The sequence below is a fragment of the Pseudonocardia sp. genome (assembly GCF_035305885.1).
In the GTDB taxonomy this organism is placed as follows: domain Bacteria; phylum Actinomycetota; class Actinomycetes; order Mycobacteriales; family Pseudonocardiaceae; genus Pseudonocardia.
Map to the genome: position 1 here is coordinate 1 of NZ_DATGOP010000124.1, position 57671 is coordinate 57671.

The 57671-nt window shown below is 74.1% G+C and carries 50 protein-coding genes and 1 pseudogene (1 of these 51 running past the window's edge); 32 read left to right on the forward strand and 19 right to left on the reverse strand.

Annotated features, from left to right (window positions below):
* Both VKZ81_RS28285 and VKZ81_RS28290 read right to left on the reverse strand, forming a co-directional pair.
* Nucleotides 1–279: ATP-binding cassette domain-containing protein (locus tag VKZ81_RS28285; protein WP_324244763.1), on the reverse strand; the 279-nt coding region annotated here is incomplete at its 3' end.
* 5 nt (nt 280–284) lie between these two features.
* Nucleotides 285–1226, reverse strand: a complete 942-nt coding sequence (locus VKZ81_RS28290; protein ID WP_324244764.1) for a phosphate/phosphite/phosphonate ABC transporter substrate-binding protein — start codon at nt 1224–1226, stop codon at nt 285–287.
* A gap of 299 nt (nt 1227–1525) precedes the next feature.
* On the opposite strand from VKZ81_RS28290, the gene VKZ81_RS28295 reads away from it, so the two are divergent.
* The 4 genes from VKZ81_RS28295 (at nt 1526) to VKZ81_RS28310 (ending at nt 5480) form a co-directional block, all read left to right on the forward strand.
* Complete coding sequence (locus tag VKZ81_RS28295; protein ID WP_324244765.1) at nt 1526–2182, forward strand: bifunctional 4-hydroxy-2-oxoglutarate aldolase/2-dehydro-3-deoxy-phosphogluconate aldolase; 657 nt, start codon at nt 1526–1528, stop codon at nt 2180–2182.
* Nucleotides 2179–3177, forward strand: a complete 999-nt coding sequence (locus VKZ81_RS28300; RefSeq protein ID WP_324244766.1) for a sugar kinase — start codon at nt 2179–2181, stop codon at nt 3175–3177. The genes VKZ81_RS28295 and VKZ81_RS28300 overlap by 4 nt, the downstream gene beginning before the upstream one ends.
* Nucleotides 3178–3321: 144 nt before the next feature.
* Nucleotides 3322–4761: an Nramp family divalent metal transporter gene (locus tag VKZ81_RS28305; RefSeq protein ID WP_324244767.1), complete on the forward strand. Its 1440-nt coding sequence runs from the start codon at nt 3322–3324 to the stop codon at nt 4759–4761.
* Nucleotides 4762–4763: 2 nt separating this feature from the next.
* On the forward strand, nt 4764–5480 hold the full coding sequence (locus tag VKZ81_RS28310) for a pirin family protein (protein WP_324244768.1): 717 nt from the start codon (nt 4764–4766) through the stop codon (nt 5478–5480).
* Nucleotides 5481–5493: 13 nt separating this feature from the next.
* Here the strand turns inward: VKZ81_RS28310 and VKZ81_RS28315 are convergent, their stop codons facing one another.
* From VKZ81_RS28315 to VKZ81_RS28330, 4 genes are all read right to left on the reverse strand, one after another.
* Complete coding sequence (locus VKZ81_RS28315; protein WP_324244769.1) at nt 5494–5967, reverse strand: DUF1707 SHOCT-like domain-containing protein; 474 nt, start codon at nt 5965–5967, stop codon at nt 5494–5496.
* 145 nt (nt 5968–6112) lie between these two features.
* The gene (locus VKZ81_RS28320) at nt 6113–8416 is read right to left on the reverse strand and encodes a transglycosylase domain-containing protein (RefSeq protein WP_324244770.1); all 2304 of its coding nucleotides are present in this window, start codon (nt 8414–8416) and stop codon (nt 6113–6115) included.
* 93 nt (nt 8417–8509) lie between these two features.
* A complete protein-coding gene (locus VKZ81_RS28325) occupies nt 8510–9181 on the reverse strand; it encodes a maleylpyruvate isomerase N-terminal domain-containing protein (RefSeq protein WP_324244771.1) in 672 nt (223 codons plus the stop codon).
* Between the two features lie 9 nt (nt 9182–9190).
* Nucleotides 9191–10285: a LacI family DNA-binding transcriptional regulator gene (locus tag VKZ81_RS28330; RefSeq protein WP_324244772.1), complete on the reverse strand. Its 1095-nt coding sequence runs from the start codon at nt 10283–10285 to the stop codon at nt 9191–9193.
* A 246-nt stretch (nt 10286–10531) separates the two neighbouring features.
* On the opposite strand from VKZ81_RS28330, the gene VKZ81_RS28335 reads away from it, so the two are divergent.
* The 9 genes from VKZ81_RS28335 (at nt 10532) to VKZ81_RS28375 (ending at nt 20539) form a co-directional block, all read left to right on the forward strand.
* Nucleotides 10532–11824: an ABC transporter substrate-binding protein gene (locus VKZ81_RS28335; RefSeq protein WP_324244773.1), complete on the forward strand. Its 1293-nt coding sequence runs from the start codon at nt 10532–10534 to the stop codon at nt 11822–11824.
* 2 nt (nt 11825–11826) lie between these two features.
* On the forward strand, nt 11827–12768 hold the full coding sequence (locus VKZ81_RS28340) for a carbohydrate ABC transporter permease (RefSeq protein WP_324244774.1): 942 nt from the start codon (nt 11827–11829) through the stop codon (nt 12766–12768).
* Nucleotides 12758–13690 (forward strand): carbohydrate ABC transporter permease, encoded by a 933-nt coding sequence (locus tag VKZ81_RS28345; RefSeq protein ID WP_324244775.1) that lies wholly within the window; start codon nt 12758–12760, stop codon nt 13688–13690. The genes VKZ81_RS28340 and VKZ81_RS28345 overlap by 11 nt, the downstream gene beginning before the upstream one ends.
* 15 nt (nt 13691–13705) lie before the next feature.
* Nucleotides 13706–14473 carry an SDR family NAD(P)-dependent oxidoreductase gene (locus tag VKZ81_RS28350; RefSeq protein WP_324244776.1) on the forward strand — a complete coding sequence of 256 codons (768 nt, stop codon included), beginning with the start codon at nt 13706–13708 and terminating at the stop codon, nt 14471–14473.
* Entirely contained in the window at nt 14470–15993 is a 1524-nt protein-coding gene (locus VKZ81_RS28355; RefSeq protein WP_324244777.1) for a heparinase II/III domain-containing protein, read from the forward strand. The genes VKZ81_RS28350 and VKZ81_RS28355 overlap by 4 nt, the downstream gene beginning before the upstream one ends.
* Before the next feature lie 252 nt (nt 15994–16245).
* Nucleotides 16246–17511 (forward strand): ABC transporter substrate-binding protein, encoded by a 1266-nt coding sequence (locus tag VKZ81_RS28360; protein WP_324244778.1) that lies wholly within the window; start codon nt 16246–16248, stop codon nt 17509–17511.
* Nucleotides 17512–17580: 69 nt separating this feature from the next.
* Entirely contained in the window at nt 17581–18525 is a 945-nt protein-coding gene (locus tag VKZ81_RS28365) for a carbohydrate ABC transporter permease (protein WP_324244779.1), read from the forward strand.
* Nucleotides 18522–19352, forward strand: a complete 831-nt coding sequence (locus tag VKZ81_RS28370) for a carbohydrate ABC transporter permease (protein ID WP_324244780.1) — start codon at nt 18522–18524, stop codon at nt 19350–19352. Before VKZ81_RS28365 ends, VKZ81_RS28370 begins: the two co-directional genes overlap by 4 nt.
* A 5-nt stretch (nt 19353–19357) precedes the next feature.
* Nucleotides 19358–20539: a mandelate racemase/muconate lactonizing enzyme family protein gene (locus tag VKZ81_RS28375; protein ID WP_324244781.1), complete on the forward strand. Its 1182-nt coding sequence runs from the start codon at nt 19358–19360 to the stop codon at nt 20537–20539.
* Nucleotides 20540–20603: 64 nt separating this feature from the next.
* On the opposite strand, the gene VKZ81_RS28380 is transcribed toward VKZ81_RS28375, so the two are convergent.
* Nucleotides 20604–21614: a LacI family DNA-binding transcriptional regulator gene (locus tag VKZ81_RS28380; RefSeq protein ID WP_324244824.1), complete on the reverse strand. Its 1011-nt coding sequence runs from the start codon at nt 21612–21614 to the stop codon at nt 20604–20606.
* Nucleotides 21615–21780: 166 nt separating this feature from the next.
* On the opposite strand from VKZ81_RS28380, the gene VKZ81_RS28385 reads away from it, so the two are divergent.
* The 6 genes from VKZ81_RS28385 (at nt 21781) to VKZ81_RS28410 (ending at nt 28251) form a co-directional block, all read left to right on the forward strand.
* A complete protein-coding gene (locus VKZ81_RS28385) occupies nt 21781–23670 on the forward strand; it encodes a DUF4962 domain-containing protein (RefSeq protein ID WP_324244782.1) in 1890 nt (629 codons plus the stop codon).
* Nucleotides 23671–23762: 92 nt separating this feature from the next.
* On the forward strand, nt 23763–24353 hold the full coding sequence (locus VKZ81_RS28390; RefSeq protein ID WP_324244783.1) for a hypothetical protein: 591 nt from the start codon (nt 23763–23765) through the stop codon (nt 24351–24353).
* A gap of 38 nt (nt 24354–24391) precedes the next feature.
* A complete protein-coding gene (locus VKZ81_RS28395) occupies nt 24392–25132 on the forward strand; it encodes a metalloregulator ArsR/SmtB family transcription factor (RefSeq protein ID WP_324244784.1) in 741 nt (246 codons plus the stop codon).
* On the forward strand, nt 25129–25512 hold the full coding sequence (locus tag VKZ81_RS28400) for a VOC family protein (RefSeq protein WP_324244785.1): 384 nt from the start codon (nt 25129–25131) through the stop codon (nt 25510–25512). Before VKZ81_RS28395 ends, VKZ81_RS28400 begins: the two co-directional genes overlap by 4 nt.
* 142 nt (nt 25513–25654) lie before the next feature.
* Nucleotides 25655–26563 (forward strand): dihydrodipicolinate synthase family protein, encoded by a 909-nt coding sequence (locus VKZ81_RS28405; protein ID WP_324244786.1) that lies wholly within the window; start codon nt 25655–25657, stop codon nt 26561–26563.
* The gene (locus VKZ81_RS28410) at nt 26560–28251 is read left to right on the forward strand and encodes a dihydroxy-acid dehydratase (RefSeq protein ID WP_324244787.1); all 1692 of its coding nucleotides are present in this window, start codon (nt 26560–26562) and stop codon (nt 28249–28251) included. The genes VKZ81_RS28405 and VKZ81_RS28410 overlap by 4 nt, the downstream gene beginning before the upstream one ends.
* 33 nt (nt 28252–28284) lie before the next feature.
* Here VKZ81_RS28410 and VKZ81_RS28415 read toward each other — a convergent pair whose 3' ends face one another.
* Nucleotides 28285–29781 (reverse strand): tripartite tricarboxylate transporter permease, encoded by a 1497-nt coding sequence (locus tag VKZ81_RS28415; protein WP_324244788.1) that lies wholly within the window; start codon nt 29779–29781, stop codon nt 28285–28287.
* A 13-nt stretch (nt 29782–29794) separates the two neighbouring features.
* Nucleotides 29795–30301 (reverse strand): tripartite tricarboxylate transporter TctB family protein, encoded by a 507-nt coding sequence (locus VKZ81_RS28420; RefSeq protein WP_324244789.1) that lies wholly within the window; start codon nt 30299–30301, stop codon nt 29795–29797.
* A gap of 167 nt (nt 30302–30468) precedes the next feature.
* Between VKZ81_RS28420 and VKZ81_RS28425 the strand changes: the two genes are divergently transcribed.
* From VKZ81_RS28425 to VKZ81_RS28445, 5 genes are all read left to right on the forward strand, one after another.
* Nucleotides 30469–31362, forward strand: coding sequence for a LysR family transcriptional regulator (locus VKZ81_RS28425; protein ID WP_324244790.1), 894 nt, complete (start codon nt 30469–30471; stop codon nt 31360–31362).
* 71 nt (nt 31363–31433) lie between these two features.
* Nucleotides 31434–32348: a 5-dehydro-4-deoxyglucarate dehydratase gene (gene kdgD, locus VKZ81_RS28430; RefSeq protein WP_324244791.1), complete on the forward strand. Its 915-nt coding sequence runs from the start codon at nt 31434–31436 to the stop codon at nt 32346–32348.
* A complete protein-coding gene (locus tag VKZ81_RS28435; protein WP_324244792.1) occupies nt 32348–33679 on the forward strand; it encodes an enolase C-terminal domain-like protein in 1332 nt (443 codons plus the stop codon). Before kdgD ends, VKZ81_RS28435 begins: the two co-directional genes overlap by 1 nt.
* Before the next feature lie 49 nt (nt 33680–33728).
* Nucleotides 33729–34862, forward strand: a complete 1134-nt coding sequence (locus VKZ81_RS28440; RefSeq protein ID WP_324244793.1) for an L-talarate/galactarate dehydratase — start codon at nt 33729–33731, stop codon at nt 34860–34862.
* 82 nt (nt 34863–34944) lie between these two features.
* On the forward strand, nt 34945–35565 hold the full coding sequence (locus VKZ81_RS28445; protein ID WP_324244794.1) for an L-threonylcarbamoyladenylate synthase: 621 nt from the start codon (nt 34945–34947) through the stop codon (nt 35563–35565).
* Between the two features lie 13 nt (nt 35566–35578).
* Here the strand turns inward: VKZ81_RS28445 and VKZ81_RS28450 are convergent, their stop codons facing one another.
* Both VKZ81_RS28450 and VKZ81_RS28455 read right to left on the reverse strand, forming a co-directional pair.
* Nucleotides 35579–35902, reverse strand: a complete 324-nt coding sequence (locus VKZ81_RS28450) for a MoaD/ThiS family protein (protein ID WP_324244795.1) — start codon at nt 35900–35902, stop codon at nt 35579–35581.
* The gene (locus VKZ81_RS28455) at nt 35899–37014 is read right to left on the reverse strand and encodes a WD40/YVTN/BNR-like repeat-containing protein (protein ID WP_324244796.1); all 1116 of its coding nucleotides are present in this window, start codon (nt 37012–37014) and stop codon (nt 35899–35901) included. Before VKZ81_RS28455 ends, VKZ81_RS28450 begins: the two co-directional genes overlap by 4 nt.
* A 382-nt stretch (nt 37015–37396) precedes the next feature.
* Between VKZ81_RS28455 and VKZ81_RS28460 the strand changes: the two genes are divergently transcribed.
* Both VKZ81_RS28460 and VKZ81_RS28465 read left to right on the forward strand, forming a co-directional pair.
* On the forward strand, nt 37397–38818 hold the full coding sequence (locus VKZ81_RS28460; protein ID WP_324244797.1) for a hypothetical protein: 1422 nt from the start codon (nt 37397–37399) through the stop codon (nt 38816–38818).
* Nucleotides 38815–40038 carry a cysteine desulfurase-like protein gene (locus VKZ81_RS28465; protein ID WP_324244798.1) on the forward strand — a complete coding sequence of 408 codons (1224 nt, stop codon included), beginning with the start codon at nt 38815–38817 and terminating at the stop codon, nt 40036–40038. Before VKZ81_RS28460 ends, VKZ81_RS28465 begins: the two co-directional genes overlap by 4 nt.
* A 32-nt stretch (nt 40039–40070) precedes the next feature.
* Here VKZ81_RS28465 and VKZ81_RS28470 read toward each other — a convergent pair whose 3' ends face one another.
* The 3 genes from VKZ81_RS28470 to VKZ81_RS28480 all read right to left on the reverse strand — a co-directional run bounded on the left by VKZ81_RS28470 (nt 40071) and on the right by VKZ81_RS28480 (nt 43186).
* Complete coding sequence (locus VKZ81_RS28470; protein WP_324244799.1) at nt 40071–41483, reverse strand: HNH endonuclease signature motif containing protein; 1413 nt, start codon at nt 41481–41483, stop codon at nt 40071–40073.
* Nucleotides 41484–41960: 477 nt separating this feature from the next.
* Entirely contained in the window at nt 41961–42614 is a 654-nt protein-coding gene (locus VKZ81_RS28475; protein ID WP_324244800.1) for an RNA polymerase sigma factor, read from the reverse strand.
* Between the two features lie 59 nt (nt 42615–42673).
* A complete protein-coding gene (locus VKZ81_RS28480; protein ID WP_324244801.1) occupies nt 42674–43186 on the reverse strand; it encodes an Lrp/AsnC family transcriptional regulator in 513 nt (170 codons plus the stop codon).
* Between the two features lie 68 nt (nt 43187–43254).
* Here VKZ81_RS28480 and ald point away from each other — a divergent pair, with 68 nt between their 5' ends.
* From ald to VKZ81_RS28500, 4 genes are all read left to right on the forward strand, one after another.
* The gene (gene ald, locus VKZ81_RS28485; protein ID WP_324244802.1) at nt 43255–44373 is read left to right on the forward strand and encodes an alanine dehydrogenase; all 1119 of its coding nucleotides are present in this window, start codon (nt 43255–43257) and stop codon (nt 44371–44373) included.
* 89 nt (nt 44374–44462) lie between these two features.
* Entirely contained in the window at nt 44463–45515 is a 1053-nt protein-coding gene (locus VKZ81_RS28490; RefSeq protein ID WP_324244803.1) for a diacylglycerol/lipid kinase family protein, read from the forward strand.
* 3 nt (nt 45516–45518) lie between these two features.
* Nucleotides 45519–46283 (forward strand): precorrin-6A synthase (deacetylating), encoded by a 765-nt coding sequence (cobF, locus tag VKZ81_RS28495; protein WP_324244804.1) that lies wholly within the window; start codon nt 45519–45521, stop codon nt 46281–46283.
* On the forward strand, nt 46280–47032 hold the full coding sequence (locus tag VKZ81_RS28500; protein ID WP_324244805.1) for a cobalt-precorrin-6A reductase: 753 nt from the start codon (nt 46280–46282) through the stop codon (nt 47030–47032). The genes cobF and VKZ81_RS28500 overlap by 4 nt, the downstream gene beginning before the upstream one ends.
* A 4-nt stretch (nt 47033–47036) precedes the next feature.
* On the opposite strand, the pseudogene pip reads toward VKZ81_RS28500, so the two are convergent.
* The 3 genes and pseudogenes from pip to VKZ81_RS28515 all read right to left on the reverse strand — a co-directional run bounded on the left by pip (nt 47037) and on the right by VKZ81_RS28515 (nt 49882).
* A pseudogene (pip, locus tag VKZ81_RS28505) lies at nt 47037–47965 on the reverse strand (prolyl aminopeptidase).
* Nucleotides 47966–48009: 44 nt separating this feature from the next.
* Nucleotides 48010–48780: a class I SAM-dependent methyltransferase gene (locus tag VKZ81_RS28510; RefSeq protein ID WP_324244806.1), complete on the reverse strand. Its 771-nt coding sequence runs from the start codon at nt 48778–48780 to the stop codon at nt 48010–48012.
* Nucleotides 48781–48838: 58 nt separating this feature from the next.
* Nucleotides 48839–49882 carry a DNA polymerase IV gene (locus VKZ81_RS28515; RefSeq protein WP_324244807.1) on the reverse strand — a complete coding sequence of 348 codons (1044 nt, stop codon included), beginning with the start codon at nt 49880–49882 and terminating at the stop codon, nt 48839–48841.
* Nucleotides 49883–49978: 96 nt separating this feature from the next.
* Here VKZ81_RS28515 and VKZ81_RS28520 point away from each other — a divergent pair, with 96 nt between their 5' ends.
* On the forward strand, nt 49979–51670 hold the full coding sequence (locus VKZ81_RS28520) for a S8 family serine peptidase (protein ID WP_324244808.1): 1692 nt from the start codon (nt 49979–49981) through the stop codon (nt 51668–51670).
* A 14-nt stretch (nt 51671–51684) separates the two neighbouring features.
* Here VKZ81_RS28520 and VKZ81_RS28525 read toward each other — a convergent pair whose 3' ends face one another.
* Together VKZ81_RS28525 and VKZ81_RS28530 are read right to left on the reverse strand one after the other, a co-directional pair.
* Nucleotides 51685–53091, reverse strand: a complete 1407-nt coding sequence (locus tag VKZ81_RS28525) for a GDSL-type esterase/lipase family protein (RefSeq protein WP_324244809.1) — start codon at nt 53089–53091, stop codon at nt 51685–51687.
* Nucleotides 53092–53344: 253 nt separating this feature from the next.
* Nucleotides 53345–55525, reverse strand: coding sequence for a SpoIIE family protein phosphatase (locus tag VKZ81_RS28530; protein WP_324244810.1), 2181 nt, complete (start codon nt 55523–55525; stop codon nt 53345–53347).
* Nucleotides 55526–55725: 200 nt separating this feature from the next.
* On the opposite strand from VKZ81_RS28530, the gene VKZ81_RS28535 reads away from it, so the two are divergent.
* A protein-coding gene (locus tag VKZ81_RS28535; protein WP_324244811.1) for a HAMP domain-containing protein crosses the window boundary here: on the forward strand, nt 55726–57671 show its 5' portion. The gene runs 1732 nt beyond the window's last position; the window shows 1946 of its 3678 coding nt (coding positions 1–1946); its start codon is at nt 55726–55728; its stop codon lies beyond the right edge, outside the window.

A 57671-nucleotide genomic window follows, 5' to 3' on the forward strand; every position in this document is an offset into this window, starting at 1 on the left:
CTGGAACACCATGCCGATGCGCCGCCGCAGGCCGCGCAGCTGCGCGCCGCCCGCCGCGGCGACGTCGGTGCCGAGCACGCGGACCTCGCCCGCCGAGGGCCGGTGGAGGCCGTTGACGTGCCGCAGGAGCGTGGACTTGCCCGCGCCGGACGCGCCGAGCAGCACCACGACCTCGCCCGCGTGCACGGTGAGCGACACGTCGTCGAGGGCGTGGGCGCCGGGCCCGAACCGCTTGTGGACGCCGGCCAACTCGATGACCTTGTCGGGTGCGGCCGTCATCGCGGTCAGCTCAGGCTCGTGCACGACTCGGCCTCGGTGACCTCGCAGACCCGGCGCACGCCGTCGTAGAGGGCGTCGTCGACCGGGGCGTAGCCCCACCCGGAGTCCTCGCCGACCGGGCACTCCGCCGCCGAGGCGCAGAAGCCGTTGCCGGTCAGGTAGTCGACGTTGGCCTTCTGGGCGAACGCGTCGGCGATCACCTGGCGCAGCTGCGGGTCGACGTCGCTCGCCACCGTGATCGGGGAGCCGACGATCATCTCCGACCGCCACACCACGGTGAGCTGCCCGGGCTGCAGCTGCCCGGACTCGACGAGCTGGCTGTCGACCATGCCGTCGTGGGCGAAGCCCGCCTCGCACTGCCCGCCGGCGACGGCGAGGGCGGACGCGTCGTGCCCGCCCGCGAACACCGGCGTGATGTCCGCGGCCGGGTCCACCCCCGCCTCGATCAGCCCGGCGGTGGGGTAGAGGTAGCCGGAGGTCGAGTTCGGGTCCACGAAGCAGACGGTGCGGCCGGCGAAGCCGGCGAGGTCGGTGATCCCGGAGCCGGGGGTGGTGATCGCGTAGGACCGGTAGCCGGGCTGGTCCCCGGGGCCGTCCACGACGGCGGCGACCGGGGTGATGCCGGGGTCCTGCCGCTTGGCGAGCACGTAGGAGAACGGGCCGAGCAGGGCGATGTCGATCTGCCCGGCCCGCATGCCCTCGATCACCGCGGCGTAGTCGGTGGCGTTCTGGAACTCGATCGTCGCGCCGGTCTCCTGCTCGAGCATCGCGATGATCGGCTCGTAGCTCTGCCGCAGGGAGGTCGACTCCTCGGAGGGGATCGAGGCGAACACCAGCGTGCCGGCGCGCTCGGCCGGGGCGGGGGTGTCGAGCGCGCTCTCGCCGCACGCGGTGAGCGCGAGCAGGGCCGCGCACGCGCTCGCCGCGAGCCGCAGGGGTGGGATCATCGGGACAGCTCCTCTGGCCTGCCGGGGGACGGTCGGCAGCGAGGGTGGGCCGCGCGGGTTTCCGGTCCCGCCACGCGCGGGTGACGCGGGGGCGAACAGGGCTGGACGCTTCTGCGGACCGGTCCGGACAGCCCGGCGAGTCGGAGATCACGCGGCGCGGCGCCGTGGACGCTTGTCGTCGGGCCGCCGGGCGTTCATCATGCTCCGAGCCGTAGTGAAACTTTTTTCCGCTACGTGAAACGCCGCCGGTGCCGTGCGGGATTCCGTTTCCGGCGCCCGAGGAAGGGGGACCTCCGCCTGTGACCGAATCCAGCGCACGAGAACCCGACCGCGTTCCCGTCGGCGCCGGGCTCGCCGCCACCCGCGTCGTCGCGATCCTGCGCGCCGAGAACGCCGACCGGGCCGAAGCCGTCGTCGACGTCCTGGTCGAGGCGGGGATCCGCAGCCTCGAACTGACGCTGACCACGAAGGGCGCCCTCGACGTCGTCGAGCGGCTCGCCTCCCGGGTCCCGCCCGAGGTCGAGGTCGGTGCGGGCACGGTGCTCACCGCCGCCGACGTCGACCGCAGCGTGGACGCGGGCGCCCGCTTCGTGGTGTCCCCGTCGGTGGAGCCCGAGGTGATCGCGGCCGCGCTGCGGCGCCGGATCGCCAGCTACCCCGGCGCGTTCACGCCCACCGAGATCAACGCGGCCTGGCAGGCGGGCGCGACCGCGGTGAAGCTGTTCCCGGCCGGGCGGCTCGGCCCGGGTTACCTCAAGGACGTGCGGGCGCCGCTGCCGGACATCCCGGTGGTGCCCACCGGTGGGGTCGGCATCGACGCGATCGGCGAGTGGCTCGCGGCCGGGGCCGTCGCCGTCGGGATGGGCGGCCCGCTGATCGGGGACGCGCTGACCCCCGACGGGGACCTGCGCGCTCTCGCCGAGCGGGCGGCCGCGGCGCTCGAGGCGGCCCGGTGACCGGCGGCCCGGTGACCGGCAGCGCAGCCGGTGGCGGGGGACCGAGTGGCGGGGGACTGGTCACCCTCGGCGAGACGCTCGGCCTGCTCGTCGCCGACGACGTGGGCCCGCTGTCGCTGGCCAGCGGGATGAAGCTGTCCATGGGCGGCGCCGAGTCGAACGTGGCGATCGGCGTGTCCCGGCTCGGGGTGCCGGCGACCTGGATCGGCCGGCTCGGCCGCGACCCGATCGGCGACCTGGTCGAGCGGCACCTGCTCGGCGAGCGGGTGCGCGCCATCGTCCACCGCGACGACGCGCCGACCGCGATCATGCTGCGGGAGCGGCGCACCGGCTCGGTGCAGAACGTGACCTACTACCGCCACGGCAGCGCTGGCTCGCACCTGCAGCCGTCCGACGTGCCCGAGGGCGTCGTCGAGGAGGCGGGCGTGCTGCACCTGACCGGGATCACCCCGGCGCTGGGGGAGGGGCCGGCCGCGACCGTCCGCGCGGCGCTGCGGCGGGCCCGCGCCGCGGGCGTCCCGGTGTCGGTGGACCTCAACTACCGGTCCCGGCTGTGGGACCCCGCCACCGCCGCGCCGGTGTTCCGGGAGCTGGTCGCGGGCGCGGACATGGCGTTCGCCGGCGACGACGAGGCGCGCATCGCGCTCGAGCTCGACGACCGCACCGGCCCCGAGAAGCTCGCGACCGCGCTCGCCGAGCTGGGCCCGCGGGAGGTCGTGATCAAACGCGGCAGACACGGCGCCACCGCGTTGATCGACGGCGAGCTGATCGACGTGCCCGCGGTGCCGGTCCAGGTCGTCGACAGCGTCGGCGCCGGCGACGCCTTCGTCGCCGGCTACCTCGCGTGCCGGCTGACCGGGCGCAGTCCCGAGGAGGGGCTGCGCACCGCGGCCGTCACCGGGGCGCTCGCCGTGACCGTGCCCGGGGACTGGGAGGCATCCCCCCGGCCGCACGAACTGGACCTCCTCGGCGCCGGAGACGACGTGCAGCGCTGAGGCTGCGGCGTTGAGGCTGCGGCGTTGAGGCTGCGGCGCTGCGGCTGCGGCGCTGCGGCTGCGGCGCTGAGGCTGCAGCGCTGACGCTCGTCCGCGGCGCGCCCGAGGACCGACTCGCACGACGTGAAGGAAAGGCAACCAGCCATGTCCGCCGAACGCGACGACGCGGTGTCGACCGACCCGTCGACCCCGTTCCCCACCCGGTACCTGCCACCACCGCAGGTCCGTGAGCTGCCCGCGCCGCCGCTGAACCAGTGGCGCTACGTCGGCCCCGGCATCATCGCCGCCGGGGTCGGGCTGGCCAGCGGGGAGTTCATCCTCTTCCCCTACATCACCTCCCAGATCGGGCTCGGGTTCGTCTGGGCGGCGCTGATCGGGTTGATCACCCAGTACTTCCTCAACATGGAGATCGAGCGCTACACGCTCGCCACCGGGGAGACCGCCCTCACCGGGTTCAGCCGCATGTGGCGGCACTGGGGCCTGGTGTTCGCGATCCTCGCCTACCTCGCGAACCTCTGGCCGGCGTGGGTCACGAGCTCCGGGACGCTGTTCTCCTACATCTTCGGCGGCGACGCCTCGATCATCGCGATCGTGCTGCTCGTGCTGGTCGGGGCGATCCTCACCCTCGCCCCGATCGTCTACAACGCCCTCGAACGCGCCCAGATGCTGAAGGTCGCCGCGGTGGCGCTGCTGGTCGTCGTCGGCGCGGTGTTCGCGATCGGCGGGGCCTGGGCGGACGTGCCGACGATCGTCACCGAGGCGCAGTTCCCGGCCGCCGAGCTCGGGTTCGCCACGCTGATGGGCGCGCTGGCCTTCGCCGGCGCGGGCGGCGGCCAGAACCTGGTGCAGAGCAACTGGATCCGGGACAAGGGCTTCGGCATGGGCCACTACGTGCCGAAGATCGTCTCGCCGCTGACCGGGGAGCCGGAGGCGCGCGGCCGCGTCGGCTACGTGTTCGCGCCGACCGAGGAGAACCTCGCGCACTGGCGCGGCTGGTGGCGGTTCGCCAACCGCGAGCAGCTGTGGACGTTCGTGCTGATCTCGTTCGTCTCGATCGTGTTCATGTCGCTGCTGGCGTACGCGACCGTGTTCGGCCACCCCGACGTGCAGAACGACATCTCGTTCCTGCAGGTCGAGGGCAACGTGCTGATGGAGCGGGTCGGCACGTGGTTCGGCTACTTCTTCTGGGTGGTCGGCGCGGTGTCGCTCTTCGCCGCCGCGTTGGGCATCGTCGACTACACCAGCCGGCTCGCCGCCGACGTGCTGAAGACGATGTACTTCCCGGACGTCAACGAGAGCAAGCTCTACGCGGGCCTGGTGTGGGGGCTCGCCGCGCTCGGGATCATCGTGATCTCGGCCGGGATGTCCCAGCCGATCGTCCTCGCCGTGATCGCGGCGTGCGTCGGCGGCACGATGATGTTCATCTACTCCGGCCTGCTCATCGTGATCAACAAGAAGATGCTGCCGGAGCCGATCCGCATCCGCGGGTTCCGGGTGGGCGCCCTGGTGTGGTCGGTGCTGCTGTTCGGCGTGCTCGCGGTGCTCACCGTCATCCAGCAGGTCGGCAACCTGGTCGGCGGCTGACGGTGCGCACGGTCGTCCGGGTCGAGGAGGCCCTGCACGCGGGGCCGGACGCCGAGGTCGACGACAAGTGGCTGCACGTGCGGCCGCACGACCCGGCCCGGACGGCTCCGTTCCTCGTGCTGTCGGAGGACCGGATCACCGCGCCCGGCTTCGACTGGCACCCCCACCACGGCATCGAGACCGTCACGGTGGTGCTCGACGGGGCGCTCGAGCACGAGGACGACGCGGGCGGCGCCGGCGTGCTGCGGGCGGGCGACGCGCAGTGGATGACCGCGGGCCGCGGCATCACCCACCGCGAGGTCGCCGCCGCGGGCGGGCACGCCCACGTCCTGCAGCTGTGGCGGGACCTGCCCGCGCAGGCCCGGTCGGCGGCGCCGGGGCACCAGCAGCTGCGCGCCGCCGACCGCCCGCGCATCGTCCGCCCCGGCGTCGAGATCGACGTGCTCGCAGGCTGGGTCGACGGCGTCGCCGGGCCCGCCCGGCCCGCCGCGCCCGCGCAGGTCGTGCTCGTCACGCTGGAGCCCGGCGCGGTGCTCGAGCTGCCCGTGCCCGCGGAGCACCGCGCGTTCGCCCTCGTGGTCGAGGGCGACGCGACGGTGGCCGGCACCCCGGTCGGGGCCCGCCGGACGGCCTGGTCGGAGCCGGGCCCGGGCACGCGGCTCGCCCTCGCCGGCGGCGCCACGGGCGCGCGGCTGCTGGTGGCGAGCGCCCGGCCCTGAGCGCGTCCGCCCGTCACACCGGCGCGGGCGGCGCGGCCGGACCCGCCGCACGGGAGGCGAAGCGACGGTGCACCAGCAGGCTGATCCCGAGCCAGAAGATCGGCCACACCGGCCAGAACCACGGCGCCGGGTCCATCGCCCAGCGCGTCACCAGGAACGCGGCGAGGAAACCGGCGATCGAGGCGTGCACGGCGAGCCACCGGCGCGCCGCCGGGGTGAGCGGACCGGCGCGCCGCCCGCGCCGGGCGGGGCCCGGCAGCTCCTCGGTGGGGTGCTCCTCGGCGGGCAGGTCGGCCGTCAGCGGGGCGAGCTCGTCGCGGGTCACGGCCGCGTAGGCGGCGGCCTGCCGCTCGTCGGCCTCGGCGATCGTGAGCAGGCCCGCGCTCGCGGCGTCGCGCAGGCGGGCGGCCACGGCCTCCCGCTCGGCGTCGGAGGCGCGGATGCCGGTGGGCCGAGCGGGCTCGGCGGGTGGGGTGGGTGTCGTCATGCCCTCGATGCTGGACCGGCGCACCGCGCGCGGCGTCGGACCGGCGGAGGCTTCGCAGCTACGCCCGCGGTGGTAGGGCCCGCGGTGGTAGGGCCCGCGGTGGTCGGGCCCGCGGTGGTCGGGCCCGCGGTGGTACGGCCGTCGCTCAGCCCGCGCCCGGCGGCGGGGGCGGCGGCGGGACCGAGCCGCTGCTGATGTGCAGGGTGATCGTCTCCTCGGGCAGCGCCGTGCCCTGCGGGGACTGCCCGATCACCGTGCCGGCGGGGGCGGCGTTGTCGACGGTGACGGTGGTGACCGGGAAGCCCGCGCGTTCGAGCCGCTCGCGGGCCTCGGCCTCCGGACGGCCGATGACGTCCGGGATGCGGGTGGCCTCGCCGCCCTCGACGTAGCGGGGGTCGGTGGGCGGCAGCGGGAGCACCGGGTCGTCGGCGAGCAGCGCGGTCATCGTGCCGAACCAGGTCTGGGCGGGCGTCTTGCCGCCGAAGATGTTGCCGCTGCGGCAGGCGAACGGCGCCCCCTCCCCGTCGCACAGGGGCCGGGGGTGCGCCGAGTTGTCGAACGTGATCACCGCGCCGGACACCTGCGGCACCACCCCGAGGAACGCGGCGGACTGGTGGGCCTGGGTGGTGCCGGTCTTGCCCGCCATCGGGCGGTTCCAGCCGACCTGGGCAGCGGCGCCCGCGGCCGTGCCGCCCGGCTTGTCGTCCTTGCTCATCCCGGTGAGCAGCGTGTTGGCCAGGCCCGGTTCGACGACCTGCTCGCACGGGGCCTCGGTGACCTCCACCGGGTTGCCCGCCGGGTCGGTGATCGACTCGATGGGGCTGGGCGGGCACCACCGCCCCGCGCTTGCGAGGGTGGCGCCGACGTTGGCGAGCTCCAGCACGCTCGTCGGGGTGACGCCGAGGGTGAACGAGGCCTGGTTCTGGGCCTTGGCGACCTCGGCGATCGAGCGGTCGGTGCGCCGGCCGGTGGCCGGGTCGACGAACGGGGTCGTGGCGAGCGAGCGCATGCCCAGCCGCACCGCCATGTCGACCACGGGCGGCACGCCGGTGAACTCCTCGAGCCGGATGAACGCGGTGTTGGGCGACTGGGCGAGCGCGTCGGTGAGCGAGAGCCGCGGGGCGTAGCTGCTCGAGTTCTGCACGGGGATCGGCCGGCCGGCGCCGTCGCGGTAGATCGGGGAGGCGTACCCCGAGGGCGGCACCTCGATCTGGGTCTCGATGCCCAGCCCCTTCTCCAGCGCGGTGGCGGCGGTGAAGACCTTGTACACCGAGCCCGCGCCGAGGTTGACCGGCTCGTAGGGCAGGCCGTAGCTGGTCTCGCGCGCGGCGGCGTTGAGCCCGTAGACCCGGCTGGAGCCCATCGCGAGCACCCGGTGCTTCTCGGCACCCGGCTCCACGATCGCCATGACGTTGGCCGCGTCGGGCGAGTCCGGCGGCACCTGGGCCTTGAGCGAGGCGTTCATGGCGGCCATCGCGTCCGGGTCGAGCGTGGTGCGCACCGTGTAGCCGCCGGCCGCGAGCTGGGTGCGGGGGATGCCGGCGCTCTCCAGGTAGTGCAGCACGTAGCTGCAGAAGAAGCCGTTGTCGCCCGCGCCGACGCAGCCGTTGGGTCGGGTCTTGAGCGGGGACACCACGCCGAGCGGGCTCGCGAGCGCGGCCTCCGCCTGCTCCTCGTTGATCATGCCCTGCTCGTGCATGAGCCGGATGACGAGGTCGCGGCGCTCGCGTGCGGCCTCGGGGCGGCGCACCGGGTCGAACCCGCTGGTGGAGCGCACCATGCCGGCGAGCAGCGCGGCCTGGGGGATCGTGAGCCGGTCGGGGGTGGTGTCGAAGTAGGTGCGGGCGGCGGCGGCGATGCCGTAGGCCCCGTTGCCCCAGAACACGGTGTTGAGGTAGCGGGTGAGGATCTCGTTCTTGTCGAGCTGCTGTTCGAGCTGCAGCGCGATCTGCACCTCGCGCAGCTTGCGCTCCGGGGTCTGCTCGACCGCGCGCAGCTGCTCGGCGGGCGTGTTGGCGAGCACGTAGAGCGTGTAGTTCTTGACGTACTGCTGGGTGATCGTCGAGGCGCCCTGCTCGATGTCACCCGCTGCGGTGTTCGCGACGACGGCCCGCAGGGTGCCGGGCCAGTCCACGCCGCCGTGCTCGAAGAAGCGCCGGTCCTCCACCGCGATGAGCGCCGCGATCATCGCGGGCGACACCTGGTCGAGGGTGACGAGGTCGCGATCCTGGGAGAAGACCCAGGCGATCGGGTCGCCGCGGTTGTCGGTGATCGTGGTGGTCTGCGGGAGCACCCCGTCGCTGAGCTCGGTGGACAGCCCCGTGAGGCTGTCGCCGGCCTGCTTGGCCACCAGGCCGGCGCCCGCGACGAGCGGGTAGGTCACGCCCGCGACCAGCACGCCCGCGAGCAGGCAGAGACCGAGCAGCAACCCGACGCACCGAAGGATCACACGCCTCCGCACGGTACCGACGTTAACCGCGATCTCCCCGGCGCGCATGCAGGGGCGGCGCATCCGGCTGACCTGCGGTGATTCCCCGGCGGCTCACCCGAGCACGGGCAGGCGGTCGGCGAGCGGCCCGGCCTCGGCCGCCTGCTCGTCGTCGGGCCGCACCCGGCCGGTGGCGATCAGCGCGGCGGTCTCGTCGTCCCACGGCAACGGGCCCCCGGCGAGCTCCTCCACGGTGGTGCGGGTGAGGCCCAGCGCGGAGGGCGCGGGCGCCGGGAGGGTGAGCTCGGCGGCGAGGTCGAGGTGGTGGACGGTGAGCTCCAGGGCCCAGCAGGCGAGGAAGTCCCCCGTCCGCATGGCGAGGCCCTGGGTCGCGACGACGCCCTCGCCCAGCGCGTCGACGGCGGCGGCGAGGGCGCCGACGGTGGGCATCAGGTGCGCGACGATCCCGGTCGGGCGCTGGTAGGCCGCGCCCACCGCCCGGACGAACCGCATGTGGCCCCCGGGCCCCGCGGCCGACCGCTGCCCGGCGGGCCGGCCCCAGTAGCTCGCGGCGTCGGTGTCGGCGGCCCGGTCGGTGGGGGTGACGACGCCGAGCAGCATCTCCTGCAGGCCCAGGTGGACGTGCACGAGCACGTCACCCGCGGTCCAGCCGCGGCAGCGGCTGGTGGCGAGCAGCTGGTCGTCGTCGAGCCCGGCGGCCGCGGCGCGCAGCTGCTGCAGGGCGTCGAGGAACCCGGTGCGCCCGTCGGCGTGGGAAACCTGCACCGGGGGAGGTTAGCGACGCCGCTGCCGCGGCCGATCCGGCTCCACCTGCGGCGCCGGGCCGGTCGATCCGCGCACCACCAGCTCGGGGCGCAGCAGCAGCGAACCGCCGTTCGGCCGCTCCGCACGCCCCTCCACCCCAGCCCTGAGGTGGGCGAACGCGGCGTCGGCCATCGCGGGCAGCGGCTGGCGGATGGTGGTGAGCGGCGGGGTGGCGAGGTCGGCGAGCACGATGTCGTCGAACCCGACCACCGACAGGTCGGTGCCGACGGCGACGCCGGCGTCGCGGGCGCCCGCGCAGATGCCGAGCGCGCACATGTCGTTGATCGCGACGATCGCCGTGGGTGGCCGTCCGTCGCCGAGCAGCTCGCGGGCCGCCGCGCGGCCGAGCTCCGGGAAGTCCAGGTCGCCGTAGTCGTCGGTGTCGGTGTTGCCGACCCCGCCGGACCACACCACCGCGTCCTCGGCGGTCAGGCCGAACCGCTCCAGGGCCGCCTCGAAGCCGCTGAACCGGGCGCGCCGGTTCACGCTGCGCAGCGAACCGGAGACGAACGCGAGCCTGCGGTGGCCGAGCTCGAGCAGGTGGCGGGTGGCGAGCTCGGCGCCGACCGCGTTGTCGACCGAGATGTTCACCAGCGACGGCGGGTCGCCCGCCTGGGCCGTGCGGTCGAACGCGACGAGGGTGAGTCCGCGGTCCACGAGCGGGAGCACGTGCTCGAGCGAGGGCAGCGACGAGCACAGCACGACGCCGCGCACCCCGTCGGCCCACAGCTCCTCGAGGTACCCGCGCTCCCGCCCCGGGTCGCGCTCGCTGTTGCACAACAGGACCCGGTAGCCGGCCTGCAGCGCGGCCGCCTCCAGGTGGCGGGCGAACGTGCCCCAGAACGGGTTGGCCACCGACGGCACGACCAGCCCGAGCACGTGGGACCGCCCGGTGCGCAGCTGCCGGGCCGGCCCGTTGGGGCGGTACCCGAGGCGGGCGATGGCCGCCTCGACCCGCTCCCTGGTCTGCGGCAACATCCGGTCGGACCGGCCGTTGAGCACGTTGGAGACCGTGCTCGGGGAGACGCCCGCCTCAGCGGCGACCTGGTGGATCGTCACACTCACGGCGCCTCCCGTCGTCGCACATCCCCGCCCGATGTCGATCGTTGACCCGGTGCGGACCGAGTGCCGACCCAGTGCTGGCCCTGTGCCGACTCGGCGTCGTTGACCCGGCGTCGACTCGGCGTTGACCCAGCGTTGACACGGCATGGGGGTGCACCTAGTTTGGTGCATCGTTGCAATGGTGCAACGTTGCAGTGGTGAGCGCCACCCGGCCGGCCGATCCACACCGCAGTGGAGGGGAGCTCGACGATGACCATCCGACACCGGTCCGTCCTGCGGGCCGTGGCGGCCGCAGCGGCGGGCCTCGTGGCCCTCGCCGCGTGCGGGGGACCCGCACCGTCCGGCGGCGGTGGCGACGGCACCGTGAGCGGCGAGATCAGCCTGCTCACCCCGATCTTCGAAGGGGCCGACGGGGCGGCGGTGCTCGAGGAGCAGCTGGCCGCGTTCCAGGCCCAGCACCCGGGCGTCACCGTGAAGCCGGACTACACCACCTACGGCAAGCTCAACGAGAAGCTCACCACCTCCATCGCGAGCGGCCAGCCCTACGACGTGATGCTGATGGGCGCCGGGTGGATCCCGCCGTTCGCGGAGAAGGGCGTGCTCGCCGACCTCGGGCTCGAACCCGCCGAGCTCGGCGCGCGCTACTACGAGCGCGCCGTGGACGCGGGCGTCCACGAGGGCAAGGTCTACGCGCTGCCGATCATGATGGACACCCGGATCGGCATCTACCGCAAGGACCTGTTCGCCCAGGCCGGCATCACCGAACCGCCGAAGAACTTCGCCGAGCTGCGCGAGTACGGCAAGCGGCTCACCCAGCGGGCGCCGGACGGCACGCTGCAGGTGGCGGGCCTCGACGTGCTCGGCATCGACCCGCGCCAGGCGTTCCTCACGATGCTGTGGGCCGCGGGTGGCGAGCTGTTCGGCCCGGACGGCTCGCCCGCGTTCAACTCGCCCGCGGGGGTCAAGGCGCTGCAGACGATGGCCGACGTCATCCAGGTGGACCGCAGCGAGGACGTCGGCTGGACGACGCCCAACTCGCCGACCGGCAACGTGATGGCGCAGGGCCGCGCCGCGATGGCGGTCGGGCACCACCACTTCTGGACCCAGATCCAGGAGGAGGCGCCCGAGCTGATCGCCGAGGACAAGCTCGGGTTCTTCGTGATCACCGACGAGCGGCCCGCGATGTTCCAGGGCGGCACGCTCGCGACGGTGTCGGCGCAGAGCAAGCACCCGGAGGCGGCCAGGGCGCTCGCGGAGTTCCTCGCCTCCGAGGGCCCGGTGCTCGCGGCGAACGAGCAGCGCGGCAACATCCCGTCGCTCAAGTCGCTGGAGTCGTCGGAGTTCGTGCAGCAGAACGGGGCCATCCAGTTCGCGATGCAGAACTTCGAGCACGCCCACTCCGAGGGCGGCGTGCCGCAGTGGCTCGAGATCCGCGACAAGTTCAAGCCCGCCATCGAGAGCGCCCTGCTCGGGCAGAAGAGCCCGCAGCAGGCCCTCGACGACCTCGCGGCCGAGGCGTCGGCCGCGCTGGCGGGACGCTGAGCATGGCGGCTCCGACGGCGGCGCCCCCGGCCACCCGTGCGGTGGCCGGGGCGCACCGGCGGTCGCGCCCGCTCGGCCACGAGCGCCGCCGGGCGGCCTACCTCATGCTCGCGCCGGGGATGCTGCACCTGGCGTGGTGGATCGGTGTCCCCACGGTCGCGACGTTCGTGCTCGCGTTCACCCGTTACGACATCCTCGCCGGCACGATGGCCTGGGCCGGCCTGGACAACTTCGTCGCGATCTTCCGCGACCCGGTGTGGTGGACGGCGGTCTGGAACACGGTCGTCTACACGTTCTTCACCGTGCCCGTCGCCATGGCGATCGCCGTGGTGATCGCCGTGCTGCTGAACACGAACCTGCGGGCGCGGGCCTGGTACCGCACCGCGGTCTTCATGCCCCACATCACCGCGACCGTTGCGATCGCGCTGGTCTGGATGTGGATGTTCGAGCCGAACATCGGCCTGTTCAACTGGGTCCTGTCCTGGTTCGGCGTGCGCGGCCCGGCGTGGACCTCCGACCCGGCGTGGGCGATGACGTCGGTGATCCTGATGAGCGTCTGGAAGGGCATCGGCCTGAAGATGGTCATCTACCTCGCCGCGCTGCAGGGCATCCCGCACGACCTCTACGAGGCGGCCGAGATCGACGGCGCGGGTCCGGTCCGCCGCTTCTTCGCGGTCACGCTGCCGCTGCTCGGCCCGGCCACGTTCTTCGTGCTGGTCGTGTCGCTGATCGAGTCGTTCCAGGTGTTCGAGCAGTTCTACGTGCTCACCCCGGAGGGCGGCCCGGCGGGCTCCACCACCGTGATGACCTACGAGATCTACAAGTCGGCGTTCCAGCGCTTCGACATGAGCGTCGCGAGCGCGCAGAGCGTCGTGCTGTTCGTCTTCCTGCTCGTGCTGACGATCGTCGGCAGGCGGTTCACCGGGAGGGACGATGTCGCCTGAGGGCACGTCGGCCCCGGTCGCGCCGCCCGTGCCGAGCGGGCCCGGGCCGGGGCGGTTGGGGGGTGCGCCCCGGCCCGGGCGGATCCTCCTGCACGCGGTGCTCGTCGCGCTGTCGCTCGCGATGGTCGCGCCGTTCGTGTGGATGGTGCTGACCTCGCTGAAGTCGCACGCCGAGGTCATGTCGTACCCGCCGACGGTCCTGCCGTCGGTGTGGCAGTGGGTGAACTACCCGGACGCGCTCGGGTTCGCCCCGTTCGGCACGTACTTCCGCAACAGCATGGTCATCGCCGTGAGCCACACCGCGATCAACGTGGCGCTCGCGGCCATGGCCGGGTACGCGCTCGCCCGGCTGCCGTTCCGCGGGCGCACGCCGGCGCTGGTGTTCGTGCTGGCGGCGATGATGATCCCGACGTTCACCAAGATCGTGCCGCAGTACCTGCTGGCCAAGACCATGCCGTTCTTCGGCGGCAACGACTTCCTCGGCCGCGGCGGCAGCGGGTGGCTGGACTCGTGGTGGGCGCTGATCGTGCCGGGCGCGGTCACCCCGCTCGCGATCTTCCTGTTCCGCCAGTTCTACCTGTCGCTGCCGCGCGAGCTGGAGGAGGCCGCGCGCCTGGACGGGCTCGGCGAGTTCGGCATCTTCGCCCGGGTGATGACGCCGCTGATGAAGCCCGCCATCGCGACGGTCGCGCTGATCACGTTCGAGAACAGCTGGAACAACTTCGTGTGGCCGCTCATCGTCACCCGCACCGACCAGCTGCGGGTGATCCAGGTGGGGCTCGCGGCGTTCCAGCAGACCGAGCGGACGCTCTGGGAGTACCTGATGGCGGGCACCGTGCTCGCCACCGTGCCGATGATCGTGCTGTTCCTGTTCACCCAGCGCTACTTCGTGCAGGGCTTCGCCACGGCAGGGATCAAGTAGGAAGAAGGAGATCGCGTGAGCTTCGATCTGACGGGACGACGCGCCCTGGTCACCGGCGCCGGCCACGGCATCGGCGCGGGGATCGCCGAGGCGCTGGCCGCCGCGGGCGCCGACGTCGTCGTGCACCACGGGCGCTCGGCCGGGCCCGCGGCCGAGGTCGTCGAGCGGATCGGTGCGCTGGGGCGCAAGGCCACCGCGATCGGCGCGGACGTCACGGTCACCGCCGAGGTCGACCGGCTCGTCGACGAGGCCGTGGGCTTCCTCGGCGGCCTGGAGATCGTCGTGACCAACGCGGGCCACCTCGTCGGCCGCTCCCCGGTGGCCGACATGACCGACGAGCACTTCAGCAAGGTCGTCGAGGTCAACCTCGGGTCGACGTTCCGCACCGTGCGGGCGGCGATCCCGCACCTGAAGGCGGCCGGCACCGCGGGCCGGGTCGTCACGATGGCCTCGCTCGCCGCGCACAACGGCGGCGGCCCGGGCGGGGCCGTCTACGCCGCGGCGAAGGCGGGCGTCGTCGGGCTCACCAAGGGCCTGGCCAAGGAGCTCGGGCCGGAGGGGATCACCGTCAACGCGCTCGCCCCCGGCTTCATCGGCGGCACCGCCTTCCACGACACGTTCACCCCGCCCGAGGCGCAGAAGGCCATGATCGCGGGCATCGGGGTGGGCCGCGGCGGCACCGTCGCCGACGTCGCGGGTGCGGTGGTCTGGCTCTGCTCGGACGCGGGCTCGTTCATCAACGGCGCGACCATCGACATCGACGGCGGCGTCGCGTACCGGTGAACCCGGTCGCGGTCCTGCCGCGGGAGCGGGGCGGGTGGTGGCACCACTACGTCTGCCCCGCCCACGGCGTGGAGCTGGAGCACGTCGGCCTGCTCAGCGGCGAGTTCCCCGAGGGCGGGGCGCCGTGCCCGCACGGATGCCGGATCGACACCGCCGACGTGCGCGGCGCGTGGACCGTGCTCGCCCACCAGGCGTGCGCGCGGGCGATCCTCGCCGCCGCGGGCGGCACGCCGGACGAGCGCGGTGCCGCCGTCGCGTTGCTGCGCGAGTACGCCGAGCGCTACGCCGCGCTCGGGGCGAGGGAGCACGACGGGGCCGCGGACTGGATGCTGCGCGGACGGCTGTTCCACCAGGCGCTCACCGAGGCGATCTGGGCCGTGACGATCGGGCGCGCCGCCCGGCTGCTCGGCGATCCCGTGCCGCGGCTCACCGCCGGGCTCGCCGACGCCGCCCGCGCCGCCCGCGACACCCTCGTGGCCGAGGGGCGGTTCCGCTCCAACTACACCGCCTGGCTGGACGCGGCGGGCGCGGCGTGCACGGGGAAGCCGGAGTGGCTCGACGGCCCGCACGGGATCTTCGCCCACGTCCTCGCCGCCACCCACCCCGACGGCTGGGAGTGGGAGGCGAGCACCTACTACCACTCGTTCGTGCTGCGCGCCTACCGGCACGCGATCGCCGCGGTGCCCGGCGTGAAGGTGCCCGCCGCGGTCCAGGCGCGGATCGAGCGGGCGGCCGAGGTGCTGCGGGTGCTCGTCACCCCGGGCGGACTGCTGCCGTCCCTGCACGACGGCCCGTACCGGCGCGCGGAGTGGGACCGCGAGCTCGCCGAGCTCGACCTCACCCCCGCGCCGCGGCGGCCCGTCACCGTGTACCCGGACGCGGGCTACGCGGTCCTGCACGCGGCCTGCGGCATCCACGCGATCGTCGACTACGGGCCGCACGGCGGGGCGCACGGCCACCTCGACACGCTGTCGCTCTACCTCTACGGCGACCGGGTCGCCTGGCAACCCGACCCCGGTCAGGTGCCCTACGGGCACGCCGGGTGGCGGCGCCACTACGCCTCCACCGCGGCCCACCCCGCGTTCTCGGTCGACGGGCTCGACCAGGCCGAGTGCGCGGGGGAGCTGGTCGAGACCGGCCCGGACGGGGTCACCGTCGCCTGCGCGGGCGCGTACGACGGCGTGCGCGCGGTGCGGCGGGTGGCGCTCGCCCCCGACGGCGCGCTCCACGACGAGCTCACCGTCACCGCCGACCGGCCCCGGCGGATCGCGGCGCACCTGCGGCCCGACGTGCCGCTCTCGGTGCGGATCGGCCCGGACGGGTCGGCAACCACGGTGTGGGACGGCTCCCTGCGTGGCACCCACACCGCGTCGGTGCCCGCGCGCTTCGCCGCCCGCCCCGGCCCCGGCCCCGCGGACGACCCGCAGCGCACCCGCACCCACGTCGACTGGGTGGCCGAGGACGCCGCCGCCGTCACCTTCCGATCGACCTACCGGGTGGGCACGCAGGACCGCTGCTGATCGCCGGCCGCCTCGACGAGCCACCTCGACGAGGCGCGTGGGGCTGGACCGCGACGGCAGCTTCACCGCGTCGTAGGCGGGCTCGATCGTCCGCTGGACCGCCTGAGCCACCGTCGCCTCGAGGTGCGGTCACCTCGATATGCAACCGTGTCCAGCCACAGGCAATCACCGACTTGACACCGTTGCGCACGTACCTACGATCGTTGCGCGGCTTTAACGCTAAAGCAGCATCCCTTCCCTGAGGAGCACCCGATGAGGAAACCTCGCGTTCGCCGCGCCACGGTCGTCGCGGCAGTCCTCGGCCTTGTCGTCGCCGTCTCGGCCGCATGCGGCTCCGGTGACGGCTCCGGGGACGGTTCCGGCGCTTCCGAGGGCGGCGTCACGACGCTCACCTTCGCCGCCTCGACGTTCGGCGACCCGGGCCGCGGGCCCCAGCTCGAGGAGTGGCTCGAGAAGTTCAACGCGAGCCAGGACGAGATCCGGGTCGAGGCCGCCTCGATCCCCTACCCGACCTTCGGCCAGACCGTCCTGACGCAGATGGGCGGCGGCGAAGGCCCCGACCTGATCCGCTTCGACATGCCCGAGTTCGAGGCCGCGGCGGATGCCGGCCTGCTCGCACCGCTCGACGACCTGATCGACGTGAGCCGGTACGACCTGCTCGAGCAGCCGGACCGGTTCATGGTCCACGACGGCGTCCGGCACGGGATCATCTTCGAGGCGTCGAACTACGCGATGTTCTACAACGCCGACCTGATCCCCGAGCCGCCCACGACCTACGAGGAGTTCTTCGCCACCGCGCAGTCGCTCACCTCGGGCGACGTCTTCGGGCTGGCCTTCCGGCACACCGAGGCCGAGGAGGCTGGCGTCTGGCAGGACATCTTCAACTACGTCTACGGCTTCGGCGGCGCCTGGTCCGACGGGGAGAACCTCACGATCAACAAGCCGGAGAACCTCAGGGGCCTGCAGGCCTACAAGGACCTGTACGACGCGAACGTCATCCCCCGCGGCGCCGACGCGGCCACCTTCCGCCGCATGTTCGCCGAGGGCAAGGTCGGCATGGAGCTCAACAACGGCGGCTACGCCACCCACCTGCGTGCCGAGAGCCCCGAGTTGAACTTCAGCGTCGCGCCCATCCCGTTCCCGGTCCGCAGCCAGGGCGCCATCCTCGCGCCCATCGTCATCAACGAGGCGAGCGAGGCCAAGGAGGAGGCCGCGACGTTCATCGAATGGGCCCTCCAGCCGGAGAACCAGACGAGCCTGCAGGAGATCCTCGGCGCGAGCAGCGTCGCCACGGCCACCGAGCGCACCCCGGAGTCGCTGAGCGAGCTGCCGTTCCTGCCGGTGTTCGACGAGCTCACCGAGTCCAGCCTCCCGCAGATCGTGTTGGGCTTCGAGGCGCAGACGCCGGACATCCGCAAGATCGTCGTGCAGAACGTCATCGCCGCCCTGCAGGGCCAGGTCGATCTCGAGACCGCGCTGAACAACGCTCAGGAGCAGGCGACCGATCTGGTCGGCTGAACCGGCGGTGCCGGGGCGGGTGGGCAGCCCGCCCCGGCACCGTCCCACCGGACGAAGGACCCCCACTCGATGACCGTGCTCGAGAAGACGAGAGCGCCGCAGTCCCCCGCCGGGCGCGGGCGGCGCAGCGCCTTGGGCAGCAGTTGGACGCCGTACCTGTTCCTGGCGCCGGCAGCGCTGTTCATCGCGCTCTTCCAGGCCGTCCCGCTCGCTCAGGAGGTCTACCTGAGCTTCACGCGGACGTCCCTGCTCAACCCCAGCCGCAGCACGTGGGTCGGGCTGGACAACTACGCGCGCATCTTCGCCGACGACGGCTTCCACCGGACGCTGCTGATCACGCTGATCTACGTGGTCGCCTGCGTCGTGGGGTCGGTCGGGGCCGGCCTGCTGGTGGCGCTGCTGCTCAACCGCGGCTTCCGCGGCCGCGGCGTGGTGCGCGCGCTGGTCACCGTGCCGTGGGCCGCCCCGGGCATCGCGGTCGCCCTGATCGCGACCTGGATGCTCAACCCCCAGTACGGCATCGTGAACCGCTTCCTCGACGCCATCGGGCTGGGGGTGCCGGGCGGCGCGATCCTCGACAGCCCGACCTACGCCCTGCCGGCGATCCTGGTCACGACCGTCTGGCAGCTGTTCCCGCTCACGTCCGTGGTGCTGCTGTCCGCCCTCCAGGCGGTGCCGAAGGACCTGACCGAGGCCGCCATCATGGACGGCGCCGGCCGGTGGTGGACGTTCCGCGCCGTGACCTGGCAGGTCATCAAGCCGACCGTGGGCCTGCTCGCCCTGCTCATGACGATCTGGTCGATCCGGCGCTTCGAGCTCATCTGGCTGATGACGAAGGGCGGCCCGGTCGGGGCGACCGAGACGCTGGTCATCGACCTCTACGCCCAGGCCTTCGACTCCAAGCAACTCGGCACGGCGGCCGCGATCGGCATGGTCGGCGTGGTCATCTCGCTCATCGTCATCGCCGGCAGCAGGTTCGTCGCCCGCGGCGCCGCGAAGGAGGAACTGCGGTGAGCCGGTTCCGCATGGGTGTCGGCCTGCGTGTGGTGGCCGTCCTCGTCGTCCTGGGCATCGCGGTCTTCCCGCTGTACTGGATGTTCGTCACGGCGCTGTCGAGCAACGCCGACCTGTTCGCCGAGGAAGCCCGGCTGCTGCCCGACCTCTCGCGGCTCGGGGTGTTCGCCGATGCCCTCGCCGAGGGTGAGGTGGTGGGCTGGCTGCGCAACAGCCTGGTGGTCGCGGCCGGCACGACCGCCCTGTCGATCGGCCTGGGCCTCCCGCTCAGCTACGCGCTGTCGCGCTACTCGTTCCGGGGCAAGGTCGTCATGACGGTGGTGCTGCTGCTCACGCAGATGCTGCCCGAGGCGCTCATGGTGGTGCCGCTGTTCGCCCTGTTCAACCGCTTCGACCTGCTCGACTCACTGGTCGGCCTGATCCTGGCGAACTCGGCGTTCGTGCTGCCGATCGTCGCGCTGATCCTCAAGGGCTCGATCGACGCCCTCCCCCGCGAGCTCGAGGAGGCCGGAATGATCGATGGCGCCCGGCCGCTGACCAGGCTGGTGCGCATCAACGTGCCGCTCATCGCCCCGTCCATCGCGGCCGCCGCGGTGATCGCGTTCTTCCACGCCTGGAACGAGTACGTGTTCGCGGTGACGTTCATCTACGCGCCGCACCGGCAACCGGCCTCCGTGGGCATCGCGAGCTTCATCGGCGAGGTCGGCACCCCCGTCCAGACCGTCATGGCGGTGGCGTTCCTGTTCACGCTGCCCGCGGTCGCCTTCTACCTGTTCGCGCAGAAGTACGTGGTGGCCGGCATGACCGCCGGCGCCGTGAAGGGCTGATCCGGATGAAGATCACGTCGGTCGACACGCTCGTCGTCGACTTCTACCGCACCAACCTCGTCATCGTGCGGGTCTCGACCGACGAAGGCATCGTCGGCCTGGGCGAAGCGACGCTCGAGGGCAAGGAGCGGGCCGTGCAGGGCGCCGTGGCGGAGCTCGCCGAGGCCGTGGTGGGCCTGGATCCCACCCGCATCGCCGGCACCATCGACGAGCTGACGCGCGACTGGTACTGGCGCGGTGGCCCGGTCATCATGACGGCGTTGAGCTCGCTCGAGATGGCGCTGTGGGACATCTCCGCCCGCGATCTCGGCGTGCCCGTCGCGCGGCTGCTCGGCGGCCCCACCCGCGACCGGGTGCGCGCCTACGCCAACGGCTGGTTCTCCGGCGCGGTGACGCCCGAGGACTACGCGGCCGCCGCACGCCGGACCGTCGACATCGGATTCCGCGGTCTCAAGTGGGACCCGTTCGAGAACTACCACCTCACCATCACCACGGCTCAGCTCGACCGCGTCCTCGCGCAGGTCGACGCCGTGCGCTCCGCCGTCGGGCGCCACGTCGAGCTGTTCATCGAAGGTCACGGCCGCTTCGACGTGCGGCACGCGATCCAGATCGCGCGCGAGCTCGCCCCGTTCGAACCCGTGTGGTTCGAGGAACCGTGCCCGCCGGACAACCTCGACGCGCTCGTCGACATCCGCCGCGCCTCCCCCGTCCCCATCGCCGCCGGCGAGCGGTGGTACGGCCGGCAGGGCTTCGCTCCCGCGCTGGCCCGCCAGGCGGTGGACTACGTCCAGCCCGACGTGACCCACGCCGGCGGCATCGCCGAGCTGGCGTTCATCTCGACGCTGGCGGCCACGAACTACGTCGGGTTCGCCCCGCACAACCCCAGCGGGCCGCTCAGCACCGCCGCGACGCTGCAGCTGGGGGCGGTGCTGCCCAACTTCCGCTACCTGGAGATCATGGCGACCGACGTGCCCTGGCGCCCGCGCATCACCAACGAGCGCCTCACCCTGACCGACGAGGGCGACGTCATGATCCCGGACGGCGTCGGCCTGGGCATCGAGCTCGACCTCGACGAGATCGCGCGGCACCCGTTCACACCCCACCCCATGCGGCTGTTCGACGATGCCGTCTACGACATCCGCCCGCCCGACGAACAGTCCTTCTTCAACCTCGGGGCGACCGAGTGACGTCGTGGTTCGGCGCGGCCGACCCGGGCGGCTCGTGATCCGGCCGGGGGAGGGCTGACACCGCTCAGCGGGTCGATTCGCGCAGGGCCAGCCGCGCCGTCACGACCGTGGTCGTCGGCGCCGGTGCGGCCTGCTCGTCGTCGTGGGCTGCGGCGATGCGGCGATCGAGCAGCTCGAGGACCTGGGCGGCCATCGCGTCGTTGCCCGGCTCGACCGACGACAGCCGAGGGACCAGGAACTCGGTCTCCTCGACGTTGTCGAACCCGATCACCTGGACCTCGCCCGGCACGTCGATGCCGAGATCGGCCAGTGCCCGCAGCACACCCATGGCGGCGGCGTCGGTGAGGGCGAAGACCCCGTCGAACGCGACGCCGGCCTCGTGCAGCTGCTTCAGCGCCGCCGCGGCGGAGCCGGGGGCGAAGGAACCGACCTCGACCACGAGCCGTTCGTCGACCTCGACGCCCAGCTCGGTGTGGGCCTGCCGGTACCCGCGGGTGCGCAGCGACGGCATGTCGTCGACGTGGTCGTCGTGCCGGCCCCCGATGATCGCGATACGCCGCGAACCGGTCGTGAGCAGCTGCCGCGTGGCCTGTCGGGCGCCGCCGACGTTGTCCATCATCACGTGGTCGAACGTGGTCGGCACGGGGCGCTCGCCGATGAACACGACCGGCGTCTCGAAGTGCAGTCGCTCGAGGTCGGCGGCGTCGACGCGCAGCGGGCTGATGACGACGCCGTCGTACATCCGCAGCCGGCCGAACGAGATGGCCTCGAGCTCGCGTTCGGCGTCACCTCCGGTGCGCTCGACCACGAGGTGCAGGCCGCGGCGTTCCACGCCTTTCGCGAGCCGGCTGGCGAGCTGCGCGTAATAGGGGCGGTCGATGTCCGGGACGATCAGGCCGACGGCGCCCGTTCGGCCCGCGCGCAGGTGGCGAGCGGCGAGGTTGACCCGGTAGCCCAGCTTCGTGATGGTCTCGAGCACGCGCAGCCGGGTGTCGGCGCTCACCCCGGGCCGTCCGTTGATGACGTTCGACACCGTCATGGCTGACACGCCCGCCTCACGGGCTACATCGATCATCCGCACCACGCGTATATCATCTCCGGCTTCGAGGCCGAACTCGACCGCGCCCGCCGTCAGCGGGATGCGTGGCGGCGACCCGGCGCCGCCACCCGAGCGTCAGGGCCGTCCAGGAGACCGGCGGGAGCGTGATCCCCACCTCCCGATCGACCTACCAGGTGGGAACGTGGAACCCTTGCTGATCGCAGGCCGCCTCGACGACCTGCGCGCCTCCCTGACCTCGACCCGCGCCGCGCAGTGGCGGCGCCTGGCCGAGCAGTGCGACTGGTACCGCGGCCAGACCCCACCGCCCGAGCACCCCACCGCGAGCATCACCTACTTCGGCCCCGCCGCGGCCAACCTGGCGCTCGCCCACCGGCTCACCGGCCAGCGCGGCTACCTCGACGAGGCGTGGCGCTGGATCGCGACGGCGATCTCCTACCCGCACTGGGGCAAGGCCAAGATGCCCGACCACGACCTCGACGCGGGCTGGCTGCTGCACGGGCTGTCGCTGGCCTACTCGTGGCTGCGCGACGACCTCGCGCCCGACCGGGCGGCCGCGCTGCGGGACAAGCTCGAGCTGCAGGGGCAGCGGCTCTACGACTTCGCCATCGAGACCGAGGGCAGCTGGTGGTCGTCCAGCTTCTGGCAGAACCACAACTGGATCTGCTACGCCGGGCTCGCCACCGCCGGCTACGCGCTGGACCGCCCGGAGTGGACCGCGCGGGCGCGCGACAACTTCGCCCAGGTCCTCGACCTCATGCCGGCCGACGGGTCGGACTCCGAGGGCGTCGTCTACTGGCGCTACGGCGTGCCGTGGCTCGCGATCTACCTCGACCTGCTGCAGCGCACCGAGGGCGTCGACTGGTGGCGGCGCGGGGAGTTCATGGCGAACACCTTCACGTGGCGGCTGCACCAGTGCGCGCCCGGGTTCGAGGAGAACGTCGACCACGGCGACTGCCACGACCGCCGCAGCGGCCACAGCGTCGCGCTCTACTACCGGCTCGCCGCGGCCTACCGCGACGGGCGCGCCCAGTGGCTCGCCAACCGGGTGGCCGAGCGCCACTTCTGGCGCGAGGCCTACGCGTCGGGGGTCAAGCCCGGCGTGATGCCGGAGGCGTTCTACGAGCTGCTCTGGTACGACCCCACCGTCGAGCCGGTCGACCCGGCCGGTGAGCCGACCGCGGCGTACTTCCCCGACCTCGGCCAGGTCACCGCCCGCACCTCCTGGGCCGACGACGCGGTGTTCGTCAGCTTCAAGGCCGCCCCCGGCGGCGGGCACACGGCGTGGGAGACGGCCGAGCGGTTCCGCCGCGAGCGCGGCTGGGAGACGCTCTCGGCCGGCCACCACCACCCCGACGCGGGCGGGTTCGTGCTCACCGCGCACGGTGCCTTCCTCGCCGTCGACTGCGGCTACTCGAACGCCAAGCGGGCCGCCGAGCACAACCTCGTGCTCGTCGACGGGCAGGGCTGGGCGGGGGAGGGGCGCTACCACGTCTACAAGGACCTGCCGTTCACCGCGCAGCCGCGGCTGCGCGACGTCGTCATCCGAGACGGCTGGGTGCGCGCGGTGGCCGAGTCGGCGGCGATGTTCGACCCGGCGCTCGGCGTGCGCCGGGTGGAGCGCACGTTCGTCGTCACCCCGCGCGGCCGGCTCGTGCTGCGGGATCGGCTCGCCGCCGACGAGCCGCGCGAGTGGACGTTCCTGCTGCACAGCGACTGGCCCGCGGAGCCGGCCGACGGCCGCTGGGCGGTCCGCTCCGGCTCCGGGATGGCGTGGCTGACCAGCCTCACCCCCGGCCTGCGCGTCGAGCAGACCGACACCGCCATCGAGGCCAACCCCACCGGCAGCACGCCCAGCCTGAAGATCACCAAGACCCTGCGGACGCTGCGGATCAGCACGCCCCGCGTCGAGGAGGCGGCGCTGCTCACCGCGCTGGAGCCCACGCGCTCGCTCGCGCCCGAACCGGCCCGGGCCACGGCGATCGGGGACGGGGTCGACTTCGGCGACGAGCAGGTCCGCTTCACCGACGAGGCCACGATCCTGCGGGCCGGGGAGCGGGAAACCCGCCTGTGACCCCCGCTCCCGGCCCCGCCCGTTCCGGCGAGCGGCCCGCCGGTCGGATAGGTTCCGACGAACGCGCCGTTCATCGGAACGAGGTGCGATTCGTGGGAGCCGGGTGGGCGGGCGCCGCGCTGCGGGGGCTCGAGTGGGTCGGCTACCCGGCGCTCGCCGGGGCGGCGTTCTGCCTGCTCGCGCTCGGGGTGGTGACCTGGTTGCCCGCGCTCGCGGCCGTCGCGGCGGCCCTGCACCGGTGGCGCCGCGACGACGACACCCGGGTCTTCACCGGCGTGATCGCCGCCTTCCCGGGGTACTGGCGGGCGCTGTGGCGCCACGCCCTCCTGGCCACGGCCGCCCCGGCCGCGATGCTGGCGGCGATCGCGTTCCTCGCCGGGCGGCCCGAGCCGATCGCCGTCCCCCTGCTCGCGGTGCAGGTCGGCGGCCTCGCCGCGTTCGCGGTCTACCACCTGGCCCTCGCCGCGGTCGCCGGGCGCGACCCGGACGACCCCGCCGGCTGGCGGGCCCGGGCGCTCGTGTTCGGCTTCGGCTCACCCCGCCGGGGACTGCTGCTGCTCGCCGCGCTGCTGCTGGCCCCCCTCGTCGCGCTCCCGCTCGCGGTGGGGCCGGCGCTGTTCGGCCCCACGCTGCCGGTGCTCGCCGCGCTGGTCCTCCTCGACCGGGAGGATCCATCACATTGAGCTGATGCATCAAGCTGGTTTGATGTACTCTCTCCGGCATGGCTGATGCCGGCCCGCCCACCTTCGTCCGGATGGCGGCCCACCCGGTGCGGTGGCAGCTCCTGCGCGCGCTCGCCGAGAGCGATCTGCGGGTGCGTGAGCTCGTCGCGCGGGTCGGTGAGCCGCAGAACGCCGTCTCCTACCACCTGAGGCTGCTGCGCGACGCCGGGCTGGTCCGCGCCACGCGCAGCACGTTCGACGGCCGCGACAGCTACTACCACCTCGACCTGCGCCGCTGCGCGCAGGCGCTGGCCGAGTGCGGACCCGCGCTCCACCCGGCGCTGCGCCCGGGCCCCGACGGCGCACCGGCCCCGGGCGTGACGGTGCTGTTCGTGTGCACCGGCAACAGCGCCCGCTCGCCGATCGCCGAAGCGCTGCTGCGCCGCCACACCGGCGGCCGCGCGGCCGTGACGAGCGCCGGGACCCGGCCCCGGCCCGAACTGCACCCGCGCACGGTGCGCGTGCTGCGCGAGCAGTTCGGCATCGACGTCGCGGACCGGCGCCCCCAACCCCTCGACCGCGTCGCGGACCGCGCGTTCGACTGCGTGGTGACCCTGTGCGACAAGGCCCGCGAGGCCGTGCCCGACTTCGGCGCGCGCACGCGGCGGGTGCACTGGAGCATCCCCGAGCCCCCCGACGAGGCCGCCGCCTTCCGGCGGACCGCGGCCGAGATCGACGTCCGCGTCCGGCACCTGGTGCCGGTGCTCGCCACCACCGACCGCGAGGAGGTCCAGCCGTGACCGCGACCGAGCAGCACGCGAGCGTCCGGTACGTCGTCGACGACGTGCCGGCCGCGCTCGACTTCTACACCACCCACCTCGGCTTCACCGTCGGCCTGAACGCCGTGCCCGCGTTCGCCGAGGTGATGCGGGGCCCGCTGCGGCTGCTGCTGTCCGGACCGACCAGCTCCGGCGCCCGCGCCACCCCGGAGGACGCCCGCGGTGCCGGGCGCAACCGGATCCACCTGATCGTCGACGACCTGGACGCCGAGATCGACCGGCTCCGCGTGGCCGGGCTGCCGCTGCGCAGCGACCTCGTCGCAGGCCCCGGAGGGCGGCAGGTCCTGCTCGCCGACCCGGCGGGCAACCTCGTCGAGCTGTTCCAGCCCGCCGCCCGCTGACCCGGGGCGGGCACCCGCCGCGGCGCGAGCCCGGGTGTCGCATGATCGGGGCGGACAACCCGCAGCGCCTGCCGTGCTGCCTGCCGTGTTGCCTGCGGTGTTGCCTGTCGTGGCCGCCATCCGTGACGACGAGGGGAACCGCATGACCGTCCAGAAGCTCGCACCCGGGGTGTGGGGCGTGCTCGCCACGCCGCTCACCGCCGACGGGTCGGGGGTCGACACCGCGTCGCTCACCCGTCAGGTCGAGCACTACGTGCGCATCGGCGCCACCGGCCTCACCGCGCTCGGCGTGTTCGGGGAGGCGGCCCGCCTCACCCCGGACGAGCGGAGCACCGTGGTGCGGACCGTCGCCGCGGCCGCCGGTGACCTGCCGCTGGTGGTCGGGTTGTCCGCGCTGGACGTCGAGGCGGCCTGCGCCGAGGCGGCGAACGTGCTCGACGCGCTCGACCGGCCGCCCGCCGGGCTCATGGTGCAGGTCGCTTCGCCCGACCCGGACGCCGTGGTCGAGCAGATGACCACGGTCGCCGAGCGCACCGGCCAGGGGATCGTCGTGCAGGACTACCCGGTGGTGAGCGGGGTCTCGATCGCCGCCGACGACCTGGTCGCCGCGGTGCGGCGGATCCCGGCCGCGGTGGCGGTGAAGTCCGAGTCGTCGCCGAGCCCGCCCGCCGTCGCCACCCTCGCCGCGGGCCTGGACGTGCCGGTGTTCGGCGGCCTCGGCGGCACCGGCCTGCTCGACGAGCTCGCCGTCGGCTCGGCCGGGGCCATGACCGGGTTCTCGGTGCCCGAGGGCCTGATCGCGTGCGTGTCGGCGTTCCGCGACGGCGGGTTCGCCGCGGCCCGCGAGGTGTGGCGGGACTACCTGCCGCTGGTCAACTTCGAGTTCCAGGCCCGGATCGCGCTCGCGCTGCGCAAGCACAGCCTCGTGCACCGCGGGCTGATCGACACCCCCGCGGTGCGCCCGCCCGCCGCCCCCGCACCGCAGGCGCTGCTGCCGGTGCTGCTGGAGCACCTGCGGCGCACCCCCCACGCGCTGGGGGTCGCTTCGTGAGCGGTCTGGACCGGGGCTTCGCCAACTACGGCGACGTCGCGTTCTCGCGGTTCCTGCGCCGCAGTTTCCTGCACGCGAGCGGGCGGTCGCCGGAGTCGCTCGACCGGCCGGTGGTCGGCATCGCCACCTCGCCGAGCGACTTCAACCCGTGCCACCGGGCCCAGCCGGAGCTGGTCGCGGCGGTGGAGCGCGGGGTGCTCGCCGCGGGCGGGCTGCCGATGGCGTTCCCGACGGTCTCGCTGGGGGAGAGCTTCCTCGCGCCGACCTCGATGGTGTTCCGCAATCTCATGGCGATGGACGTCGAGGAGATGGTGCGGGCCCAGCCGATGGACGCCGTGGTGCTGGTCGGCGGCTGCGACAAGACCGTGCCCGCCCAGCTGATGGGCGCGTTCTCGGCGGGCCGCCCGGCGATCCAGCTCGTCACCGGGCCGATGTCCACCGGGCGCTACCGCGGCGAGCGGCTCGGCGCCTGCACCGACTGCCGCCGGTTCTGGGCCCGCTACCGGGCGGGCGAGGTCGACGACGCCGAGATCGCCGAGGTGGAGCGCAACCTCGCCACCACCGCCGGCACCTGCGCGGTGATGGGCACGGCCAGCACGATGGCCTGCCTCGCCGAGGCGCTCGGCATGGCGCTGCCCGGCAGCGCCACCGCCCCCGCGGTGCACGCCGACCGGCTGCGCGTCGGCGAGGCCACCGGCGCGGCCGCCGTGGAGATCGCGCGCGCCGGCCGCACCCCGGATCAGGTCGTCACGCCCGCGTCGGTGCGCAACGCGCTGCGCGTGCTGCTCGCGATCGGCGGCTCGACCAACGCGCTCATCCACCTCACCGCCGCGGTCGGGCGGCTCGGCCTGCGCGTCGACCCGGACGAGCTCAACGCCCTGAGCGACACCACGCCCGTCCTCGTCGAGCTCAAGCCCACCGGCGAGCACTACATGGAGGACCTGCACGCCTCCGGCGGTCTCGCCGCGGTGCTGCACGAGCTGCGCGACCTGCTCGACCTGTCCGCCCCGACCGTCACCGGGCAGACCCTCGGCGAGGTGCTCGGCGACGGGCCGCGCTGGGTCGACCGGTCGGTCGTGCGCCCGGCCTCCGCACCGGCGCGCCCGGTGGGCGGCCTGGTCTGGCTGCGCGGCACGCTGGCCCCGCGGGGCGCGGTGATCAAGCGGTCGGCCGCCGACCCGGCGCTGTTCGAGACCACCGGCCGCGCCGTCGTGTTCACCTCGCTGGAGGACCTCGCGGCCCGCATCGACGACCCCGACCTCGACGTCGAGCCGGACGACGTGCTGGTGCTGCAGAACGCGGGTCCGCGCGGGGCGGGCATGCCGGAGGCGGGCTACCTGCCGATCCCCGCGAAGCTCGCCAGGGCCGGCGTGCGGGACATGGTGCGCATCTCCGACGCGCGGATGAGCGGCACGGCCTACGGCACGATCGTCCTGCACGTCACGCCGGAGGCGGCGGCGGGCGGCCCGCTCGCGCTCGTGCGCACCGGCGACCGGATCCGGCTCTCGGTGCGCGAGGCCCGGCTCGACCTGCTCGTCGACGACGCCGAGCTGGAGCGGCGCCGCCGCGAGCTGCCGCCGCCACCGCCCGGCCCGTCCACCGGATACGGGCGGCTGTTCCACCGGACGGTGCTGGGCGCCGACCAGGGCTGCGACCTGGACTTCTGCGTGCCGGAGCCCACCCGCTGAGGCGGCCCGAGCGCGGCCAGGCCCGGCCGGCGATCACATGGGCGTGCGCGCGCGGCGCCGGGTGAGCGCGGCCCGGACCAGCGGCAGGAGGGCGACCACCGCGAACGCGGCCAGCAGCGTGCCGGAGATCGGGCGGGTGAGGAACCCGGTGGCGTCGCCCTCGAAGATGATCAGCGACCGGCGCAGGGAGTCCTCCAGCAGCGAGCCGAGGACGAAGGCCAGCACCAGCGGGCCGGGCTCGAACCCGAGCTTCTTCATGAGGTAGCCCAGCGCGCCGAACGCGATCACGAGCGCGATGTCGAAGACGTCGTTGCCCACGGTGTAGACCCCGATGAGGGTGATCAGCACCGTGATCGGCGCGAGGATCGTGGCGCGCACGCGCAGGATCCGCACGAACAGCCCGACCAGCGGGATACTCATGATCAGCAACAGGATGTTGCCGATGTACATCGAGTTGACCACGCCCCAGAACAGGTCGGGGTGCTCGTCCACCAGCCGCGGGCCCGGGGTGACGCCCTGGATCAGCAGAGCCCCGAAGATCACCGCCATGGTCGCGTTCGCCGGGATGCCCAAGGTCAGCAGCGGGATGAACGACGAGGTCGCGGCCGCGTTGTTCGCCGTCTCCGGCGCCGCGACGCCCTCGACCGCGCCCTGCCCGAACCGTTCCGGCCGCTTCGCGCGGCGCTTCTCGATCCCGTAGGCCGCGAGCGAGGCGATCGTGGCGCCGCCGCCGGGCAGCACGCCGAGCACGAACCCGATCGCCGACCCCCGCCCGATCGCCCCCGACGACGCCCGCAGGTCGGACCGGGACGGCCACACGTCGGCGACCCGCGCCGGGGCCTGCACCCGGCGGTGGCGTTCCTCGAGGTTGTAGAGGATCTCCCCGAGCCCGAACAGGCCCATCGCGATCGGCACGAAGTCGATGCCGTCGGCCAGCGAGAGGTTGTCGAAGGTGAACCGCGCGGCCCCGGTGAAGCTGTCGCGGCCCACCGTGGCGAGCAGGAGCCCGACGCACGCCGCGACGAGCGCCTTCACCCGGTGCCCGCTGGAGACGGTGGCGACGAGCAGGATGCCGAGCAGGGCGAGCGCGGTGTACTCCGGCGGCCCGAAGTCGAGTGCGAAGCCCGCGACGACCGGCGCGACCAGCGACAGAGCGACGATCGACACCGTCCCACCGACGAACGAGCCGATCGCGGCGATGCCCAGCGCGGTGCCCGCCCGGCCCTGGCGGGCGAGGGCGTACCCGTCGAACACGGTGACCACCGACGACGCCTCGCCGGGCAGCCGCAGCAGCACCGACGTGATCGTGCCGCCGTACTGGGCGCCGTAGAAGATCCCGGCCAGCATGATGATCGCGGTGACCGGCTCGAGCCCGAACGTGATCGGCAACAGGATCGCGATCGTGGCCGCGGGGCCGAGCCCGGGCAGCACCCCGACCAGCATGCCGACGACCACGCCGATCAGGCAGAACAGGAGGTTGGTCGGCTCCAGCACGACGCCGAAGCCCTCCACCACCGGAGTCAGGTCCACGGGTGAGGCCCCTCTAGAACATGTGCGGGATCGGGATCGCGAGCAGCCCGACGAAGACGACGTAGAGCACGACCACCGCGGCGAGGCTCGTGACGATCGACGTCCGCCAGGGCTCGCGGCCGAGGAACCGCAGCCACACGAGCATGAGCAGCGTCGCCGGGATCTCGAAACCGATCACCCGCACGACCGCGACGAAGCCGATCATGGTGGCGAGGCCGGCGAGCACGTGCAGGCTCGCGCGGGTGAACCGCTCCGCGTCGCGGGTCCGCCCGGAGAGCGCCAGCAGCCCGAGCCCGAGGCCGACGAGCGCGATGCTCACCAGCAGCGGCCACGTGCCGGTGCCGGGCGTGCGCGGGCTGCCCGCCCCGAGCGCGAGCGAGCCGACCAGGGCGGCCACGCCGAGCCCCACCACCGCGAGCGCGACGACGACGTCGGTCACCGGCCCGGCGAGCGGCGGCCGCACCTCGCGTTCGGCCTCCTGCGGGTCGGCGGGCGCGTCGGGGAACCGCTGCTCGCTCACCACGCTCCACCCGCGCGGATGCCGTCCTGCGGGGTGCGCTCCCGAGCGGCGATCGATCTCATCCCGTTCTCCCCTTCGAGATGCCGCAACCGGCTTGCCGGGGCAGCCTAGGAACGCCGATCATGCCTGTCCAACTCCGATGCGGCATGGATTGATACCGTTCGTGCATGGCGTACACGCTCGAGCAGCTGCGCGGGTTCGTGGCGGTGGCCGACGAGCTGCACTTCGGCCGGGCCGCCGCCCGCCTGAAGATGACCCAGCCGCCGCTCTCCCGCCAGATCCAGAAGCTGGAGCGGGCCGTCGGCGCGCAGCTGCTGGTGCGCGACAACCGGCGGGTGAGCCTCACGGCCGCGGGCCGGGTGTTCCTGACCGAGGCGCGGCGGCTGCTCGCGCTCGCCGACGCCGCCCCGGACCTCGCGCGCCGGGTCTCCTCGGGCACCAGCGGCGTGGTGCGCATCGGCTTCACCGCGGCGTCCACCTACGGCATCCTCGGCGGGCTGCTCAACGAGCTCGGCAGGCGGCTGCCCGACGTCGACGTCGACCTCGTGGAGATGGTCACCCGCGAGCAGGTCGCCGCGCTGGCCAACCGCGAGATCGACCTCGGCCTCGCCCGCCCCCCGTTCGACCGCGACACGTTCGACTCCCGCCTGCTGCACCGCGAGGCGCTGCTCGTCGCCGCGCCCGCGGGGCACCGGCTGCTGGGGCTGGGTCGCGACGCCACGGCCGACGACGTCGCCGGCGAGCCGGTCGTCATGCACTCGCCCACGAAGGCGCGCTACTTCTACGACCTGATCGCCGGGGTCGTGCAGATCCCGCAGGAGAACATCGTCCACGTCGTGAGCCAGGTGCTGACGATGCTCTGGCTGGTCGCGGCGGGCCGCGGCATCGCGTTCGTCCCGGCGTCGGCCACGCGGCTGCGGATCGAGGGCGTCGGCTTCGTGCGGATGGCGATGCCCGTCCCCGAGCCGGCCGAGCTGCACCTGCTGTGGGCCCGGGAGTCGGCCAACCCCGCGCTGTGGCGGGTGCTCGAGGCGCTCGAGGGCTACCGCCCCGCCGTCTGATACCCGGCGGGTATCGCGCCATGCGGAACTGCTCTTGGACAGGCATCGTGGCGATTCCTACGGTGTCCCGCGTGACGCTGCTGCCCCCGGATGTCCTCGCCGACCGGCTGCGGTCCGGCCTGCTGTCGTTCCCCGTGACCCTGTTCGACGACGACCTGCGGTTCGACGAGCCCCGCTACCGGGAGCACCTGGCCTGGCAGGCCGGGTTCGACGTCGCAGGCCTGTTCGCGGCCGGCGGGACGGGGGAGGGCTTCTCGCTCACCCCGCCCGAGGTCGACCGGGTGGTCCGGGCGGCGGTGGACGAGGTGGGCGACCGCGTCCCCGTCATCGCCCCGGCCACCGGCGGCACCGCGCTCGCGGTCGCCCAGGCGAAGGCCGCGCAGGACGCCGGCGCCTCGGGCGTGCTGCTGTTCCCGCCGTACCTCACCGAGGCCGGCCAGCGCGGCCTCGCCGAGCACGTCAGCGCCGTCTGCCGGGCCACCGACCTGGGCGTGATCTTCTACAACCGCGCCAACGCCGTGCTCACCGACGCCACCGTGGCCGAGCTCGCCGACCGCAACCCCAACCTCGTCGGGTTCAAGGACGGCGTCGGCGACATCGAGCGGCTCACCCGCATCTACGCCCGCCTCGGCGACCGGCTGACCTACATCGGCGGCCTGCCCACCGCGGAGACGTTCGCGCTGCCGCTGTTGCAGCTGGGCGTGAGCACCTACTCGTCGGCGCTCTACAACTTCCTGCCCGAGTTCGCGCTGCGCTTCTACGGCGCGGTCCGCAGGCAGGACCGGAAGACGGTGTACCGGCTGCTGTCGGAGTTCGTGATCCCCTACCTCGACATCCGCGACCGCGGGAAGGGCTACGCGGTGTCGATCATCAAGGCGGGGCTCACGGCCGTGGGCCGCGACGGCGGCCGCGTGCGCCCGCCGCTCACCGACCTCACCGACGACGAGCGCGCCGAGCTGGCCGCCCTGGTGCAGAAGGTGTCGTGATGGCCCCGGCGAACCCGACGGTGGCGCGGGTGGAGGTCGTGCCCGTCGCGGGCCACGACAGCATGCTGCTCAACCTGAGCGGCGCGCACGGGCCGTTCTTCACCCGCACGATCGCGATCGTCACCGACAGCGCGGGCCGCACCGGCGTCGGCGAGGCCCCCGGCGGGGAGGCGATCCGGCGCACGATCGCCGACGCGGCCGAGGAGCTCGTCGGGCGGCCGGTGGCGCGGGCCGGCTCGCTGCTGCGGTCGGTGGCCGACGCGTTCGCCGACCGGGACGCGGGCGGGCGCGGGCTGCAGACCTTCGACCAGCGCACCACGGTCCACGCGGTCACCGCGCTGGAGTCGGCGTTGCTCGACCTGCTCGGCCAGCAGCTGGGCGTGCCGGTCGCCGAGCTGCTCGGCGACGGGCAGCAGCGCGACTCGGTGCCGGTGCTGGGCTACCTGTTCTACGTCGGCGACCGCAGGGCCACCGACCTGCCCTACGTCGCCGAGGACAACCCGGCCGACGATTGGGAGCGGCTGCGCCGCGAGCCCGCGCTCACCCCGAACGACGTCGTCGCCCTCGCCGAGGCCGCCCAGGCCCGCTACGGGTTCACCGACTTCAAGCTCAAGGGCGGGGTGTTCGCAGGTGCGGAGGAGGTCGCCGCGGTGCGCGCGCTCGCCGAGCGCTTCCCGGACGCGCGCATCACCCTCGACCCCAACGGCGCCTGGCCGCTCGCGGAGGCGATCGAGCTGTGCCGCGACCTGCACGACGTGCTCGCCTACGCCGAGGACCCGGTGGGGGCCGAGGGCGGCTACTCGGGCCGCGAGGTCATGGCCGAGTTCCGCCGCGCCACCGGCCTGCCCACCGCCACCAACATGATCGCCACGGACTGGCGGCAGCTCGCGCACGCCCTGCGCGCCGACGCGGTCGACATCCCGCTCGCCGACCCGCACTTCTGGACCATGCGCGGATCCGTCCGCGTCGCCCAGCTCTGCTCCGCCTTCGGGCTGACCTGGGGCTCGCACTCCAACAACCACTTCGACGTGTCGCTCGCGATGTTCACCCACGTCGGCGCGGCCGCGCCCGGGCCGATCACCGCGCTCGACACGCACTGGATCTGGCAGGACGGGCAGGCGCTCACCACGGCCCCGCTGCAGATCCGCGACGGCGCGATCGCGGTGCCGACCGCACCCGGCCTGGGCGTGGAGCTCGACCCGGACGCCCTCGCCGCCGCCCACGAGCTGTACCGCGAGCACGGCCTCGGCGGGCGCGACGACTCCGTGGCCATGCAGTACCTCGTCCCGGGCTGGGAGTTCGACCCCAAGCGCCCCTGCCTCGTCCGCTGAGCCTCGTCCGCTGAGCCTCGTCCGCCGACCCCGCTTGCGAAGGAGCCGCATGTCCGCCGTCCTGGACCGGATCAGCTCGGTCACGCTCTCGTCGGTGACGCTGCCGCTGCCGACCGGCATCAGCGACGCGAAGGTGCTCACCGGCAGGCAGCGGCCGATGACCGAGGTCGCCTTCCTCTTCGCCGAGATCACCACCGAGGCGGGGCTCGAGGGCGTCGGGTTCAGCTACTCGAAGCGGGCGGGCGGGCCCGCCCAGTTCGCCCACGCCCGCGAGGTCGCGCCGGACCTGATCGGGGAGGACCCCAACGACATCGGACGGCTGTGGACCAAGCTCGTCTGGGCGGGCGCCTCCGTCGGACGCAGCGGTGCGGCCACCCAGGCGCTGGCCGCGATCGACGTGGCGCTGTGGGACCTCAAGGCCAAGCGCGCCGGCCTGCCGCTGGCGAAGCTGCTCGGCGCCCACCGCGACTCGGTGCGCTGCTACAACACCTCCGGCGGCTTCCTGCACGAGCCGATCGAGCAGGTCTGCGACAACGCCACCCGCACCCTGGCCTCCGGCGTCGGCGGCATCAAGATCAAGGTTGGGCAGCCCGACCCCGCCGAGGACCTGCGGCGGGTTCGCGCCGTCCGCGAGCGCATCGGGGACGCGCCGCTCATGGTCGACGCCAACCAGCAGTGGGACCGCCCCACCGCGATGCGGGTCGGGCGGGCGCTCGAGGAGTTCGACCTCGTCTGGATCGAGGAGCCGCTCGACGCCTACGACGCCGAGGGGCACGCCGCGCTCGCCCGGTCGCTGGACACCGCGATCGCCTCCGGCGAGATGCTCACCAGCGTCGCCGAGCACGCCGAGCTGATCCGCCACGGCGCGGTCGACGTCCTGCAGCCCGACGCCCCGCGGATCGGCGGCATCACCCAGTTCCTCAAGCTCGCCGCGCTCGCCGAGCACCGCCACCTGCAGCTCGCGCCGCACTTCGCGATGGAGATCCACGTCCACCTCGCGGCGGCCTACCCGATCGAGCCGTGGGTCGAGCACTTCGACTGGCTCCACCCGCTGTTCGACGAACGGCTCGAGATCCGCGACGGGCGCATGCACCTGTCCGACCGGCCCGGCCTCGGCATCACCATGAGCGAGCAGGCGCGGGCCTGGACGGTGGCCCAGGAGAGGATCACCAGCCCGCGCTGAGGCCGCCCGTTGCGGTGATCGCTCGCCGCGAGCTGCGAGTTCCGATCTGACGGATCGGGCAAAGCGCCCTACGCTCCGCGTCATGGCGCGGTACTTCGATGTCCACCCGGTGGATCCCCAACGGCGTGCGATCAGCCAGGTCGCCGACATCGTCCGGAGCGGAGGGCTGATCGTCTACCCCACCGACTCCTGCTTCGCACTCGGTTGCCAGCTCGGCGACGCGGCGGGTCTCGACCGGATCCGCAAGATCCGCCGGCTCGACGACAAGCACCACTTCACGCTGGTGTGCAAGGACTTCGCCCAGCTGGGGCAGTTCGTGCGCATCGACAACCTGGTGTTCCGGGCGGTGAAGTCCGCGACGCCCGGCAGCTACACGTTCATCCTCCCGGCCACCAAGGAGGTGCCGCGGCGGATGCTGCACCCCAAGAAGAAGACCGTGGGCGTGCGCATCCCCCAGCACACCGTGGTGCAGGCGCTGCTCGAGGAGCTGGGGGAGCCGCTGCTGTCGTCGACGCTCCTGCTGCCCGACGAGCCGGAGCCGCTCACCCAGGGCTGGGAGATCAAGGAACGGCTCGACGGCATGGTCGACGCCGTGGTCGACTCGGGCGACTGCGGCACCGAGCCGACCACGGTCGTCGACCTGACCGGCCCGGAGCCGGTGATCGTCCGCCGCGGCGCGGGCGACCCGAGCCGGTTCGAGTAGCGGCCGGGTACACCTAGCCGCCGGCCATCGCGCCCACCACGAGGAACGGCTCCGCCCCCGCCGCCACCGCGGCGGGGAGCGGGGTGTCCGGCTCCTCGTGCGAGAGGTCCTGCTCGCAGGCGAAGAACCGCACGAAGGCACGGCGCCGCTGCGTGCTGTGGTCGCGGATGGTGCCGCGCAGCACCGGATGGCGGGCCTCGAGCGCGTCGAGCACGGAACGCTGCGTGACCGGCGCTGCGACGGCGAGCCGCACCTCGCCGTCGACCTGGGCGAGCTTGCGCAGGTGCGCGGGCAGCTTCACCCGCACGGTCGTCGACTGGACCTCCGGCGCGCTCATGGCAGGGTCTGGACCTGGACCGACAGCACCGCGGGCAGGTTCGACACGATCGGCGCCCACACCTCGCCCGCGTCGGCCGAGGCGTAGACCTGGCCGCCGGTCGTGCCGAAGTAGACCCCGCACTCGTCGAGGGAGTCGACGGCCATCGCGTCGCGCAGGACGTTGACGTAGCAGTGCTGCTGCAGCAGGCCCGCCGTGAGCGGCTCCCACTCCTTGCCGCCGGTGCGGCTGCGGTAGACGCGCAGGCGGCCGTCGGGCGGGTAGTGGACGGAATCGCTGGTGATCGGCACGACGTAGACGGTCTCCGGGTCGTGGGCGTGCACCTCGATCGGGAACCCGAAGTCGCTGGGCAGGCCGTCGCCGATGTCGTACCAGTGCGCGCCGCCGTCGTCGCTGCGCATCACGTCCCAGTGCTTCTGCATGTAGAGCGTGTCGGGGCGATCGGGGTGCATCGCGAGGTGGTGCACGCAGTGGCCCACCTCGGCGTCGGAGTCCGGGATGCCCTCGGAGCGCAGGCCGCGGTTGGCCGGCTCCCAGGACGCGCCGCCGTCGCCGGTGCGGAACACGCCCGCCGCGGAGATCGCCACGTGCATGCGCGCGGGGTCTCGCGGGTCGACCAGGATCGTGTGCAGGCACAACCCGCCCGCGCCGGGCTGCCAGCTGGACCCGGAGCCGTGTTCGCGCAGGCCGGGCAGCTCCTGCCACGTCGCGCCGCCGTCGGTGGTGCGGAACAACGCCGCGTCCTCGACGCCCGCGAGCACGGTGTCCGGGTCGGTGGCCGACGGCTCGAGGTGCCACACCCGCGCGAACTCCCACGGGTGCGGGGTGCCGTCGTACCACTGGTGGGTCCCGGGGACACCGGCGTAGGCGAACTCGTTGCCGACCGGCGACCAGGTGGCGCCGCCGTCGTCGGACCGCTGCACGATCTGCCCGAACCACCCGCCGGACTGGGATGCGTAGAGCCGGTCGGGGTCGGCGGGCGACCCCGCCACGTGGTAGATCTCCCAACCGGCGAAGTGCGGCCCGCTCACCTCCCAGTCCGCGCGCGTGCCGTCCGCGGTGAGCACGAAGGCACCCTTCCGCGTGCCGACGAGCACCCGTACTCGGGTCATGGGGGTCTCCCTCGCGTTCGTCGTGGCCGGGCGCGGTCACGCCCGGCGCAGACTTGTGACCTCCCGCGGCAGCGGAACTCATCGGTCCGGCGAGCATCTACCACTCGACGACGGGAATGCGGCCGCTCGCCACCCGCTGGTAGGCGAGAGCCACTCGAATGGGTTACGGTGCGTGCCGTCCGGCGCAGGTCAGGAGCCGTCCGGGCCGCCCGTCGCAGGAAGCCGCGCCCTGAGCGCACTCTTCGCGGCGGCGGTCGGTTGGAGCCCGCTGCGAGGTAGCGTGCGACGCCAGGGCAGCCGGCCGCACGCCCGAGCGTGACGCGCGTCACGCCGCTTCGACATGAGCCGGCGCGAGGCACCGACCCGTTGGAGAGGACCACTGGTGGACAGGGGTTACGAGGGAGACTCGGGCTACCTCGGGCACCTCGGATCCGCTGCGGGCACCGACCGCTGGCACGCCGGCGCCGGCGATCGTGGCGTGGAACGTGCGGGGGAGCGCGGCGGGGATCGTGGTGGCGACGACACGGCCGCCGGCATCGCGCGGCGGCTGCAGGCCCGGCTCGACCGGCACATCGAGCTGCTGGAGCGGCTGCAGGCCGCGCAGCTCTACCCCGAGCCGCCCGGCCTGCCCGAGCTGCAGGAGACCGCGCGCCGGATGCGCCGCGACGCCGACGGGCTGCTCCTGCTCGCGGGCCACGAACCCGGTGTGCGCTCGCCGGGCCCGCGCGGCCTCGGCGACCTCGTCGCGGAGGCCGCAGCGCTCGCCGAGGAGACCCACCGGGTGGACGTCCGGCCCGCCCCCGCCGCGTCCGTCGCGCCCGCCGCGTCGGTCGAGCTCGTGCAGGTGCTCGCCGAGCTCGTCGACCACGTCACCGCGGTGTACCCCGGGGCGCGCATCGAGCTGGTGAGCCGCCTGGAGACCCCGGCGGGGCGGGGGAGCGGCAACGGCGGGGTCACCGTCGACGCGGTCGTGGGCGGCGCGGCCCGCCACGACCCGGACGGGCTCGGCGGCCGGCGCGCCGCCGCCGCGGCCGAGGAGCTCGCCCGCCGCTCCCGCCACGGCGTCGTCCTGCGCCAGCCGCCCGGCGGCCCGCCGGCCAGCGGGTCGGGCCTCGTCGCGAGCGTGCACTGCCCGCCCGCCGCGGTCACCGTGGAGCAGCCGCTGACCCCGCCCCCGGAGGTGCGCTCCGACCGCACCGGGCTCTCGTCGCTGTCGTCGCTGTCGTCCTACGAGTCCGGGTTCGAGGCGCGGCTGCCCACGAACGGAAGCAACGGGTCGAGCTCCCCGACGGCCCCGACCAACGGCAGCACGCAGCCCGCGCCCTCCTTCGACGACGCGCCCACCTACCAGCCCTCGACGTCGTCCCAGGTCGACGAGCTGTTCGGGCCGCTGGTCGACCTCCCGCTCGAGCCGATCGACGACCGCTACGCCACCCCGATCTTCGAGGCGATCGCCTCGGCCTGGTTCCGCGACGACGGCGGCGGGTCCGGGCCTCTGGACTGGGAGACCCCGCAGGACGACGAGTGGCGCCAGGCCGCCGCCCGTGCCGCCCGCCCCGAGACCGACCTCCCCACCACCGCCAGCGGCCTGCCCCGCCGCCGCCCTGGCGACCAGCTCGTGCCCCCGCCGCGCTCCACCGAGCGCAACGGCCGGCGCAACGGCGCCGCCCAGCACGTCACCCCGAAGGAACGCGCCCCCGATCGCGTCCGTGACCGGCTCAGCACCTACCAGCGCGGCCTGCGCGAGGGCAGGCACCGCGCCGTCGGGTCGGAGGGCGCCCCCGAGCACCACGAGGAGTGGTGACGCTGGGTCAGGCTGACGTGGTCACCTACGACGTCGCGGCGGTCCGCGCGCACTTCCCCGCCCTGGACGCCGGGTACGCCCACTTCGACGGCCCGGGCGGCTCCCAGGTGCCCCGCGCCGTCGCCGAAGCGGTCGCGGGCGCGCTGGTGGCCCCGCTGGCCAACCGGGGCCGCGTCACCGCGGGGGAGCGGGCCGCCGACGAGATCGTCGTGGCCGCGCGCCGTGCCGTCGCCGACCTGCTCGGCGCCGACCCGGGCGGCGTCGTGTTCGGCCGCTCCATGACGCAGATCACGTTCGACTTCGCCCGCACGCTCGCAGCCACGTGGGCCCCCGGCGACGAGGTCGTGGTCTCGTCCCTCGACCACGACGCGAACGTCCGGCCGTGGCTGATCGCCGCAGAGGCGGTCGGCGCCGAGGTGCGCTGGGCGGAGTTCGACCCGGCCACCGCCGAGCTGTCCGCGGACGCCGTTGCCGCGGTCCTGTCGCCGCGCACGCGGCTGGTGGCGGTCACGGCCGCGTCGAACCTGCTCGGCACCTGCCCGCCGGTCCGCGCGATCGCCGACCTCGCCCACGACGCGGGCGCCCTGGTCTACGTCGACGCCGTGCACGCCGCCGCCCACCTGCCCCTGCACATCGATTCCCTGGGCGCGGACTTCCTCGTCTGCTCGCCGTACAAGTTCCTCGGCCCGCACTGCGGTGTGCTCGCCGCCGCGCCCGCCCTGCTGGAGGAGCTGCGCCCGCAGAAGCTGCTGCCCTCGACGAACGTGGTGCCCGAGCGTTTCGAGCTCGGCACCCTGCCGTACGAGCTGCTGGCGGGCACCACCGCGGCGATCGACTTCCTCGCCGGGCTCGGCACCGGCGCGTCCCGCCGCGACCGGCTCGTCACCGCCATGAGCGCGATCGGCGCCCACGAGGACCGCCTCCGCCGACGGATCGAGGACGGCCTCGCCGCCCTGCCCGGCGTCACCGTCCTGTCGCGCGCGGCCCAGCGCACCCCGACCCTGCTCGCCACGTTCGCCGACCGGGACCCCGCGGACGCCTACGCGTTCCTGGCCGAGCGGGGCGTGCACGCGCCGGCGGGCTCCTTCTACGCCCTCGAACCGTCCCGGCGCCTCGGCCTCGGCGACACCGGGGCGCTGCGGATCGGCCTGGCGCCGTACGTCGACGACAACGACGTCGACCGCCTGCTCGGCGGGCTCGCGGAATTCCTGGGGGTCTGAGGCCTGCGATCAGGTTCCGCGGAACCTGCTTTTCACGCGGCCGCCGGGATCCGCTTCGGTAGCAGGAGCAGGCCGAGGACGTAGTCGATGTCGAGGCTGTCGCCCTGCCATTTCGTCTTGATGGTGGTGTGGTTGATGTGCAGGCCTGCCCTGGTGTGCATCTCCACCAGGCTTTCTGCTTTCCCGCTCAGTGGCTCGGCCGCCTCGGGCACGGGTGTTCCGTCTGGGCGCCGGAACTCCCACCGACCATTCACGCGGTGGATCCGGTAGCCGTGGTCGTGCACGACCGTGTGGTGGTACGTGCAGATCATGATGAGGTTGTCGATGTCGGTTGGGCCGCCCGCCTGCCAGGGGATGATGTGGTGGGCGTTGAGGTAGCGGGTGTGGGGGCAGCCGGGGAATTGGCAGCGCTGCCCGTCGCGGGCGGTCAGTGCCCGGATCTGGGTGTCGGTGGCGAGGCGGCGGGAGCGGCCGAGGTACATGCGGTTGCCGGCCCGATCGTCGAGCAGGAGCTGCACCTTGGCATCACACGCGAGCCGTCGCGCGGTGGCGGGGGCAAGCGCCGGCCCGCCGTCGAGGCGGGCCGTGCCGGTGGAGGCATCCACGTGGACGATCACCTCGGCGTGGCCCCGCTCCACCACCTTCCCGTCCTCGGTGCGGCCGGTCACCAACGCCATGAGCGCGTCGGCCCGACGGGCGGCGATGCCGTCGGCCACGAGGCCCGGTTCCTGCTCCCGCGCCCGCTCCACCAGGTCCGCCGGCTGGGGTGCGAGGTCGGGGGCGGTCGGTGTGCGTTTCGGGGTGCGGGCCTCGATCTCGGCGATCAGCCTCGCCCCCTCCTCGGGGGTGAGGCGGGCCCGCAGTTCCAGGGTGCCGTCGTCGGCCCACCGCCAGCTGAGCGACCGTCGCGCCGCCTGGTTCTGGGGTGGGGTGATGAGTTGGCGGGTGGCGTGGATGAGGCGTTCGAGGTGGGCGGCGGTGCCGTAGCGGGCGATGGCGAGCAGGACCCGCTCGGCGGCCTCCGGGTCAGCGACCCTGGTGTTCGGTAGGTTCGAGGTGCCGTCGGCGAGCTGTTGGGCGATCCGCACCAGGGTGGAGGTGTCGTCGCCGATGACCCGGCTGATCGCCCGCACCTTCGAATAGGTCAACTCACCGGCCGCGAACGCGGCGGTGACCACCGGGAGCTTGCGCAGCGCCCGGGCGATGCGCAGGTGTTCGTTGGCGGTGCGGATGTTCATGCCGATCTTCCACGACACCCAGTGCGCACAGGATGTGACCCCGTCGCACGCCGCCCACAGCTTGCGTGCGTCGAACTCGGCCAGGTATTGCAGGAACCGGCACTGGGCGGCGGCGATGTGACCGGCGATCCCGAGCAGCGCGGTTTCGACCTGGTGATCGCTCAGGGCATCGATCGAAGTGGGGAACGGGGCGACGGCGCCGGGCATCGGGGATTCCTCCTCACCGGGTGTGTGAGGTGAGGATCCCACCCGGGGCTGACAATTTCGGGGCACGAGAGAGGTTCCGCGGAACCTGAAACGTGGAACGCCTGAAGGAGTGGGGCCGGTCAACTCCAGGTTTGCGGCTGCTGATCTTTCTTCGGGTGTTTCCGCGGTGGGAGCGGTCGATCACAGGGGTGACCACGCCGTGGTTCCCGGCACGGGACGGCGGTCATGACCTGCGCGACCGGCGCCCACCACGGGTGCTGCCCGGCTCACCGCCAGGTGCACGTGCGCGCCCATCTCGGCCAGGGTGTCCGCGGCCCAGTACCCCCATAGCCTCGCTCCTTGATCGCAGCGAGGGTCGCGACAGCGATCCCGCAAGACGCGCAGCGCCCTTGACCTGTGAGAAGCGGCGCGCACAACCCGGCCGCAGCGCCGCCAGGAGGCCACCCAGGACACCACAGCAGGTCCCGCGGAACCCGCCTACGCCACGATCGCCGGATCCAGCCGCTCCCGCAGCCGCCGCAACCCGTCGGACGTGTACCGCTTCACCGCCCCCGTGGACAGCTGCATGATCTCCGCCGCCTCGGCGACGGACAGCTGCCACTGCATCCGCATCACGACGGCCTCGCGCTCGCGCGGGGAGAGCGAGGCGAGCGCGTCGCGCAGCAGCGCGGCGTCGGTGACCTGGGTGGAGACGTCGACCGGGGAGCTGGGGGTGTCGTCGGCGCGGTCCGGGTCGTCGATGCTGACGGTGGCCCGGGCGGGGATCACCTCGCGCAGCTCGCGGTTGATCTCGTTGCAGACGGCGGTGTGGACGTAGGCCTGGATGTTGGTGATCTCGGGAGGGTCGCCCTGCTGGCGGCGCAGGATCTTCTCGAACGCGCGCTGGACGACGTCCTCGGCGCGGCTCGGGTCACCGACCTTGCGGGTGGCGTAGCGGATCATCGCGGGCGAGCGCTCGCGGTAGGCGGCGGCGAGCCGCTCGGCGAACACCTTCGGGTCGACGCGCGACACGCGGCCGATGCGCGAGCGGCCGGGCGGCGCGAGGCCGAGCACGGTGCCCTCGCCGCGGTCGGCGGCGGCCTGCAGCAGGCGCGCGAGAACCGGGAATTCCTCGACAGGATCGACGTCCACGCTGCCCCCCGGAGTCAATTGAGCTCTCATCGTACGAGGCTGCAGCGCCGATCGGCGGATCAGATTCCCCGCCGTCCCGCCGCGCGGGTGTGCTCGAAGATCAGGCTGGTCTCGGTGCCCGCGATGGCCGGGTCGCGGTTGAGGTGGTCGGCCACGAACGCGCGCAGGGCGTCGGTGCTGGGGGTGGCGACGTGCAGCAGGAAGTCGTTGGCGCCCGCGACGAAGTAGACGTCGAGCACCTCCGGCCGCCGCGACAGCGCGGCGACGTGCTCGGTGAGGCTGCCGCGGGCGGTCGGCTGGAGCCGGATGGCGATCATCGCCTCGAGGTCGTGGCCGAGGGCGCGCGGGTCGATGTCGGCGTGGAAGCCGCGGATGACGCCGCCCGCGCGCAGCGCGCGCACGCGGGCGAGGCAGGTGGACTGGGCGATGCCGACCCGGTCGGCCAGCTCCTTGTTGGAGATGCGGGCGTCGTCGGCGAGGACCCGCAGGATCGCGCGGTCCGTGGCGTCGAGCCGAACGTCGTGCGGCCGGATCGCCCGTTCGGGACGCGCTCCTGCAGGTGGCAACGGCATCTGGGGAGGATACCGAATCTCCTGCGGGTGAAGTTGCCCTCGACCGGCAGCATCTTCATCCTCCCTCCATGAGGATCGGTGTTCCCCGCGAGGTCAAGAACCACGAGTACCGGGTGGCGCTCACCCCGGCAGGGGCGCAGGAGCTCACCCGCGCCGGGCACCACGTGCTCGTCGAGCGCGGTGCGGGCGTCGGCAGCTCGATCGGCGACGAGGACTTCGAGGCGGCGGGCGCGCGCATCGTCCCCACGGCCGACGACGTGTGGGGCGCCGCGGACCTGGTGCTCAAGGTGAAGGAGCCGATCGAGGAGGAGTACCACCGGCTGCGCCGCGACCAGGTGCTGTTCACCTACCTGCACCTGGCCGCCTCGAGGGAGTGCACCCAGGCCCTGCTCGCCGCGGGCACCACGGCGATCGCCTACGAGACCGTGCGCCTGCCGGACGGCTCGCTGCCGCTGCTCGCGCCCATGAGCGAGGTCGCGGGCCGGCTCGCACCGCAGGCGGGGGCGAACGCCCTTCTGAAGGCGGCCGGCGGGCGCGGCGTCCTGCTCGGTGGGGTGCCGGGGGTGCGGCCGGCCGACGTCGTGGTGATCGGCGCGGGCGTCGCGGGCCAGAACGCGGTGGCCATGGCCGTCGGGCTGGGCGCCGAGGTCACCGTGCTCGACGTCGACATCGCCAAGCTGCGCCGCATCGACGAGCGCTACGCAGGCCGGGTCCGCACGTTGGCGTCGACCAACCACGAGCTGGAGCGGGCCTGCCTCGAGGCCGACCTCGTGATCGGCGCCGTGCTCGTGCCGGGGGCCCGAGCGCCGCGGCTGGTGAGCAACGACCTCGTGCGGCGGATGAAGCCCGGCTCGGTGCTCGTCGACGTCGCGATCGACCAGGGCGGCTGCTTCGCCGACTCCCGGCCCACCACGCACGCCGACCCCACCTACACCGTGCACGGCTCGGTCTTCTACTGCGTGGCCAACATGCCCGGCGCGGTTCCGCACACCTCGACCTTCGCGCTGACCAACGCCACGCTGCCGTACGTGCTGCGGCTGGCCAACCAGGGCTGGGCCGACGCGCTCGCCGCCGACCCGGCGCTCGCCGCGGGCCTGTCGACCCACCAGGGCGCGCTGACCAACGCCCAGGTCGCCCGCGACCTCGGCCTGCCCTACGCCGACCCGCACCACCTGGTCGCGGCCTGAAACGCGCCCGTCACGCGGAGGGGTGCGCCGCCCGGGCGTGTGGCGGACACCGCGCCGCCCGGGGCCACGACGCCGCATAGGGTTCCGCCGTGAACGAGTGGTGGGTCCTCGCGCTCGCGATGCTGCCCGTGCTGGGGCTGCTCGCGCTCGTGCTGGTCCGGGGCCGCCGCCACCGCGTCGATCCCGACACGCTCGCGGCCGATCCGGAGGACCGGCCCCTCCCCGCGGTGGTGGTCAACCCCACGAAGATCGAACCGGGGGACCGGCACCGCATCGAGTCCGTCTGCACGGGCCTGGGCTGGGCCGAGCCGCTGTGGCTGGAGACCACCGTCGAGGACCCCGGCACCGGGCAGGCGAAGCTCGCGATCGAGAAGGGCGCCGACGTCGTGCTCGCATGTGGCGGTGACGGCACCGTCCGCTCGGTCGCCGAGGCGCTCGCCGGCACGGGGGTGGCCATGGGTCTGGTGCCCGTCGGCACCGGGAACCTGCTCGCCCGCACCGTCGGCACGCCCGACAGCATCGCCGCCGCGACCCGGGTGGCCCTCACCGGCGACGACCGGATCATCGACGTCGGCCGCATCCGCATCGACGGCGCCGAGGACGAGCGGGTGTTCCTCGTGATGGCGGGCACCGGCTTCGACGCGCGGATCATGGAGAGCACGCCGGAGGCGCTGAAGGTCAAGGTCGGCCCGCTCGCCTACGTGATCTCGGGCCTGCGCGCGATGCGGGGCAGGCGGATGCGCGTGACCCTGACCCTCGACGACGGGCCCCCGATGCGGCGCCGCACCCGCACCGTGCTCGTCGGCAACAGCGGCACGCTGCTCGGCGGGCTCGTCCTCATGCCGCGCGCGACGATCGACGACGGCGTGCTCGACGTGGTGAGCCTCGCGCCGGGCACGGTCGCCGGCTGGATCGCGGTGGCGCTGCGCGTGATCACCCGGCGGCCCCGCGGCGACGAGCGCGTCGAGCACTGGCAGGCCCGCTCGATCGTGATCAAGGCCGAGACCCCGCAGCCGTGCCAGATCGACGGCGACCCCGTGGGCACCGCGCAGGAGCTGTCGATCCGCGTCGACCCGCACACGCTCGTGCTGCGGGTGCCGGACACCGCCCCGCCCGACGCGCCGGACGCGGGTAGGGGGTAGGGCGTGCGCACGATCTACGTGATCGGCATCGGCGCGGGCAACCCCGAGCACCTCACGCTCCAGGCGATCGCCGCGATGAACCGCACCGACGTCTTCTTCATGATCGACAAGGGCGAGGGCAAGGCCGAGCTCGCCGGGCTGCGCGAGGCGATGATCGCCCGCCACGTGACCCGCCCCCACCGCGTCGTGACCGCCCCCGACCCGCAGCGGGACCGCAGCGCGCCGAGCGGCCGCTACGCGGGCGCGGTGGCGGACTGGCAGGAGCGCAGGGCGGCGCTGTACGAGCGGATGATCGCCGACGAGCTCGGGGCGGACGGGCGCGGGGCGTTCCTGGTGTGGGGCGACCCCGCCCTCTACGACGGGACGCTGCGGATCCTCGACCGGATCCGCGGGCGCGGCGGCGTCGCGTTCGCGGTGGAGTCGATCCCGGGCATCAGCGCGGTGCAGGCCCTCGCCGCCGCCCACCGGATCCCGCTCAACCGGGTCGGGGGCCCGTTCACCGTGACGACCGGGCGCAGGCTCGCCGACGAGGGCCCACCGCCCGGCGTCGACGACGTCGTCGTCATGCTCGACGCGGTGGACGCCTTCGCGGCGCTGCCCGACGGGGAGTGGGACATCTACTGGGGCGCCTACCTCGGCACGCCGGACGAGGTGCTCGTGCACGGGCCGGTCGAGGACGCGAAGGGCGAGATCGTGCGTCGGCGCGGCGAGCTGCGCGCGCGCAAGGGCTGGATCATGGACACCTACCTGTTGCGGCGGCGCCGGTGAGCCCGGCCGGCGTGCTCGTGCTCGGCGGCACCGCGGAGGCGCGCCGCCTCGCCGCCGCGCTCCACCGCGACCCCGGGTTCACCGTCACCACGTCGCTCGCCGGCCGGGTGGCGGTGCCGCGCCTGCCGTGCGGCGAGGTCCGCATCGGGGGGTTCGGCGGCGCCGACGGGCTCGCCGCGTGGCTGCGCGGGCACGGCACCGACGCCGTCGTCGACGCCACCCACCCCTTCGCCGCCCGCATCAGCGCCAACGCCGTGGCCGCGACGACCGCCGCGGGCCTGCCGCTGCTGGTGCTGCGCCGGCCGGGCTGGACCGAGGGGCCGGGGGACCGCTGGCACCGCGTGCCGGACGCCGCCACCGCCGCCTCGGTCGCGCCCGAGCTGGGGGACCGGCTGTTCCTCGCCACCGGAAGCGGCGACCTGCCCGCGTTCGCCGGGGTCGATGCCTGGTGCCTGCTGCGCGCGGTCGACCCGCCACCCCCGCCGCTGCCGCGACGCCACCACCTGGTGCTCGCGCGCGGCCCCTTCACGACGGACGGCGAGCGCGCGCTGCTGCGAGAGCACCGCATCGAGGCGCTCGTCGCCCGCGACAGCGGCGGCGAGCTGACCGCCGCGAAGCTGGTGGCCGCCCGCGAGCTGGGTCTGCCCGTCGTGCTGATCGACCGCCCACCCGCGCCGCCCGCCCCCTCCGTCACCAGCGTTCCGGAGGCGCTGGAGTGGCTCGCCGCGACGCTCGCGGCTCGCCGCTGACCGGTCAGCGGGCCGCGAAGCGGTCGAGCGCGGCCACGAGGTGCGCGCGGGCGGCGTCGCTTCCGGTGTGGCCCGCGTCCTCGACGATCACGAGCTCGGCGTCCGGCCACGCGCGCGCCAGCTCCCACGCCGTGTGCGGCGGCCCGCCCATGTCCAGCTGCCCGTGCACGAGGAAGCCGGGGATGCCGGCGAGCCGTCCCGCGTCGCGCAGCAGCGCGCCCTCCTCCAGCCACGTGCCGTGGGCGAAGTAGTGGGTGCAGATGCGCACGAACGCCAGCTGAGCGGCGCGCGGGCGGTCGCCGGAGGCGCCGGTGCGGGCGTTCGGCTCGGCGGAGATGACCGCGTCCTCCCACGCGAGCCAGTCGCGGGTGGCCCGCTCCCGCACGGCCGGGTCGGGGTCGTTCACCAGCCGCGCGTACGCCGCGACGAGGTCGCCGTCGCGCTCGGCGGGCGGGACGCCGTCGCGGAAGCGCTCCCACGCCTCCGGGTAGAAGCGCCCGACGCCGCGGTAGAGCCAGTCGATCTCCGAGCGCCGGGAGGTGGTGACGCTCACGAGCACGATCTCCGAGACCCGCTGCGGGTGGCGCTGCGCGTAGGCCAGCGCCAGCGTGGCGCGCCACGAGCCGCCGTGCAGCAACCACCGGTCGATGCCGAGGTGCGCGCGCAGCCGCTCGATGTCGGCGATCAGGTGCTCGGTGGTGTCGACCGACAGGTCGGTGGCCGGGTCGCTGGCGTGCGGCGTGCTGCGCCCGCAGCCGCGCTGGTCGAACAGCACCACGCGGTAGCGCCGCGGGTCGAACGCCCGCCGGTGGCCGGGCGTGCAGCCGGAGCCGGGGCCCCGTGCAGGACGAGCGCCGGCTTGCCGTCCGGGTTCCCGCACACCTCCCAGTAGATCCGGTTGCCGGGTCGACCGGGGCCATCGACGTCGAGCATCCCGTGGTCGTACGGCTCGATGGGCGGGTACACGCCCCCGCACGCTAGTTGCGCGCGGCGAACAGGATCCGGGGGCCGCCGTCGCGGGCTCCCGGTTCGGCGCACGCGGCGACCTCGCGCTCGAGGAAGCGCCGCCAGCGGTCGCGGTCGGCGGCCACGTCGGCGAGCCACTCCGGCTCGCCCGCCGAGGCCCAGTTGCTCGCGCTGCCGTCGACGAGCCGCCCGCCCGCCTCCTCGACGAGCGCGACCACGTCCGACCACCGGTAGCGCCGTTCCCCCGGCCGCCCGTCCCCGTCGAGGTGCGGCCCGTGCCGCCACGCGCCGAGCTGGGAGGGCACCGACGCGACGACGACGCCGTCCGGGGCGACGACGCGCAGCAGCCCGCGCAGCACGGTGGCGGCGCCGCGGTGCGCGGCCGCCAGCGGGCCGCCGTAGGCGAGCACGGCGTCGAACTCGCCGTCGGCGTAGCGGCTCACGTCCGTGCCGTCGAGGACCTCGCGCCGCAGCACGGCGCGCTCGGCCGGGGTCGCGCGGACCCGGCGCTCGTGGGCGGCGAGCCGCGCCGACGACGAGTCGGTGACCACGACCCGGCAGCCCCGGGCCGCGAGCTCGGTGGTGAACCGGTCGACGCCCGCGCCGATCTCCAACACCCGGTCGCCCCGGTCGACGAACCGGCGCAGGAAGCGGCGGTGGATCTCGCGGCTGACGCGCTCGGCGGCGTCGGCCCGCGGGCAGCGGCGTCCCCGTTCGCCCAGCCCGACGGCGTGCCGGTCCAACAGCTTGCGCACCGCCCCCACCGCAGCACTGTGGTCCACGACATCGACGATGTCGGGGCTCGGCTGAGCCCGTTCTCAGTTCGGCTCGGCTCGCGGGTCAGTTCGCGGCGGGCGGGAACTCCGCCCGGACGCCGAGCAGGCGGACCGGGCGCCGGGAGCCGAACCGCTCCAGCACCTCGAGGGCGGACGCGGCGAACGCGTCGGGGTCGGTGGTGGGTGCGTCGAGGGTGGCGCTGCGGGTGTAGGTGGAGAACGGTGCGAACCGGACCTTCACCGCCACCCGCGCGGCGGGCCGGCCCGCCTTTCCGATCTCGGTGGCCACGCGGCGGGCCAGGGCGGCCACCTCGCTGCGGACCTCGTCCCAGTCGGTGATGTTCTCCTGGAACGTCGTCTCGTGGCTGCGCGACCGCGGCACCCACGGGGTGGCCTCCACCACCGCCCGGCCGATGCCGCGGCCCAGCTGCACGTACCAGGGGCCCAGGGCCGGGCCCAGCTCGGCCGCGAGCCGCTCCGGGTCGGCGGCGGCGAGCTCGCCGACGGTGGTGATGCCCCGCTCGGCGAGCTTGCGGGCGGTCTTCGCGCCGATGCCCCACAGCGCCTCGGTGGGGCGGTCGAACATCACCTCGGCCCAGTTCCGCACGGTGAGCCGGTACACGCCCGCGCCCGCGGGCGGCTTGGCGAACCCGGTGGCGAGCTTGGCGCGCAGCATGTTGTCGCCGATGCCGATCGAGCAGTGCAGCCGGGTGCGCTCGAGGACGTCGCGGCGGATCTGTTCCGCGAGGGCCTCCGGGTCGTCGGTCTCGGCGCCGACGAACGCCTCGTCCCAGCCCATCACCTCGACGACGACGCCCGGCCGGTCCCGCAGGGTGGCCATGACGTCGGCGGACACCTCCTCGTAGTGGGCGTTGTCGGCGGGCAGGAAGATCGCGTCCGGGCATCGCTTCGCCGCCGTGCGCATCGGCATGCCGGACCGCACGCCGAACCGGCGGGCCTCGTAGGAGGCGGTGGCCACCACCGCCCGCTGCGTCGGGTCGCCCTTCCCACCGACGACGACCGGCTTGCCGGCGAGCTCGGGGCGCCGCAGGACCTCGACCGCGGCCAGGAACTGGTCCAGGTCGACGTGCAGCACCCAGTAGGCCACGCCACCAGTGTGCCGTGACCGGCCGGCTGCGCCGGATGACCTAAAGTGATCGACCGACCCCGGGTCCCGGGGGTCGGGGGAACCGGGAGGTCGCGCGTGAAGAGCCCTCGCGCCATCGGGTGGGTCGCCGCGGCCGTCGCCGCGGCCGTCGCGACCGCGGGCGCGACCTCGCTGGTGCCCGCTCCCGCGCCACCGGTGGCGGCCCCCGCGGCGGCGCCGCAGGCCACCCCGCCGGACGCGGTGCCCGCGGGGCACGCCACGTTCACCGTGCTGCTCGACGGCCCCGCCGCCCGCGACGCGGCGGTGCCCGCGATCGAGGCCGCGGGCGGCCGCGTGCTGCGGGAGAACGCCGCCGTGGGCGCGTTGGTGGTCACCGCCCCGCCGGACGGGTTCGTCGAGCGGGTGGCGGCGATCGACGGCGTCTTCGGCGCGGCCCGCGCCCACGTGGTCGGGACCACGCAGGCGGTGCGGGGCCGGCCCCCCGCCGGCCGGGCGCAAGGCCCGCGAGGCCCGCAGGGCCCCGCCGGCCTCGACCCGCTCGACACCCGGCTGTGGGGCCTGTCGATGGTGCGGGCCGACGCCGCCCGGGCCATCCAGCCGGGTGACCGGCGGGTGCTGGTCGGGATCCTCGACACCGGCGTCGACGGCAGCCACCCCGACATCGCCCCGAACCTCGACGTGGGGCTCTCGCGCAACTTCGTCACCGACATCCCGACCGACCCCACCGGGGCGGTGCTGGACGGCCCGTGCGAGTTCCCCGGGTGCGTCGACCCGCCCGACCACGACGGCGGCGGCCACGGCACCCACGTCGCGGGCACCGTGGCGGCGGTCGCGAACGGGTCGGGGGTGTCCGGCGTCGCGCCGGGGGTGACGCTCGTGAACATCCGCGCCGGGCAGGACTCCGGGCTGTTCTTCCTGCAGCCGGTGATCGACGCGCTCACCTACGGCGCCGACATCGGCCTCGACGTGATCAACATGTCCTTCTACGTCGACCCCTGGCGCTACAACTGCCTCGACAACCCGGCCGACCCGCCCGAGGCGCGCATCGAGCAGCGCACCACGATCGAGGCGATGAACCGCGCGCTGGAGTACGCGCACGCCAAGGGCGTCACGCTCGTCGGCTCGCTCGGCAACGAGAACGAGGACCTCGGCCACCCGCGGCGGGACACCAGCAGCCCGAACCACCCGCCGGGCGCGGCCTACCCGCGCGAGATCGACAACGCCACCTGCTTCGACCTGCCGGTCGAGGGACCGCACGTGATCGGCGTGTCCGCCGTGGGGCCGCAGGGGGAGAAGGCGGACTACTCCAACTACGGCCTCGAGCAGGTCTCGCTCGCCGCCCCCGGCGGCAACGGCGGCCCCGGCGGCCCCGAGGACCTGATCCTGTCGACCTACCCGAAGGAGATCCTGCAGCAGGAGGGCGACGTGGACGCCGCGGGCGAGATCACCCAGCTCGGCGCGGCGAGCGGCGTGCAGAAGGCCTGCACGCCGGACGGGACCTGCGGCTACTACGCCTACCTGCAGGGCACCTCGATGGCGGCGCCGCACGTGAGCGGCGTGGCGGCGCTCGTGGTGAGCCGGCACGGGGTGCCCGACCCGCAGCACCCCGGCGGGTTGACCATGGCGCCCGCCGAGGTGGAGCGGGCGCTCGTCGCCTCCGCCCACGAGACCGCCTGCCCGGCCACCCCGGCGCCGTCGGCGCCCTGCGAGGGTTCGCCCGGCTTCAACGGCTACTACGGCAACGGCATCGTCGACGCGGTCGCCGCGCTCTCCGTCGCCGCCCGCTGAGCGCGCTCTGCGCGCTAGCCGGCCGTCGGCAGCGGGTCGATGTGGCGCACGACCGACGACGCCATGCGCAGCGAGCCGATCCCGGTCGGGTGGAACGGGTGCGGGTCGGCCATGCCCTGCAGGTCCGGGCCCAGGCCGTCGGTGCCCTTCTCGCACAGCATCGCGAGCTGCGGGTCGGCCACGTCGAACCCGTACTTCTGCGCGCCCGCGATCAGGACGTCGTTGAGCTGCTTGTTCCGGTCGTTCAGAAGCTCGATCTTGAGCGGGTCGAGGCCGGGGTAGCCTTCGGCGCGGGTGTCGGCGCAGTCGGCGCCCGGCGGGAACGCCCCGTAGGAGGTCATGATGATCACCTGCGGGCTGCCGGGCAGCTCGTTGAGGTCGATGAGCAGGTCGCCGTACACGCGGTCGAACGCGGCGAGGCGGTAGTCGAACTCGCCCTGGGTGAGCCGGTCCGAGCAGTCGGGGACGCCGTAGCAGTAGCGCAGGAAGTCGATCCACCCGACGTCGTTCGGGCCGATCGCGACGACGACGAACCGCAGGTCCTGCACCTGCTTGAGCACGCCGACCTGGGCGGGCACGGAGCGTCCCCCGGCGTCCTGCGGCCCGCGCAGGCCGCTCGTGATGGTGGCGCCGGGGCAGGCCAGGTTCAGCACCCGCGCCGGCAGGAGCCTGCCGATCTCGGCGGCGAGCGAGTCGGTGCTGCGCTGGCAGGCCACGTCGTCGGGGCTGCCGTCGGGCACGGGCGGGCCGCCGAGCCGGGCGGCCCGGGAGTCGCCGATGACCGCGCCGTCGTAGCCGGTGATCGGCGGGCCGACGGGGTCGGGCGTGAGGTGGTAGGCGCCGACCAGCTGGGCGAGGGAGGTGACGCCGCGCAGGCCCTGCAGCGACCCGGTGACCGCGAGCGCCCCGGAGGCGAGCCACGCGATCACCGCGCTGACCAGCGCGATGACGGTCATCCGGCGGGCGGCCCGCACGCAGTAGCTGAAGATCTCCGAAAGCGGGGCGTGCTCGCCGCCGTGCGCGCGGCTCTGGCGGTGCAGCACGACGAGCGTGCGGATGCCGGCCGCGGCGCCCGCCGCGCACAGGGTGAAGGCGAGCAGGCCCAGCCCGCCGAGGACGTACCAGGTGGCGAAGCCGCGCGTGACGGTGGAGATCGCCTCCTCCTGCGCCCGCGGCCCCGCGACCGGGTCGAACACCTCGGCCGCGGCCGCGTTGCGGATCACCGGTCCCATCGTGAGCTCGGGGCGCAGCGGGCCGTAGATGTGCAGCTGGTCGATGTCGAGGGCGGTGTTGCCGACCTGGACCAGCCGCGCGGGTCCGGCGATGGACAGGTCGGGCGGCCGGGCGCCGACCGCGATGTGCTGGCCGAAGACGACGAGCTCCTGGGCGGGGGTGACCGCGACCGTGACCGGGATGCCCACGCAGAGGCAGAACGAGACCAGCAGGATCGTCGGCCACGAACGCAGCTCCCCGAGTACTGTCCGCCGGCTGCGCTTCGCGTCCAGTGCTCCACCTCCGTGCGTTCGGGAGCCGACCTCGGACCACACCCACTATGCGTCGCCCCGGAGGTCGAGGGTACGACCGTCCGGGCTATCCGGGCGTGGCTTCGGGCGGGCGTGTGCCCACGTTACGTGTCTCCCTCGCCACAATGCGGAGTCGGCCTCGTCGGGGGTGTCAGGGCGCGGCCCGCACCGCCAGCAGCGCCACGTCGTCGTCGAGGGGCTCGGTGGAGAAGCGCTCGACGGCTTCGCGCACCGCCCCGACGACCTGGACGGCGGGGCGTCCGGCCGCCCGGGCGGCCACCCGCAGCAGCCGCTCCGCGCCGAACTGCTCGCGCCCCCTGCGCCGCTCGGTGACGCCGTCGGTGTAGACGAGCAGGGTGTCGCCGGGGTCGAGCCGGTGGCGGGTGCAGGTGAGCCGGACGGAGGGCACCAGGCCCACCGCGGTGCCGAAGGTGCCGATCAGCTCGGCCGTGCCGTCGGCGCGCACGAGCACCGGCTGGACGTGCCCGGCGAGCACGAGCTCGACGTCGAGCCCGCCGCGCGACGAGCCGTGCGAGTGGTTCGGCCCGCCGCCCGACGCGCGGCGGCGCCTGCTCACCATCGCCGCGGCGAGCGTGCAGAACTGCAGCGGGTCGTCGGCCTCGATCATGACCTCGTTGAGCCGCTCGATGGCGCGCGGCAGCGAGCGGTCGTCGCGGACGAGCACCCGCAGCACGTCGCGGACCAGCCCGGTGCGGGCGGCGGCCCGCGCGCCCTTGCCGCAGACGTCGCCGATCGAGACCAGCCAGCTGGACGGGTCGACCGTGAGCACGTCGTAGAAGTCGCCGCCGACGTCGCTGCCGGTGCTCGCGGGCAGGTACTCGGCCGCGAAGTCCAGGCCGGGCACCATCGGCAGGGCCCGGGGCAGCAGGGCCTGCTGCAGTGCCTGGGAGACCGCGACGTGCGCCGCGGTGCTCTGGGCGTTGTGGATCGCGAGCGCGGCGCGGCGGGCGACGTCGCCTGCGAGCACGACGTCCTCGGGGCTGTGCGGCCGGTTCGCCGGCCTGCCGACGAGCAGGGTGCCCAGCGCCCGCCCGCGGGCCCGCAGCGGTAGCGCGATGCCGTCGGTGGGCACCGCGAACCGGACGGCCGACGATCCGTCGCGCACCACCTCGGCGAGCCGGTTGCGCAGCTCGGTGGGCAGGCCGGGGTGGCCGTCGGGGTCGAGGACGGCGCGCAGCTCGGGCAGGGCGTCCTCGTCGGCGTGGGTGAGCGCGGCGAGCCGCATCTGGCCGGCGGGCTCGACCAGGTGCACGGCGCACCAGCGGCCGAGCCGGGGCACGACGACCTGCGGCACCACCGCGACGGCGAGGTCGACGTCGAGGGACTGGCCGAGCAGCTCGCTGGTCTCGGCGAGGTAGGTCATCCACGAGCGCCTGCGCTGGTCGACCGCGCGCAGCCACTGCGACTCCACCGCCATGGCCACCCGGTAGGCGATCAGCTCGGTGAGGTCGCGGGTGCGCTCGGTGTCGGCGGCGGCCGCGCCGCCGGGGCGGTGGGTCACGCGCAGCACCCCGCGCAGCGGCGCGGTGGTGGGCAGTCGCACCTCGACCCGGCGCGCCGGGTCCACGCCGACGCCGCTGACGATCTCGCCGCCGGTCGACAGCGCCGGGTCGGGGCTGCCGTCGCGGGTGATCTCCCGCGCACCGGTGCCGTCGCCCTCGTCGACCTCCACGCTCACCGACTCGGCGTCGAGCAGCTCGCGCAGCCTGCGCACCAGCTCGGCGACGAGCTCGGAGGGCTCGAGCCGGTCGACCAGGCCCGGTGGCACGTGCAGCAGCCAGCGGGCCTGTTCGGCGGTGGTCCACACCCGTTCCGCGTCCGGCGGGGCGGGCGGGGCCGGGGTCGCCGCGGACGGTTCGGCGCGGGCGAGGGAGAACCAGATGACGTGGCGCCCGTCGGCCTCGTGGCGGGTGCCCCACGTGGTGGCGAGCCGCTGCACGAGCGCGAGCCCGCGGCCGTGGCTCGCCGCGCGGCCGTAGCGCTGGCGCGGCTGGGCGAGGTGCAGCTCCAGCGGCCCGGGGCCGCGGTCGGTGACGGCGACGGTGAGCTCGGTGTCGGTGACGGTGAGGGCCACCTCGAACTCGGTGCCCGCGTGCAGGACCGCGTTCTCGCACAGCTCGCTGGCGAGCAGGATCGCGGTGTCGACGAGGTCGGGGTCGATGGCGCCGGCGGCGCTGCCGTCGCAACCGGCGCCGGACGCGCCGTCGAGCCCCTCCAGCTCGCGTAGCGCTTCCTGGAGCATCCGTCGGGCTCGACCGGCCGATCGCGGGTCCGGCGGCAGCCTGGTCCGCCGCTCGAGCAGAACGGGCACGCAGTGCAGTCTGCACCCCTCGGCTGCGCGGCGCTCACCCCCGTCGCCCCGGGCGGGTCGACCGCCCCGGCGCGGGGTCGAACCGGGGACGGATCCACTAGGGTCGATCCCTGCGGCGGCCGCGCCGGTGCCCCGACCCTGCCGGGTACGGCGCGCGCCCGGAACCGGTCGCCGGTCCGAGCAGTGGAGGGACGGCCCGAATGACCACGACCCCGCGCCAGAGCACCGAATCGACGGGCGCGAGCCCGTCCTCCGGTGTGCAGGTGGCGGCCCCGGAGGCGGGCTCGGAGCAGGCCCGGGAGTCGATGTTCCTGCAGGAGCTCGGCGACTTCCTGCACCAGGTGCGGCGCGGACGGTTCGACGTCCGGCTGCCGCGCCGGGCCGGCGCGCCCGGCGACCTGGTCGACCAGGTCAACGACCTCGTGGCGCTGCTGGAGCGGCGCAACCGCGACTTCCTGCGGATCAGCCGCACGGTCGGCCGCGAGGGTCGGATGTCCGAGCGGCTCAACGAGGAGGCCTACGACGGCGCGTGGGCCCACGGCGTGCAGGCGGTCAACGCGCTGATCGACGACCTCGCCGCCCCGACCGCCGAGATCGCCCGCGTGATCGAGGCGGTCGCCGAGGGCGACCTGTCCCAGCACATGGCGCTGGAGATCGAGGGCAGGCCGCTGCGCGGCGAGTTCCGCCGGATCGGTCGCACCGTCAACACGATGGTCGACCAGCTGTCGAGCTTCGCCGACGAGGTCACGCGCGTGGCGCGCGAGGTCGGCACCGAGGGCATGCTCGGCGGCCAGGCCGACGTGCGCGGCGTCGCGGGCACCTGGCGGGCGCTCACCGACTCGGTGAACACCATGGCGAGCAACCTGACCAACCAGGTGCGCTCGATCTCCACGGCGGCCACGGCCATCGCGCAGGGCGACCTGTCCCGCAAGATCACGGTGAACGCCCGCGGCGAGGTGGCCGAGCTCGCCGAGACGATCAACTCGCTCACCGACACGCTGCGCACGTTCGCCGACGAGGTCACCCGCGTCGCGGTCGAGGTGGGCACCGAGGGCCGCCTCGGCGGGCAGGCCACGGTGCCCAACGTGGCCGGCACGTGGAAGAACCTCACCGACGCGGTGAACCTGATGGCGGCCAACCTGACCAACCAGGTGCGCAACATCGCGCAGGTCGCCTCCGCCGTGAAGAGCGGCGACCTGTCGCAGAAGATCACCGTCGACGCGCGTGGCGAGATCCACGACCTCAAGATGACGGTGAACACGATGGTCGACCAGCTGTCGAGCTTCGCCGACGAGGTCACGCGCGTGGCGCGCGAGGTGGGCACGGAGGGCAAGCTGGGCGGTCAGGCCGCCGTGCCGACGGTGTCGGGCACGTGGCGCGACCTCACCGAGAACGTCAACCAGCTGGCCGGGAACCTGACGGCGCAGGTGCGCAACATCGCGCAGGTGACCACGGCGGTCGCCCGCGGCGACCTGTCGCAGAAGATCACCGTCGACGCCAAGGGCGAGATCCTCGACCTGAAGCTGACCGTCAACACGATGGTCGACCAGCTCTCCAGCTTCGCCGACGAGGTCTCGCGGGTGGCGCGCGAGGTCGGCACGGAGGGCAAGCTCGGCGTGCTCGCCCAGGTGCGCGGCGTCTCGGGCACGTGGCGCGACCTGACCGAGAACGTCAACCAGCTCGCGGCCACGCTCACCACGCAGCTGCGGGCGATCTCGGCGGTCTCCACGGCGGTGGCCCAGGGCGACCTGACCCAGCAGATCACGGTGGCGGCGCGCGGCGAGATCGCCGACCTCAAGGACACGATCAACCAGATGATCGCCACGCTCCGCGAGACCACCCGGCAGAACGCCGAGCAGAGCTGGCTCGACTCCAACCTGGTGCGCATCGGCGGGCTGCTGCAGGGGCAGCGCGACCTCAACGAGGTCTGCCAGATGATCATGAACGAGGTCGCGCCGCTGGTGAACGCCCAGGTGGGGGCGTTCTTCCTGGCGGCCGAGCCGTCGATCATCTCGGGCGCCGACCCGGACCGCTTCGTGATGTGCGGCGGGTATGCGATGACGGCGGGCGATCCGCCGCTGTCGTTCGGGCCGGGAGAGGGGCTCGTCGGCCAGGCGGCCTCGACCCGCCGGGTGGTGGTCGTCGA

Coding starts and splice junctions, on each gene's coding strand:
- VKZ81_RS28340 (WP_324244774.1), top strand. CDS start 11,827: ATGGCGGCTCCGACGGCGGCGCCCCCGGCCACCCGTGCGGTGGCCGGG.
- VKZ81_RS28480 (WP_324244801.1), bottom strand. CDS start 43,186: ATGCCGTTGCCACCTGCAGGAGCGCGTCCCGAACGGGCGATCCGGCCG.
- VKZ81_RS28335 (WP_324244773.1), top strand. CDS start 10,532: ATGACCATCCGACACCGGTCCGTCCTGCGGGCCGTGGCGGCCGCAGCG.
- VKZ81_RS28435 (WP_324244792.1), top strand. CDS start 32,348: ATGGCCCCGGCGAACCCGACGGTGGCGCGGGTGGAGGTCGTGCCCGTC.
- VKZ81_RS28365 (WP_324244779.1), top strand. CDS start 17,581: ATGACCGTGCTCGAGAAGACGAGAGCGCCGCAGTCCCCCGCCGGGCGC.
- VKZ81_RS28375 (WP_324244781.1), top strand. CDS start 19,358: ATGAAGATCACGTCGGTCGACACGCTCGTCGTCGACTTCTACCGCACC.
- VKZ81_RS28445 (WP_324244794.1), top strand. CDS start 34,945: ATGGCGCGGTACTTCGATGTCCACCCGGTGGATCCCCAACGGCGTGCG.
- VKZ81_RS28405 (WP_324244786.1), top strand. CDS start 25,655: ATGACCGTCCAGAAGCTCGCACCCGGGGTGTGGGGCGTGCTCGCCACG.
- VKZ81_RS28315 (WP_324244769.1), bottom strand. CDS start 5,967: ATGACGACACCCACCCCACCCGCCGAGCCCGCTCGGCCCACCGGCATC.
- VKZ81_RS28380 (WP_324244824.1), bottom strand. CDS start 21,614: ATGATCGATGTAGCCCGTGAGGCGGGCGTGTCAGCCATGACGGTGTCG.
- ald (WP_324244802.1), top strand. CDS start 43,255: ATGAGGATCGGTGTTCCCCGCGAGGTCAAGAACCACGAGTACCGGGTG.
- VKZ81_RS28440 (WP_324244793.1), top strand. CDS start 33,729: ATGTCCGCCGTCCTGGACCGGATCAGCTCGGTCACGCTCTCGTCGGTG.
- VKZ81_RS28470 (WP_324244799.1), bottom strand. CDS start 41,483: ATGCCCGGCGCCGTCGCCCCGTTCCCCACTTCGATCGATGCCCTGAGC.
- VKZ81_RS28395 (WP_324244784.1), top strand. CDS start 24,392: ATGGCTGATGCCGGCCCGCCCACCTTCGTCCGGATGGCGGCCCACCCG.
- VKZ81_RS28455 (WP_324244796.1), bottom strand. CDS start 37,014: ATGACCCGAGTACGGGTGCTCGTCGGCACGCGGAAGGGTGCCTTCGTG.
- VKZ81_RS28290 (WP_324244764.1), bottom strand. CDS start 1,226: ATGATCCCACCCCTGCGGCTCGCGGCGAGCGCGTGCGCGGCCCTGCTC.
- VKZ81_RS28360 (WP_324244778.1), top strand. CDS start 16,246: ATGAGGAAACCTCGCGTTCGCCGCGCCACGGTCGTCGCGGCAGTCCTC.
- VKZ81_RS28345 (WP_324244775.1), top strand. CDS start 12,758: ATGTCGCCTGAGGGCACGTCGGCCCCGGTCGCGCCGCCCGTGCCGAGC.
- VKZ81_RS28450 (WP_324244795.1), bottom strand. CDS start 35,902: ATGAGCGCGCCGGAGGTCCAGTCGACGACCGTGCGGGTGAAGCTGCCC.
- VKZ81_RS28305 (WP_324244767.1), top strand. CDS start 3,322: ATGTCCGCCGAACGCGACGACGCGGTGTCGACCGACCCGTCGACCCCG.
- VKZ81_RS28425 (WP_324244790.1), top strand. CDS start 30,469: ATGGCGTACACGCTCGAGCAGCTGCGCGGGTTCGTGGCGGTGGCCGAC.